Source organism: Mycobacterium sp. IDUB_39 (assembly GCF_055419205.1).
Genome location: NZ_JBVAXF010000008.1, coordinates 172,823 through 221,501 on the forward strand (window position 1 = coordinate 172,823; position 48,679 = coordinate 221,501).

Annotated in this window: 47 protein-coding genes, 3 tRNA genes and 2 pseudogenes (1 of these 52 only partly in view); 27 read left to right on the forward strand and 25 right to left on the reverse strand. The window is 66.3% G+C overall.

Annotation, left to right across the window (positions count from 1 at the left end; translation table 11 throughout):
* The 6 genes and pseudogenes from murJ to ACZY0X_RS27005 all read left to right on the forward strand — a co-directional run.
* Positions 1-2,051, forward strand: partial view of a murein biosynthesis integral membrane protein MurJ gene (gene murJ / locus ACZY0X_RS26980; protein ID WP_463774789.1) — the 3' portion only. Its footprint begins 1,552 nt before the window's first position; the window shows 2,051 of its 3,603 coding nt (coding positions 1,553-3,603); the start codon falls outside the window, past its left edge; the stop codon is at positions 2,049-2,051.
* 120 nt (positions 2,052-2,171) lie between these two features.
* Positions 2,172-2,723: pseudogene (gene sigM, locus ACZY0X_RS26985) on the forward strand (RNA polymerase sigma factor SigM); the annotation flags it as partial.
* 491 nt (positions 2,724-3,214) lie between these two features.
* Positions 3,215-3,871: a hypothetical protein gene (locus ACZY0X_RS26990; RefSeq protein WP_463774791.1), complete on the forward strand. Its 657-nt coding sequence runs from the start codon at positions 3,215-3,217 to the stop codon at positions 3,869-3,871.
* A gap of 113 nt (positions 3,872-3,984) precedes the next feature.
* Positions 3,985-4,920, forward strand: coding sequence for a thioredoxin-disulfide reductase (gene trxB / locus ACZY0X_RS26995; protein ID WP_463774792.1), 936 nt, complete (start codon positions 3,985-3,987; stop codon positions 4,918-4,920).
* A 49-nt stretch (positions 4,921-4,969) separates the two neighbouring features.
* Positions 4,970-5,302, forward strand: coding sequence for a thioredoxin (trxA, locus tag ACZY0X_RS27000; RefSeq protein WP_241402268.1), 333 nt, complete (start codon positions 4,970-4,972; stop codon positions 5,300-5,302).
* 128 nt (positions 5,303-5,430) lie between these two features.
* Complete coding sequence (locus ACZY0X_RS27005) at positions 5,431-6,618, forward strand: N-acetylmuramoyl-L-alanine amidase (protein ID WP_463774793.1); 1,188 nt, start codon at positions 5,431-5,433, stop codon at positions 6,616-6,618.
* Positions 6,619-6,620: 2 nt separating this feature from the next.
* On the opposite strand, the gene ACZY0X_RS27010 is transcribed toward ACZY0X_RS27005, so the two are convergent.
* From ACZY0X_RS27010 to rpmH, 9 genes are all read right to left on the reverse strand, one after another.
* Complete coding sequence (locus tag ACZY0X_RS27010; RefSeq protein ID WP_463774794.1) at positions 6,621-7,370, reverse strand: acetyltransferase; 750 nt, start codon at positions 7,368-7,370, stop codon at positions 6,621-6,623.
* A 213-nt stretch (positions 7,371-7,583) separates the two neighbouring features.
* Complete coding sequence (locus ACZY0X_RS27015) at positions 7,584-8,567, reverse strand: ParB/RepB/Spo0J family partition protein (RefSeq protein WP_463774795.1); 984 nt, start codon at positions 8,565-8,567, stop codon at positions 7,584-7,586.
* A 16-nt stretch (positions 8,568-8,583) separates the two neighbouring features.
* Positions 8,584-9,576: a ParA family protein gene (locus tag ACZY0X_RS27020; protein ID WP_463774797.1), complete on the reverse strand. Its 993-nt coding sequence runs from the start codon at positions 9,574-9,576 to the stop codon at positions 8,584-8,586.
* Complete coding sequence (gene rsmG, locus ACZY0X_RS27025; protein WP_463774798.1) at positions 9,573-10,277, reverse strand: 16S rRNA (guanine(527)-N(7))-methyltransferase RsmG; 705 nt, start codon at positions 10,275-10,277, stop codon at positions 9,573-9,575. Before rsmG ends, ACZY0X_RS27020 begins: the two co-directional genes overlap by 4 nt.
* Before the next feature lie 88 nt (positions 10,278-10,365).
* Positions 10,366-10,893: a Jag family protein gene (locus tag ACZY0X_RS27030; RefSeq protein ID WP_463774800.1), complete on the reverse strand. Its 528-nt coding sequence runs from the start codon at positions 10,891-10,893 to the stop codon at positions 10,366-10,368.
* 58 nt (positions 10,894-10,951) lie between these two features.
* Positions 10,952-12,058, reverse strand: coding sequence for a membrane protein insertase YidC (yidC, locus tag ACZY0X_RS27035; protein WP_463774860.1), 1,107 nt, complete (start codon positions 12,056-12,058; stop codon positions 10,952-10,954).
* 43 nt (positions 12,059-12,101) lie between these two features.
* The gene (yidD, locus tag ACZY0X_RS27040; protein ID WP_463774801.1) at positions 12,102-12,410 is read right to left on the reverse strand and encodes a membrane protein insertion efficiency factor YidD; all 309 of its coding nucleotides are present in this window, start codon (positions 12,408-12,410) and stop codon (positions 12,102-12,104) included.
* Positions 12,407-12,781, reverse strand: coding sequence for a ribonuclease P protein component (gene rnpA / locus ACZY0X_RS27045; protein WP_463774803.1), 375 nt, complete (start codon positions 12,779-12,781; stop codon positions 12,407-12,409). The genes yidD and rnpA overlap by 4 nt, the downstream gene beginning before the upstream one ends.
* Positions 12,782-12,802: 21 nt before the next feature.
* Positions 12,803-12,946, reverse strand: a complete 144-nt coding sequence (gene rpmH, locus ACZY0X_RS27050) for a 50S ribosomal protein L34 (RefSeq protein ID WP_463774804.1) — start codon at positions 12,944-12,946, stop codon at positions 12,803-12,805.
* 533 nt (positions 12,947-13,479) lie between these two features.
* Between rpmH and dnaA the strand changes: the two genes are divergently transcribed.
* From dnaA to ACZY0X_RS27100, 10 genes are all read left to right on the forward strand, one after another.
* Positions 13,480-14,964 carry a chromosomal replication initiator protein DnaA gene (gene dnaA / locus ACZY0X_RS27055; protein WP_463774861.1) on the forward strand — a complete coding sequence of 495 codons (1,485 nt, stop codon included), beginning with the start codon at positions 13,480-13,482 and terminating at the stop codon, positions 14,962-14,964.
* A gap of 651 nt (positions 14,965-15,615) precedes the next feature.
* Positions 15,616-16,812: a DNA polymerase III subunit beta gene (dnaN, locus tag ACZY0X_RS27060; RefSeq protein WP_463774805.1), complete on the forward strand. Its 1,197-nt coding sequence runs from the start codon at positions 15,616-15,618 to the stop codon at positions 16,810-16,812.
* A 31-nt stretch (positions 16,813-16,843) separates the two neighbouring features.
* Positions 16,844-17,737, forward strand: coding sequence for a phosphogluconate dehydrogenase (NAD(+)-dependent, decarboxylating) (gene gnd / locus ACZY0X_RS27065; RefSeq protein ID WP_463774807.1), 894 nt, complete (start codon positions 16,844-16,846; stop codon positions 17,735-17,737).
* A gap of 51 nt (positions 17,738-17,788) precedes the next feature.
* On the forward strand, positions 17,789-18,949 hold the full coding sequence (gene recF, locus ACZY0X_RS27070) for a DNA replication/repair protein RecF (RefSeq protein WP_463774808.1): 1,161 nt from the start codon (positions 17,789-17,791) through the stop codon (positions 18,947-18,949).
* Positions 18,946-19,503, forward strand: a complete 558-nt coding sequence (locus tag ACZY0X_RS27075) for a DUF721 family protein (RefSeq protein ID WP_241402256.1) — start codon at positions 18,946-18,948, stop codon at positions 19,501-19,503. Before recF ends, ACZY0X_RS27075 begins: the two co-directional genes overlap by 4 nt.
* Before the next feature lie 233 nt (positions 19,504-19,736).
* The gene (gene gyrB / locus ACZY0X_RS27080) at positions 19,737-21,770 is read left to right on the forward strand and encodes a DNA topoisomerase (ATP-hydrolyzing) subunit B (protein WP_463774810.1); all 2,034 of its coding nucleotides are present in this window, start codon (positions 19,737-19,739) and stop codon (positions 21,768-21,770) included.
* A gap of 61 nt (positions 21,771-21,831) precedes the next feature.
* Entirely contained in the window at positions 21,832-24,375 is a 2,544-nt protein-coding gene (gene gyrA, locus ACZY0X_RS27085; RefSeq protein ID WP_463774812.1) for a DNA gyrase subunit A, read from the forward strand.
* Between the two features lie 46 nt (positions 24,376-24,421).
* A complete protein-coding gene (locus ACZY0X_RS27090) occupies positions 24,422-25,327 on the forward strand; it encodes a DUF3566 domain-containing protein (protein WP_463774813.1) in 906 nt (301 codons plus the stop codon).
* 87 nt (positions 25,328-25,414) lie between these two features.
* Positions 25,415-25,488 (forward strand) — tRNA-Ile (locus ACZY0X_RS27095).
* A gap of 151 nt (positions 25,489-25,639) precedes the next feature.
* A tRNA-Ala gene (locus ACZY0X_RS27100) sits at positions 25,640-25,712 on the forward strand.
* A 96-nt stretch (positions 25,713-25,808) separates the two neighbouring features.
* Here the strand turns inward: ACZY0X_RS27100 and cwsA are convergent.
* Entirely contained in the window at positions 25,809-26,234 is a 426-nt protein-coding gene (gene cwsA / locus ACZY0X_RS27105; RefSeq protein WP_463774815.1) for a cell wall synthesis protein CwsA, read from the reverse strand.
* An 86-nt stretch (positions 26,235-26,320) separates the two neighbouring features.
* Between cwsA and ACZY0X_RS27110 the strand changes: the two genes are divergently transcribed.
* Entirely contained in the window at positions 26,321-26,866 is a 546-nt protein-coding gene (locus tag ACZY0X_RS27110) for a peptidylprolyl isomerase (RefSeq protein WP_463774816.1), read from the forward strand.
* 93 nt (positions 26,867-26,959) lie between these two features.
* On the opposite strand, the gene ACZY0X_RS27115 is transcribed toward ACZY0X_RS27110, so the two are convergent.
* Positions 26,960-27,376 (reverse strand): PH domain-containing protein, encoded by a 417-nt coding sequence (locus ACZY0X_RS27115; RefSeq protein WP_463774817.1) that lies wholly within the window; start codon positions 27,374-27,376, stop codon positions 26,960-26,962.
* Between the two features lie 155 nt (positions 27,377-27,531).
* Positions 27,532-27,816 (reverse strand): cell division protein CrgA, encoded by a 285-nt coding sequence (gene crgA / locus ACZY0X_RS27120; protein ID WP_241402249.1) that lies wholly within the window; start codon positions 27,814-27,816, stop codon positions 27,532-27,534.
* A 123-nt stretch (positions 27,817-27,939) separates the two neighbouring features.
* Between crgA and ACZY0X_RS27125 the strand changes: the two genes are divergently transcribed.
* Positions 27,940-28,749 carry a DUF881 domain-containing protein gene (locus ACZY0X_RS27125; RefSeq protein ID WP_463774819.1) on the forward strand — a complete coding sequence of 270 codons (810 nt, stop codon included), beginning with the start codon at positions 27,940-27,942 and terminating at the stop codon, positions 28,747-28,749.
* A 53-nt stretch (positions 28,750-28,802) separates the two neighbouring features.
* Complete coding sequence (locus tag ACZY0X_RS27130; RefSeq protein ID WP_463774820.1) at positions 28,803-29,468, forward strand: aminodeoxychorismate/anthranilate synthase component II; 666 nt, start codon at positions 28,803-28,805, stop codon at positions 29,466-29,468.
* On the opposite strand, the gene pknB is transcribed toward ACZY0X_RS27130, so the two are convergent.
* The 7 genes from pknB to ACZY0X_RS27165 form a co-directional block, all read right to left on the reverse strand.
* Entirely contained in the window at positions 29,446-31,323 is a 1,878-nt protein-coding gene (pknB, locus tag ACZY0X_RS27135; RefSeq protein ID WP_463774821.1) for a Stk1 family PASTA domain-containing Ser/Thr kinase, read from the reverse strand. The genes ACZY0X_RS27130 and pknB overlap by 23 nt on opposite strands.
* On the reverse strand, positions 31,320-32,612 hold the full coding sequence (locus ACZY0X_RS27140) for a protein kinase domain-containing protein (RefSeq protein WP_463774823.1): 1,293 nt from the start codon (positions 32,610-32,612) through the stop codon (positions 31,320-31,322). The genes pknB and ACZY0X_RS27140 overlap by 4 nt, the downstream gene beginning before the upstream one ends.
* Positions 32,609-34,084, reverse strand: coding sequence for a D,D-transpeptidase PbpA (gene pbpA, locus ACZY0X_RS27145; protein ID WP_463774824.1), 1,476 nt, complete (start codon positions 34,082-34,084; stop codon positions 32,609-32,611). Before pbpA ends, ACZY0X_RS27140 begins: the two co-directional genes overlap by 4 nt.
* Positions 34,081-35,496: an FtsW/RodA/SpoVE family cell cycle protein gene (locus ACZY0X_RS27150; protein WP_463774825.1), complete on the reverse strand. Its 1,416-nt coding sequence runs from the start codon at positions 35,494-35,496 to the stop codon at positions 34,081-34,083. Before ACZY0X_RS27150 ends, pbpA begins: the two co-directional genes overlap by 4 nt.
* The gene (locus tag ACZY0X_RS27155; RefSeq protein WP_463774827.1) at positions 35,493-36,995 is read right to left on the reverse strand and encodes a PP2C family protein-serine/threonine phosphatase; all 1,503 of its coding nucleotides are present in this window, start codon (positions 36,993-36,995) and stop codon (positions 35,493-35,495) included. Before ACZY0X_RS27155 ends, ACZY0X_RS27150 begins: the two co-directional genes overlap by 4 nt.
* A complete protein-coding gene (locus ACZY0X_RS27160) occupies positions 36,992-37,459 on the reverse strand; it encodes an FHA domain-containing protein FhaB/FipA (protein ID WP_241402241.1) in 468 nt (155 codons plus the stop codon). Before ACZY0X_RS27160 ends, ACZY0X_RS27155 begins: the two co-directional genes overlap by 4 nt.
* 179 nt (positions 37,460-37,638) lie before the next feature.
* Positions 37,639-39,093, reverse strand: coding sequence for a DUF3662 and FHA domain-containing protein (locus ACZY0X_RS27165; protein WP_463774829.1), 1,455 nt, complete (start codon positions 39,091-39,093; stop codon positions 37,639-37,641).
* Positions 39,094-39,309: 216 nt separating this feature from the next.
* Between ACZY0X_RS27165 and ACZY0X_RS27170 the strand changes: the two genes are divergently transcribed.
* Positions 39,310-39,392, forward strand: a tRNA-Leu gene (locus tag ACZY0X_RS27170).
* Positions 39,393-39,626: 234 nt separating this feature from the next.
* Here ACZY0X_RS27170 and ACZY0X_RS27175 read toward each other — a convergent pair.
* A complete protein-coding gene (locus tag ACZY0X_RS27175) occupies positions 39,627-41,006 on the reverse strand; it encodes an MFS transporter (protein ID WP_463774830.1) in 1,380 nt (459 codons plus the stop codon).
* A 60-nt stretch (positions 41,007-41,066) separates the two neighbouring features.
* A complete protein-coding gene (locus tag ACZY0X_RS27180; RefSeq protein ID WP_463774863.1) occupies positions 41,067-41,267 on the reverse strand; it encodes a hypothetical protein in 201 nt (66 codons plus the stop codon).
* 14 nt (positions 41,268-41,281) lie between these two features.
* Between ACZY0X_RS27180 and ACZY0X_RS27185 the strand changes: the two are divergent.
* Together ACZY0X_RS27185 and ACZY0X_RS27190 are read left to right on the forward strand one after the other, a co-directional pair.
* Positions 41,282-41,533 (forward strand): annotated as a pseudogene (locus ACZY0X_RS27185) (helix-turn-helix domain-containing protein); the annotation flags it as partial.
* 36 nt (positions 41,534-41,569) lie between these two features.
* A complete protein-coding gene (locus ACZY0X_RS27190; RefSeq protein WP_463774862.1) occupies positions 41,570-42,241 on the forward strand; it encodes a LysR substrate-binding domain-containing protein in 672 nt (223 codons plus the stop codon).
* 16 nt (positions 42,242-42,257) lie between these two features.
* Here ACZY0X_RS27190 and ACZY0X_RS27195 read toward each other — a convergent pair whose 3' ends face one another.
* Complete coding sequence (locus ACZY0X_RS27195) at positions 42,258-42,851, reverse strand: amino acid synthesis family protein (RefSeq protein ID WP_463774832.1); 594 nt, start codon at positions 42,849-42,851, stop codon at positions 42,258-42,260.
* A gap of 274 nt (positions 42,852-43,125) precedes the next feature.
* Between ACZY0X_RS27195 and ACZY0X_RS27200 the strand changes: the two genes are divergently transcribed.
* A complete protein-coding gene (locus tag ACZY0X_RS27200) occupies positions 43,126-43,737 on the forward strand; it encodes a hypothetical protein (protein ID WP_463774833.1) in 612 nt (203 codons plus the stop codon).
* 29 nt (positions 43,738-43,766) lie between these two features.
* Here the strand turns inward: ACZY0X_RS27200 and ACZY0X_RS27205 are convergent, their stop codons facing one another.
* The 3 genes from ACZY0X_RS27205 to ACZY0X_RS27215 all read right to left on the reverse strand — a co-directional run bounded on the left by ACZY0X_RS27205 (position 43,767) and on the right by ACZY0X_RS27215 (position 46,332).
* Positions 43,767-44,387: a hypothetical protein gene (locus ACZY0X_RS27205; RefSeq protein WP_463774834.1), complete on the reverse strand. Its 621-nt coding sequence runs from the start codon at positions 44,385-44,387 to the stop codon at positions 43,767-43,769.
* 130 nt (positions 44,388-44,517) lie between these two features.
* Positions 44,518-44,757, reverse strand: coding sequence for a hypothetical protein (locus tag ACZY0X_RS27210; RefSeq protein ID WP_463774836.1), 240 nt, complete (start codon positions 44,755-44,757; stop codon positions 44,518-44,520).
* Positions 44,758-44,883: 126 nt separating this feature from the next.
* A complete protein-coding gene (locus tag ACZY0X_RS27215) occupies positions 44,884-46,332 on the reverse strand; it encodes a neutral zinc metallopeptidase (RefSeq protein ID WP_463774837.1) in 1,449 nt (482 codons plus the stop codon).
* Positions 46,333-46,626: 294 nt separating this feature from the next.
* Here ACZY0X_RS27215 and ACZY0X_RS27220 point away from each other — a divergent pair, with 294 nt between their 5' ends.
* Genes ACZY0X_RS27220 through ACZY0X_RS27235 form a run of 4 tightly spaced genes read left to right on the forward strand, consistent with a single transcriptional unit; the run spans position 46,627 to position 48,593 of the window.
* On the forward strand, positions 46,627-47,064 hold the full coding sequence (locus tag ACZY0X_RS27220) for an STAS domain-containing protein (protein WP_463774838.1): 438 nt from the start codon (positions 46,627-46,629) through the stop codon (positions 47,062-47,064).
* Between the two features lie 34 nt (positions 47,065-47,098).
* The gene (locus tag ACZY0X_RS27225) at positions 47,099-47,548 is read left to right on the forward strand and encodes an STAS domain-containing protein (protein ID WP_463774840.1); all 450 of its coding nucleotides are present in this window, start codon (positions 47,099-47,101) and stop codon (positions 47,546-47,548) included.
* 60 nt (positions 47,549-47,608) lie between these two features.
* Positions 47,609-48,112, forward strand: a complete 504-nt coding sequence (locus ACZY0X_RS27230; protein WP_463774841.1) for a pyridoxamine 5'-phosphate oxidase family protein — start codon at positions 47,609-47,611, stop codon at positions 48,110-48,112.
* A gap of 1 nt (position 48,113) precedes the next feature.
* The gene (locus ACZY0X_RS27235) at positions 48,114-48,593 is read left to right on the forward strand and encodes a nitroreductase family deazaflavin-dependent oxidoreductase (protein WP_463774842.1); all 480 of its coding nucleotides are present in this window, start codon (positions 48,114-48,116) and stop codon (positions 48,591-48,593) included.
* Positions 48,594-48,679: the final 86 nt, after the last annotated feature.

Sequence of the window (48,679 nt, forward strand, 5' to 3'; positions counted from 1 at the left end):
ATCAGTTGCTGGGACTGGAGAAACTGACCGCCCAGGGTGGCGGTGCCGGGTCGATGCTGCGGCTGCTGATCCTCGGGATCATCATGCTGCCGATCATCGCCGCGGTGCTGCACCTCGCAAAGGTCCCCGAGGCGCAGTCGGTGCTGGCACTGGTCCGCCGACGGCTGGGACGGGGTGGCGAGCCGGCCCCCGTCGCGGTGGCGCCCGCCGGACCGCCCGTCCGACCGCATTCAGGCCCCCCGGTCACGTACCCTGAGCCCAGGAATCCGCACCCATTACCGCCGCGTCAAAATTGGCCGGTGCCACGGGGCGGACCTCCGGCAGACGTAGCCGGAGGCAGGCTGCGGGAGGGAGGTCCACCAGTGACTGACGACTCCACGGGCGGCTCGACGCCTGCCCCCGACGGCGGCGCCACGACCCGGATTCCGCGTCCCACAGCCGACGACTTCGAACCCGACGTCTCAACCGGGGCGGCCTTCGCGGCATCGGGCCGACCGCCTGCCGACTACGGCGGCGATCCCACCCGCGAGGCGTTGTCCTTCGGGATGCTCAACGAGCCCCCCATTGAGGCCGCCACCGACGACGAGGTGCACCTCATCCCCGGTGCCACCATCGCCGGTGGTCGCTATCGCCTTCTTGTCTTCCACGGCGGCCCGCCGCACCTTCAGTTCTGGCACGCCCTGGACACGGCGTTGGACCGGCAGGTCGCGCTGACGTTCGTCGATCCCGACGCCGAGCTGCCCGATGACGAGCTCCAGGGCATCCTGACCGCGACGATGAAGCTGAGCAACCTCGAGATGCCCGGCGTCGCCCGGGTGCTCGACGTGGCGCGAACCGGTTCGGGCGGTCTGGTCGTGGCGGAGTGGATTCGCGGCGGATCGCTGGCAGAGGTCGCCGAGACGGCGCCGTCGGCCATCGGCGGCGCCCGCGCCATCCAGTCCTTGGCCGCGGCCGCCGAGGCGGCACATCGTGCGGGCGTCTCGCTGTCCATCGACCATCCCGGCCGGGTTCGGGTGAGCATCGACGGTGACGTGGCGCTGGCCTTCCCCGCGAGCCTGCCCGATGCGTCACCCGAGGACGACATCCGCGGCATCGGCGCAGCCCTGTACGCACTGCTGGTCAACCGGTGGCCGCTCCCCGAATCCGGGGTGCGCAGCAACCTGGCTCCCGCCGACGTCGACGCGACGGGCATGCCCGTCGAGCCGCGCGTCGTGGACCGTGACATCCCGTTCCAGATCTCGGCCGCCGCAGCTCGGGCCACCCAGGAGAACGGCGGCATCCGGACCGCGGGCACCCTGCTCAATCTGCTGCAGCAGGCGACGGCCGTCGCCGACAGGACCGAGCTCATCACCCCCGTCGACGACCCTGGCCCGGGGGGTCCGCGGACGAACCCCAGCGATGCGGATGACCCCGCGTCGGGGATTCGCCGCCGCAAGGCCCTGATAATCGGGATCAGCGTGGGCGCGGTGATCCTGATCGTCGCCCTGGCCGCGCTGGCGATAGGCCTGCGAGGGTTGTTCGGCGACGTCGGCGGACCGCTGGACCGTCAGGAACTCGGACTCAACGCTCCCAGCTCCGAGTCCAACACCACCGCGGACACGGGTATCGTGAAACCCGTTCGCGCGGTGGTGTTCTCACCTGGCGGTGAGGCGGACAACCCCGCACAGGCGGCTCAGGCCATCGACGGGAACCCGGCCACGGCGTGGACGACGGACACCTACAGCGATTCCGACCCGTTTCCGTCCTTCAAGAATGGCGTGGGGCTGATGCTGCAGTTGCCCCAGCCGACCACGCTGGCCTCGGTGTCGATAACCCTCAACAGCACGGGCACGTCGATCCAGATCCGCTCATCGGATATCGCCACCCCGTCGTCGTTGGACGACACCACGGCGTTGTCGTCGCCGACCCCGATGAAGACGGGGTCGAACACCATCACCATCGACGGTGCGAGCCCCACAACCTATGTGCTGGTGTGGATCACCAAGCTGGGGACGGTGGACGGCAGAAGCGAGAGCGCGCTGTCCGACATCACCCTCAAAGCCACGTCCTGAGCCCAGTCGCACTCGGCCATCCCCAGGGTGTTGTCGAGATCGTCGCAGGTCAGGGGACCTGTCAACTGTTGTGCACAAATGGTGTCATGACCGGTGCCCGAGGTTGCCTAGGGTTTGACTGTGGGCAGCTTGGGGGACGTCACCGGCGGGAGTCGGTCCGATGCGGAGTTGCTCGCGGCCCACGTCGCGGGTGACCCCCACGCGTTCAAGGCACTGTTCCACCGCTACCACCGTCAGCTCTACCGAGTGGCGATGCTGACCAGTCGCAGTCCCGAGGACGCCGCGGATTCACTTCAGGACGCCCTGCTCTCCGCGCACCGCACGGCCCCCGGCTTCCGGCATGACGCATCGGTGAGCAGCTGGCTGTACCGCATCGTCGTCAACGCGTGCCTGGACCGGTTGCGCCGCAACAAGTCTCATCTGACCATCCCGTTGCTCGACGACACGCACCCGGCGGGTGATCCGACGTCGCGGGTGGAGACCGCCCTGGTGGTGGAGCGAGCACTGCTGCGACTACCGGTCGACCAGCGTGCCGCGGTGGTGGCCGTCGACATGCACGGGTACTCCGTCGCCGAGACGGCACGCCTACTCGGCGTCCCCGTCGGCACGGTCAAGAGCCGATGCGCACGGGCCCGCGCCAAACTCGCGGAGTCGCTGGGTTACCTCTCGCGCGACGATTTCGCGCGCGACGATCTACTGGCTCTGCCGAACCCTGGTGTCCGGCCGCGCGATACCGCCGTAACCGGGTCCACCGTTGACCACATACGAGAGGCAGCCCGGGATGTCTCGGCACGCGATGATCGCGCCCGCGCCCGGTGACGCGCCGCGCACGACGGGCGGATTGTTCGGGATTCCGCAGGTCTGGAGGAACGGGTTGAACGGTTCGATGTACATGCTGCACCGAGGAGCGGCCACCGCGGTACCAGGGGCGGCGGCAATACTCGCCGCAGCGGCCAACGCGCCTGTGGCCATCAGCACCGCTGATCCCACCGTCGTCAGCCTCCGGCCTGCAGTGAACACGATGACGACCTTCCTGAGCGCACGCTGCGGCCCGCCAACGGGGCCTGTAATACATTGAACGCTCCAGCACCGCGCCGAATTCCCTAAACTGCGGGGTTATCGTCGGTTTCGACGGAAATCTTGAACCGAGATCGTGGAGTGACGTGGACGAGGACGCGGAACCGGTTGCGGACGCCGCCCACACCATGGCCGCACTGGATCTCGTACGCCACGACCTCGCGCGCCTCGGCGCGGACGCCATGACCGCCGAGCACCTTCCCGACCCTCCGGCCGACGTCACCGCACGGCTGTCCGCGGCCCTGGCGGCAGCCACCCCGCCAGGGGGCAGGGCGTCACACGCCGCCCGCCGATCGGTGGCGAGCCCGCGCACCGTCGCCCTGGTCATAGGAGGCCTCTCCGCCCTGGCCGCGGTCGGCATCGGCGTCACGGCGCTCCGCGACACCGCGCCCCCGACCCCAGCGGCGGGTGCGACCGCCGATCGCATCACGGTGTCGCGGCCATCCGTGGACTTCCCCGTCCCCCGAGCGGAACTCCTCGCCATGCTCGACCGGCCCGCCGACCTCAGCGGTCTGAGCGATCCCGCGCAGCGAGCCGCGTGCCTGTCCGCGCTGGGCCGCGGTGGCTCAGCGGCGGTGCTGGGCGCCGACAACGTCGACGCCGGTGGCCGGCCCGCCATCCTGCTAATCCTGGGCGGTGGAAACGACACGATGACCGCGCTGGTCGTGGCGCCGACCTGCAACGCCACCGATCCCGGCGTGATCGCCGAAACCGTCCTCGTGCGCGTCACGACCCCGTCCTGACCGACGCCGCCCACTGTCGGGGAACACCGCCCCTTACGCTGGTGTTATACGCGTGCCGACGCGTGAAGCCCGCGAGCGGCCAATATGAGAAGGCCACGACGAGAAGGACGGATATGACCTCCACTTCCACGATCCATGACGTGATCATCATCGGATCGGGACCGGCCGGTTACACGGCAGCCATCTACGCCGCGCGTGCACAGCTGAAGCCGCTGGTGTTCGAGGGTGTCACGTTCGGCGGTGCGCTGATGACCACCACGGAGGTGGAGAACTACCCGGGCTTCAAGGAGGGCATCACCGGCCCCGAGCTGATGGGCGAGATGCGGAAGCAGGCCGAGCGTTTTGGCGCCGACCTGCGCATGGAGGACGTCGAAGAGGTGTCCCTGGAGGGCCCCATTAAGACCGTCACGGTCGGCGACGAGACCTTCCAGGCTCGATCGGTGATCCTGGCGATGGGCGCGGCCGCGCGGCACCTCGGCGTACCTGGCGAGGAAGAGCGCATCGGTACGGGTGTGAGCACATGTGCAACGTGCGATGGCTTCTTCTTCCGCGACCAGGACATCGCGGTGATCGGCGGCGGTGACTCGGCGATGGAGGAGGCCACCTTCCTCACCCGGTTTGCGCGCAGCGTCACACTAATCCACCGACGTGACGAATTCCGCGCGTCCAGGATCATGTTGGAGCGCGCGCAGGCCAACGAGAAGATCACGTTCCTGACCAACACCGCGGTGACCGAGGTCGAGGGTGACCCCAAGGTGACCGGTCTGCGGCTGCGCAACCTCGTCACCGATGAGGAGTCCAAGCTGGCGGTCACCGGCGTGTTCGTCGCCATCGGCCACGACCCTCGCTCCGAGCTCGTCCGCGGTCAGGTCGATCTCGACGACGAGGGCTACGTGTTGGTTGCGGGCCGCACCACGGCGACATCGATCGACGGAGTCTTCGCCGCAGGCGATCTCGTCGACCACACCTACCGTCAGGCGATCACCGCTGCGGGCAGTGGCTGTTCGGCGGCCATCGACACCGAGCGCTGGCTTGCCGACAACGAGTGAGCTGCAACCGATTTCACGACTTCCAACCCCACTAGACAGGAGCATTCACATGGGCGACAACAAGGCAACGGTGGCAGTCACCGACGACTCGTTCTCCGCAGACGTGCTGTCCAGCAGCACACCGGTATTGGTGGACTTCTGGGCGACGTGGTGCGGCCCGTGCAAGATGGTCGCCCCGGTGCTCGAGGAGATCGCCACTGAGAAGGCCGGCGAGCTGAAGGTGGCCAAGATCGACGTGGACGCCAATCCCGCCACGGCACGTGACTTCCAGGTGGTGTCGATCCCGACCATGATCCTGTTCAAGGACGGGCAAGCGGTGAAGCGGATCGTCGGCGCAAAGGGCAAGGCTGCCCTGCTTCGCGAGCTCGCCGACGTGGTCTGACGCGCTGTCCGCGGCACCACGGGCGTCCTCTGGGTTTCCGAATTTTCGCGACGGTCTGCGACAATGCTGTCTAGCCTGTCTGAATTCGTCGGCGGGGTGTACGCCGTCCGTGACCCGAAAGGCCTGGTATGTCGAGTCTGCGCCGCGGTGACCGGGGAGGCGCGGTCACCGAGATCCGCGCGGCCCTCGGCGCGCTGGGGCTGGTCGACAGCCCCGATGCGGATCTGACCACCGGAAAGCATGTCGCGCTCGACGTGTTCGACGACGTTCTGGACCATGCCGTGCGCGCATTTCAGCAGCATCGCGGCCTCCTCGTCGACGGCATCGTCGGCGAGGCGACCTACCGTGCGCTCAAAGAGGCCTCGTACCGTCTCGGTGCCCGCACTCTGGCGCACCAGTTCGGCGCGCCGATGTACGGCGATGACGTTGCGACACTTCAGGCTCGACTTCAGGATCTCGGCTTCTACATCAACCTTGTCGACGGGCACTTCGGTCTGCAGACCCACAACAGCCTGATGTCCTATCAGCGCGAGTACGGCCTGTACCCCGACGGCATCTGCGGGCCAGAGACACTGCGCTCGTTGTACTTTCTGGGCTCCCGGGTCACCGGTGGCTCACCGCATGCCATCCGCGAAGAGGAGCTGGTCCGCCGCTCCGGCCCGCGTCTGTCGGGAAAGCGGGTCATCATCGATCCGGGCCGCGGCGGCAGCGACACCGGACTGATCGCGAACGGGCCCGGTGGCCCCATCAGCGAGGCAGACATCCTGTGGGACTTGGCAAGTCGACTCGAGGGCCGGATGACGGCCATCGGAATGGATACCTTCCTGTCCCGCCCGGTCGGACACAGTCCACTCGACCCCGAGCGCGCCGAGACGGCCAACACCGTCGGTGCCGACCTCATGATCAGCTTGCGGTGCGCTGCGGTGGAGGGGCCGGCCGCCAACGGTGTCGCATCCTTCTACTTCGGTAATGCGCACGGGTCGGTGTCCACGATCGGGCGCAATCTGGCCGACTTCATTCAGCGAGAAGTGGTGGCACGATCCGGATTACGTGACTGCCGCACCCACGGCCGGACGTGGGACCTGCTGCGCCTGACCCGGATGCCCACGGTTCAGGTCGACATCGGTTACGTGAGCAATCCGCATGATCTCGACCTGCTGGTATCGCCGGCGACCCGCGACAGCATCGCCGAGGGCATTCTCGCCGCCGTGAAGCGGCTGTACCTTCTCGGCAAGAACGATCGCCCGACCGGAACCTTCACGTTCGCAGAGCTTCTCGCGCACGAGATGTCGGTCGAGCAAGCAGCCAAGGGCTGATCTCAGCGGTAGGGCCCCGCGCCGGCGCCCACCGGTTGGCTGAGTTGCGCACTCTCGAAGAGCCTCTCCAGTGCCGCCTCGACGTCGGCCTTCCAACCCAGTCCCTGCTCGAGTTCGAGACGTAGCCGCGGGAAGTACTGGTGCGGTGAGACGACGACGAAGCCGACATCGGTCAAGAAGTCGGCATCGAGAATGCACTGATCCGCCGAACAGTCTCCGAGCGCCTCGACCGCGAGTCGCAATTCCGGCGTGACCATTCCTGGATCGACGAGCTCGGCGGCTTCGGCAGTCCGGCCGAACGCCTCCAGCGCGCGAACGCCGCGGCGGACCAGGTCCCCCACCACCGCGGTGACGAGACCACCCGACAGCCCGCCGCTGTCGGCGCCCGCCTCGACGCCCATCGAGGTGAGCAGAACCGCGTCGGCGCTCACCGGTCCGGACGGGAACAGCCTGGCGCGGGGAACCGCGCGGGGCGGCGCGTAGAACGCATACCCAAGGCAGGGTGCCTCGACGTCATCAACGGGGCCGCCGAATCCCTCGTCATCGGGTTCGCACGACAGGGCCATCTGCCCACACGACCCCCACTCGAGCATGACCATGGACAGCCACGCCTCCTTCTCGAACTCGGGATCGGCGAGATGATCGTCGCCTCCGAGAGTTGAGGGGTCGACTTCCCAGAAGACACACCGCCGCGCGTGCTTGGGCAACTGCTCGAAGGCTTCGAGCCGCAGCGGCGTGATGCGGGCGGACACTAGACCCCCCAAGTTTCAGAAGACGGGCAAGGCTTTCCATCCAGAATAGGAGACAGCGACGCCGTCGGCCGCGCGTGGTCCTCCGAGCGCACTTCCGATGCGGTCGAGAACCGAATCTTGCTGGCGGACAACGTATTTCCTCCCTGCGAGGTGTGTGAGCGCCGACTCAACCCGGTCGTGTGTCACAGTGACGTAATTACGCCGTGTGGTAGGTCATGGCTTCGCAGCGTTCATCAGGTCCACAATTCGCTGAAGGTCGTCGACCGAGCCGAACTCCACCACGATCTTGCCCTTCCGTTTGCCGAGGCTCACGGTGACGCGGGTGTCGAACGCCGAGGACAGCTTCTCAGCAACGTCCTGGAGGCCGGGCATCTGAATCGGCTTGCGACGCGGCGCCGACGGCGTGGGTTCCTGCTCGCGGTTGGCCAGCGTGACGTATTCCTCCGTGGCGCGGACCGAGAGCCCCTCCGCCACGATCCGGGCCGCGAGCTCTTCCTGCTTCTCCGGTCCCCCCTCGAGGGATAGCACTGCCCGCGCGTGTCCCGCCGACAACACACCCGCCGCCACCCGCCGCTGTACCGCCACCGGAAGCCGCATCAACCGGATCATGTTCGTGATCACCGGACGCGACCGCCCGATCCGGGCCGCCAGTTCCTCGTGGGTGACACCGAACTCGTCGAGCAGCTGCTGATAGGCCGCCGCCTCTTCCAACGGGTTCAGCTGAGCGCGATGGATATTCTCGAGCAGCGCGTCGCGCAGCATGCTGTCGTCCGCGGTCTCACGGACGATGGCGGGGATCGTGGTGAGGCCGGCCTCCTGCGCAGCACGCCACCTCCGCTCCCCCATGACGAGCTGGTACCGCGGTCCACCCGGTGCCGATTCCACCGGTCGCACGACGATGGGCTGCATGAGGCCGAACTCACGGATGGAGTGCACCAGTTCGGCGAGCGCCTCACCGTCGAAGACGGTGCGCGGCTGCCGGGGGTTCGGTTCGATCGCTGTGGGGTCGATCTCACGGTAGACGGCACCCACCGGGGACGGCTCCGCCACGGGAGCTCCGCCCAGGACCACATCGGCCGCGGCGTCGCCCATCCGGTGGCCGAACCCGTCACCGTCACCGCTACCGTCGGCGGGACCCGTCGGAATCAACGAGGCCAGTCCGCGGCCGAGACCGGTTCTCTTGCGCGGCTGAGTCATCGCCGTACCCCCGTGATCATCGCTGTCCCTTCGTCGTGCCACGTTCGGCGAGTTCCCGGCTGGCGTCGAGATAGCTCATCGCACCCCGGGATCCCGGGTCGTAATCCAGGATCGTCATTCCGTAACCCGGCGCCTCAGACACTTTGACGCTGCGCGGGATCACCGTCCGCAACACCTTATCGCCGAAGTGCGCCCTGACGTCCTCGGCGACTTGGTCAGCCAGCCTGGTCCGTCCGTCGTACATCGTCAGGATCACGGTGGTGACCTCGAGGCTCTGGTTGAGATGCGCCTTCACCATCTCGATATTGCGCAGCAGCTGGCCCACCCCCTCGAGGGCGTAGTACTCGCACTGGATCGGGATCAACACCTCAGGTGCTGCCACCAGAGCGTTGATCGTCAACAGTCCGAGCGATGGCGGGCAGTCGATGAACACGTAGTCGAAGTCGTAGTCCTTGAGGCCGGCCAGTGCGTTTCGCAGCCGACCCTCGCGCGCGACCATGCTCACCAACTCGATCTCGGCGCCGGCCAGGTCGATCGTCGCGGGCACGCAGTACAGGCGTTCGTTGTGCGGGCTACGCTGCAGCGCCTCCTCCAGCGTGATCTCACCGATCAACACCTCGTACGACGACGGGGTGCCCTCCCGGTGCTCGATGCCCAGCGCTGTGCTCGCGTTGCCCTGGGGGTCGAGGTCGATCACAAGCGTCTTGAGTCCCTGCAGTGCCAGAGCCGCGGCGATGTTGACCGCCGTGGTGGTCTTTCCGACGCCACCCTTCTGATTGGCGATGGTGAAGACGCGCTGACGTTCGGGCCGAGGGAGTCCCTGCCGCTTGACCTTGTGGAGGAGGCTGACGGCACGCTCCGCCTCGGCTCCGATCGGGGTGTCCCCCGCGCTGGCCGTCATCGGATCTCCGCTCTGGCCATCCCCCGGCGAGAGCCATGTTTCACGTGAAACATTGTCGGCCGGTGGGCGTGCGGCGCCGCGCACGACGCCGCGCTTTCCTGGTTTCATGAGCTGCTCCTGCCCGGCCGCGATGTGCGGCCGGCTCGCCTTGACTGCTTGCCGCGCTGCGCCACGACCACGGTTGCGGGTGGAGTCAAATAGTTCACGCCACATCTCACCACCCTCACGTCAACAGCACCTAATGAGTCGAGGACTCGCCGGTGTTCGTCGACTTCCTCCTGGGCGCGTTCGCCCTTCATGGCCAACATCCGACCGTCCACGCGCAGGAGCGGCAAGCTCCATCTCGCGATCTTGTCGAGTGACGCGACGGCACGTGACGTCACGACGTCGGCTTCCGATACCTGACTGAGAACTGTCTTGTCCTCCGCACGCCCGCGGATCACCGCGACGTCGAGGCCGAGCTGCTCGACCACTTCGGAGAGAAAGTCTGCGCGCCGCAACAGCGGCTCCACGAGGGTGATGCGTGCGCCGGGGCGGGCCAATGCCATCGGGATGCCCGGTAGGCCGGCACCACTACCGATGTCGACGACCGTCTCGCCGTCCGACACGAGTTCGGCAACGGCGGCGCTATTGAGGACGTGCCTGCCCCAGAGCCTGTCGACTTCGGACGGTCCGAGGAGGCCACGCTCAATGCCGGCACCCGCGAGGATGCCGACATAGCGTTCCGCCTCTGAGATTCGCGTACCGAATACGCGCACGGCCTCCGGCGGCGGAGGAGGAGGCGCCTCGCCATGTTTCACGTGAAACAATCCTCCGCCCCGGGCCGTGGGAACTACATCGGTGTAACTCTTGCGCGAGGGTCCGCGCGGGCTGATCAAGTCAGCCGGGTAAGACCCGTCAACTCGGTAGAACGACGACCCGACGAGACGGCTCGGCGCCCTCGCTCTCACTGCGAACACCATCCACCGCCGCGACGGCGTCGTGGACGATCTTCCGCTCGAACGGTGTCATTGGGTCGAGTTCTTCGCGTTGGCCGCTCTCCAGCACGCGCTGGGCAATGCGGTCACCGAGTGCGGCCAACTCATCGCGGCGACGCCGACGCCACCGAGCGATGTCCAACATCAAGCGACTGCGCTCACCGGTCTTCTGGTGCACCGCCAACCGCGTCAGTTCCTGCAACGCGTCGAGAACCTCGCCCTTGCGACCGACGAGCTTGTTGAGGTCTGCCCCACCGTCGATGCTGACGATCGCGCGGTCACCCTCGACATCCAGATCAATGTCACCATCGAAGTCCAGGAGGTCCAGGAGCTCCTCGAGATAGTCTCCGGCGATCTCCCCCTCGGCGACCAGTCGCTCCTCGAGATCCTCGGTCTTGGGCGCGTCGTCGGCTTCGGCGGCGCGCTCAGTCGTATCAGCGTCTGTCATGTTCGTCCTTCCTCGTTCACCGGTGCAATGGCGGGGTGATCCCCGCCTTCGGATCCGGTCAAGACTTCCGCTTACGCGGACCGTTGGTATTCCGGCGCGGTGTCGCCTTGGCTGCGCTTGGGCGCGAACCCTTCGCCGGTGGCTGGGCCGATGTGCCCTTCGACGCGTCGGGTGTCGCCTCATCGAGTGCCGCGACCTCTTCCCCGGCGGACTCCGTCAACTCCCCCGACGATGCCTTCTCCACGTCCGATTGCTTGGCCGCGGGCTTGGCACCGGCGACTGGCTTGGCACCGGGACTCGGCTTATTCGAGCGCTTCGGCTTCTTGCCCGGTGCCGGCGCGTTGGCGGCGCGACGCTCCTGCGCCTCGAGCTTCGCGGCCTCCTCGCGCTTCTCGATCTTGCCGAACACGTAGTGCTGCTGACCGAAGGTCCAGATGTTGTTGGCCACCCAGTAGAGGATCACGGCCAGGGGCAGGAACGGTCCACCAACGACGACGCCCAGCGGGAAGACGTACAGGGCCAGCTTGTTCATCATCGCGGTCTGCGGATTCGCGGCCGCTTCCGGACTCTGCCGTGCCACTGACGCCCGGCTGTTGAAGTAGGTGGCGATACCCGCGAGGACCATCAGCGGCAGGCCGACCAGGATGACAGCCACGCGATCGAACTCGAGGAACGCGTCGAGGCCGCTCGTCTGAATCATCGTGGCGCCCAGCGGTGCACCGAAGAGGTTCGCGTCCAGGAAGTGGCCGACGTCGGTCGCGTTGAAGAAGTAGTTGCCGGTCGCCCGGTTCTGCTCAACCGTCAGCTGGATCTGGCCGAAGCCGCCCTGCGTCCGGTTGAACGAGCGCAGCACATGGAACAGGCCGAGGAACACCGGCACCTGAGCGAGCATCGGAAGGCAGCCGAGGATGGGGTTGAAGCCGTGGTCCTTCTGCAGCTTCTGCATCTCCAACGCCATGCGCTGGCGGTCCTTGCCGTACTTCTTCTGCAGTGCCTTGATCTGAGGTTGCAGCTCCTGCATCTGCCGCGTGGTCTCGATCTGGCGAACGAACGGCTTGTACAGGATCGCGCGCAACGTGAAGACGAGGAACATCACCGACAGCGCCCATGCGAAGAAATTCGAGGGCCCGAGAAGGAAGCCGAAGATCTTGTACCAGACCCACATGATCGCCGAGACCGGATAGTAGATGTAGTCCAGGCTCGCCCAGTTAAACAAGTGAATCGCTCCTCAACGTCGCGGCCGCATCCGCATGGTGGTGGTGCCGCGGTTCTGGTATCGGGTCCCATCCTCCGCGATGCCACGGCCCGCACTTCGCGAGCCGCACCACCGCCAGCCACGCTCCCCGGGCGAACCCGTGTTCACGCAGCGCGTCGACCGCGTACTGGCTACAGGTCGGGGTGAAGCGACAGGCCGGCGGACGGAACGGAGAGATCATGTTCCGGTAGATGTCGATGAGGTAGATCGCGGCGCGAGACAGCCCCCTCGACGGAGACCAGCGCCTGCTCGACCTGTTCATCGACGAACCCCGGGCTCCGACCGCGCCTTGCGCAGTGCCGCTCGGAGTTGTTGATCCAGACGGGCCGAGAGCGCATCGCGACTGCCCGGCAATGCCCGGATGACCAGACGGTCCCCGGGCTCGAGATCTTCGATGACACCACGCGCCACACCACGCAGCCGACGGGCTACCTGATGGCGCACGACGGCGTTCCCCACCGACTTCGACACCACCAGACCGATCTTGGGTGCCATCTCGGGGACGCCGACCTCGTCGACAACAGCAGAACGCAGAGAGTGCACGACCAAGTCGGGCTGGACGGCCCGCACGCCTCGGTTGACCGTCAGCCCAAAATCCGTCGACCGTGTCATCCGGTACTGGGCCGGAAGCACTGCGCTAGACCCTGCGGCTAATCACGCAGTGAGAGAACTACGGCCCTTGCTGCGCCGCGCGGACACGATGGCGCGACCCGCACGGGTCCGCATACGGAGCCGGAAGCCGTGCACGCGCGCACGACGGCGGTTGTTGGGCTGGAAAGTCCGCTTGCCCTTGGCCACGGCTATTACTCCTCGTTCGTGTGGCGGCACACACCATCACGTGAGTGTGATGATCCGAGCCGCTTGCGAGCCCCGGCGCGTAAACCCGAAACTCCGGGTCGCAGCCGTGTCGCCACGTTCGGGCGACTGTTCGAGGGTACTGACGAGATTTCCCTAGGTCAAACCGCTCTACCCGGACCCGGCTGACACCACATTCGTCACATTGTTCACCCCAGCTTCACGCTGGCCAAGACGTGCACAGGAACCCCCAATAAATGTTGCAGAACGGTTGGCCACCCGTCCTGAAACCTGTTAACTTCTGGCAGTGCCGGTTCAGACTTAACGGCGATCGACAACAACCGAGGATGGTCATCACCTGCGAGCCCACAGACGTCGACAACTGTGACGAGCTCCGGACCAGATCATCCCCATGAATAGACATCAGCACCATGACGGCTGTCCACTATCCACAGCCTGTGGATAACTATGTGGACAGTTTTCGTTTCGATATATTCTTCCGTCTCCGCTGACGGGCCTCGAGGAGGTGCGTGTCTTTGACGACGGACCCCGATCCTCCCTTCGTCGCCATCTGGAATGACGTCGTCACCGAACTCAACGGAGGCGGCACCGGCCGCGACACCGACAACGGTTTTGGCGCACTGCCTGCCCTCACGCCCCAGCAAAGGGCGTGGCTGAAATTGGTCAAGCCCCTGGTCATCACCGAGGGATTTGCCCTGTTGTCGGTTCCGACGCCGTTCGTCCAGAACGAGATCGAGCGACACCTCCGCGAGCACATCGTGACCAGCCTCAGCCGGCGTCTCGGTCAGCGCGTCGAACTGGGTGTGCGGATCGCCGACCCCGGCCCCGAGACCGATCAACACGACGATCGCGTGCCCGCCCCCCTGCCCGAACCCGACGAAGTCGATGACGATCAGGAGGCGCTCGCCAGCGCCGAGGCCACGTGGCCGAGTTACTTCACCAACCGGCCGCCCAGTGGCGAGACGCCGGATGTCAGCCTCAACCGCCGCTACACCTTCGAGACATTCGTCATCGGCGCGTCGAACCGGTTCGCCCACGCGGCCACCCTCGCCATCGCCGAGGCGCCGGCCCGGGCCTACAACCCGCTCTTCATCTGGGGTGAGTCCGGCCTCGGCAAGACCCACCTGCTGCACGCCGCCGGTAACTACGCCCAGCGGCTGTTCCCCGGCATGCGTGTCAAGTACGTGTCCACCGAGGAATTCACCAACGACTTCATCAACTCGCTCCGAGACGACCGCAAGGCGTCGTTCAAGCGCAGCTATCGCGATATCGACGTCCTGCTGGTCGACGACATTCAGTTCATTGAGGGTAAGGAAGGCATCCAGGAGGAGTTCTTCCACACCTTCAACACGCTGCACAACGCGAACAAGCAGATCGTCATCTCGTCCGATCGGCCGCCGAAGCAGCTGGCGACGCTGGAAGACCGTCTCCGGACCCGCTTCGAGTGGGGCCTGATCACCGATGTTCAGCCGCCTGAACTCGAGACTCGCATCGCCATCTTGCGCAAGAAGGCGCAGATGGACCGCCTCGACGTGCCCGGCGATGTCATGGAACTGATCGCCAGCAGCATCGAACGCAATATCCGCGAGCTCGAGGGCGCGCTTATTCGCGTCACCGCGTTCGCCTCGCTCAACAAGACCCCGATCAGCAAGTCGCTCGCGGAGATCGTCCTGCGTGACCTCATCTCCGACTCCAGCACCATGCAGATCAGTACCGCCACGATCATGGCCGTCACCGCGGATTACTTCGAGACCGCTGTCGAGGAGCTTCGCGGGCCCGGTAAGACCCGCTCGCTGGCCCAGTCACGCCAGATTGCGATGTATCTGTGCCGCGAGCTCACCGACCTGTCCCTGCCCAAGATCGGGCAGGCCTTCGGCCGGGATCACACCACGGTGATGTACGCCGAGAAGAAGATCCGCGGTGAGATGGCCGAGCGACGTGAGATCTTCGATCACGTCACCGAGCTCACCACCAGGATCCGGCAGCGCTCCAAGCGCTGACCTGTCCCCTCACCTCAATTCCGCGCGTACTTTGCGCTGTCTTCGCGCGCCATTCGCGCGCCATTCGCCACAGAATCACGTCCCGTCCGCGCCGCCGATCCGCCCCGCGCACACCGGAATTCGTCTCGTCGGGGCGTCTGGGGGCAGATCGGCAGAACAAATCTCAAAGAAACTTCCGCCCCGGACGTATCCTCTGTCACACACAGACCTCGTGGACACAGCTGTGTACAACCTTGGAGTCGCCATCCACGAGTTCACCAGTTCCGACGCGACACGCAGCCCATACACATGCGCCGAAATTCGTCCGGCGTGTCATCCACAGCTCACCCACGAGCACCGACCGGTGTCGACCTGCACTCCGATAGCTCCATCCACAGGTTCCACAGGCCCTATTACTGTTACTCATATATCTAGATAGATCTCTTTTAAAAGTAGGGGCTTGGGGAGACATCGATCCGAGGCGTCCACCACGGCTCACGTGACGAGCGCTCACTCCGATCGATTAGCTTTCAAGATGCGGCGCGAGGATCTACGGTTGTTATTCGATGACAGGTACGGTCGTCATACCCGCAGCGTCACTGCTGATCGCGCAAGCGTCGCAAAACCGCTGCTTAGCGCTTGTTGTATGAGATTTTTCTTCGAAGGGACGCTATGGACGCGGCGACGACTGCCGGCCTCACCGATCTGAAGGTTCGCCTGGTTCGCGAGGACTTCGCCGAAGCAGTGGCGTGGGTCGCACGCATCCTGCCCACCAGACCAACCGTCCCCGTTCTCTCCGGCGTGCTGTTGACCGGCTCCGATGACGGGCTCACGATCTCCGGCTACGACTACGAGGTGTCCGCCGAAGTCCGGGTTGCAGCCGAAATCGCTTCTCCGGGAAGCGTTCTCGTCTCTGGCCGGTTGTTGTCTGATATCACCAAGGCTCTCCCGGCCAAACCGGTCGATGTCACCGTCGAGGGCACGCGCGTGTCGTTGAGCTGCGGAAGCGCACGATTCTCGCTTCCCACGATGGCCGTCGAGGACTACCCGGCGCTGCCGGCGCTCCCCGAGGAGACCGGGGTGGTGGCCTCGGATCTGTTCGCCCAGGCCATCGGCCAGGTCGCCGTCGCCGCGGGTCGTGATGACACGTTGCCGATGCTCACCGGCATCCGCGTCGAGATCTCCGGCGAGAAGGTCGTCATGGCCGCCACCGACCGCTTCCGCCTGGCAGTTCGCGAACTGAACTGGTCAACCGCATCGGCTGATATCGAGGCCGCGGTACTGGTACCCGCCAAGACCCTGTCCGAGGCGGCCAAGGCCAGCAGCTCGGGATCTGATGTCCAGTTGTCGCTGGGATCGGGAGCCTCCGTCGGCCAGGACGGCCTATTGGGCATTCGCAGCGCGGGAAAGCAGACCACCAGTCGCCTGCTGGACGCGGAGTTCCCGAAGTTCCGCCAGCTGCTGCCCTCCGAGCACACCGCGGTGGCCACCATCGCGGTTGCCGAGCTCACCGAGGCGATCAAACGCGTCGCACTGGTCGCCGATCGGGGCGCCCAGGTGCGGATGGAGTTCGACTCCGATGTCCTGCGGCTCTCCGCCGGCGCCGACGACGTCGGACGGGCCGAGGAGGATCTGCCGGTCGAGTTCTTCGGTGAGCCTCTCACCATCGCGTTCAACCCGACCTACCTCACCGATGGACTGGCCTCGCTGCACTCGGAGAAGGTGACCTTCGGGTTCACCACCCCCAGCAGGCCCGCTGTGTTGCGGCCAACGGGTGATGACGATGGGTACGCCGATTCGTCCGGGCCGTACCCCGCAGGTAACACTGACTACGTCTATCTGTTGATGCCGGTGCGGCTCCCGGGCTGACCGGCCCTAGCTACGCCAGGAGAGCACACACATGCAATTGGGCTTGGTCGGCCTCGGTAAAATGGGCTTCAACATGCGCGAACGTCTGCGCGAGGGTGGACATGAGGTGGTCGGCTACGACCCCCGCCCCGAAGTCACCGACGTCCCGACGCTGGCTGGTCTCGCCAGTGCACTGCAGGTCCCGCGGGTGGTCTGGGTCATGGTGCCCTCCGGTGAGGTCACGCACGACACCATCGTTGAGCTCGCCGACGTGCTGGGCGAGGGCGACTTGGTAATCGACGGAGGAAACTCCCGATACACCGAGGATGCGCCACACGCGAAACTCTTGGCCGACAAGGGGATTGGCTTCATCGACGCTGGCGTGTCCGGTGGGATCTGGGGCCTGACCGAGGGTTACGGCCTGATGGTGGGTGGCAGCGACGAGGATGTCACGCGAGTGATGCCCATCTTCGAGACGCTGCGACCTCCGGGCGAACTCGCCGACGGTTTCGTCCACGTCGGCCCGGTCGGAGCGGGACACTTCGCGAAAATGGTGCACAACGGCGTGGAGTACGCGCTGATGACGGCTTACGCCGAGGGCTATGAGATTCTCGCCGCCGAGGACCTGGTCAAGGATCCCCAGGCGGTCTACCAGGCGTGGACCAACGGCACCGTCGTGCGGTCCTGGTTGCAGCAGCTCCTGGCCAAGGCCCTCAAGGAAGATCCCGAGCTCGCCGATATCAGTGGCTACACCGAGGATTCCGGTGAGGGACGGTGGACCGTCGAAGAGGCGATCAGGTTGCGTGTGCCGGTGCCGGGAATTGCGGCATCGTTGTTCGCACGCTTCCTGTCCAGGCAGGATGACTCGCCGACCATGAAGGCCGTCGCGGCGCTGCGCAATCAGTTCGGTGGTCACGCCGTTCAGAGGATCTCGAAGTCTGGCTGATTCGGCCAGCGGGAGCCAAGCACATCGGGGATAGGACTCGGGTACAGGAATTTGTACGTTCGTCACGTGGGTTTGACCGACTTCCGGTCGTGGCCGAAGGTCGAACTTGAGCTGGAACCAGGACGCACGGTGTTTGTCGGCCCGAACGGCTTCGGCAAGACGAATATCGTTGAGGCCCTGTGGTATCAATCGACGCTGAGTTCGCACCGGGTGGGTTCGGACGCTCCGTTGATCCGGGTGGGCGCCGAGCGCGCCGTGGTCTCGACGATCGTCGTCAACGAGGGACGTGAGCTCGCGATCGACCTGGAGATCACCTCCGGGCGCGCCAACAAGGCCAGGCTGAACCGCTCCCCCGTGCGAAGCGCCCGTGAAGTCCTCGGTGTTCTGCAGTCCGTGCTGTTCGCGCCGGAGGACCTGGCGCTGGTGCGCGGGGATCCGGGTGAACGACGACGATTCCTCGATGAGCTCGCGACGACGCGGCGACCATCGATTGCCGGTGTCCGTGCGGACTACGACAAGGTGGTGCGGCAGCGCACCGCACTGCTCAAGACGGCCTCGGGTGCTCGATTCCGCGGTGACACAAGCGCTTTGGACACACTTGACGTGTGGGACGGCCATCTCGCAACCTATGGTGCGCAGCTCATCGCGGCCAGGGTCGCGCTCATCACTCAGCTCGCGCCGGAGGTGGTGAAGGCCTATCAACTGCTGGCGCCGGAGTCGCGTCCCGCAGCGGTGCGCTACCGCAGCTCGGTGGACACGGTCGAGGCGGAGGCGGCCGCGGGCACCGTCGACATCGAGATGTATGAGGCCGCACTCCTGGCGGAACTCGCCGGCCGGCGCTCCGCGGAACTCGAGCGCGGTGTCTGCCTGGTCGGACCACACCGTGACGATCTCGAACTGCGGCTTGGCGACCAACCGGCGAAAGGCTTTGCCAGCCATGGGGAATCGTGGTCGATGGCATTGTCGCTGCGGCTTGCCGCCTACGAGCTGCTGCGCCAGGAGGGTACCGACCCGGTGCTGCTTCTCGATGACGTCTTCGCCGAACTCGACGATGCCCGCAGGCGCGCACTCGTGGGCGTAGCGTCCTCGGCCGAGCAGGTGTTGGTCACCGCCGCGGTGGCCGACGACATTCCCTCGGACTGGGATGCGCGTCGGGTAAGGATAGGTATGCGCGAAGACGACGACGGACGCACTTCGGAGGTGATCGAATGACCGACGAGCCTGGCGGCCCACCGGAGCACCTCGCGCACCTCGCGGGGATGGATCTGGTGCGCCGAACGTTGGAGGAGGCACGCGGCGCCGCGCGCAGTCAGGGGAAGGATGTCGGCAGGGGAGGTAACTCCCCCGCCAAGAAGATCGCCGGCGGTAACCGGGGCCGGCGCAGAACGTGGTCGGGGCCAGGTCCTGATGCTCGAGATCCCCAGACGTTGGGCGCGGCGACCATGGACCTTGCGCGCCGCCGTGGCTGGACCCCCAAGGTCTCCGAGGGTGCGGTGTTCGGGAAGTGGTCCGAGGTGGTCGGGGAACAGATCGCCGAACACGCGACCCCATCGGTCCTGCGTGAGGGCGTCTTGACGGTGGTGGCGGAGTCGACCGCGTGGGCCACCCAACTGCGAATGGTGCAGGCCCAGCTCCTGGCGAAGATCGCCGCGGCCGTCGGTGATGGCGTCGTAAAGTCGTTGAAGATAGTGGGTCCGACCGCGCCGAACTGGCGCAAGGGCAAGTTGCACATCGCCGGACGAGGGCCGCGCGACACCTACGGCTGAGACACCTGCTGGACGATCGCTGAGAGCCTTTTGAATCCGAAATGAGACGCTCGCGAGCGGCCGGACGAGGGGATAACCGAGAAATTCCGCGCACGTCGCAATTAGGTACACAGAAACGCCGCCTCAGAATCGGTGCTGACGGTGGCTGACGGTAGACTTGCGGCAGATCCGTGAGGGGCAGTTAGTCCCCCTAGCGAGCATCCCCCTGCAAAGACCAAGGAGACGCGTCCAACGTGGCTGCCCAGAAGAACAGTCCTGCGAACGAGTACGGCGCCGAATCGATCACCATTCTCGAGGGTCTCGAGGCCGTCCGGAAGCGTCCGGGCATGTACATCGGGTCCACTGGTGAGCGTGGTCTGCACCACCTGGTGTGGGAGGTCGTCGACAACGCGATCGACGAGGCGATGGCAGGCTACGCCACCAGGGTCGACGTCAAGATCCTCGGCGACGGCAGCGTCCAGGTCACCGACGACGGCCGCGGTATTCCCGTGGCGATGCACGCAACAGGTGTTCCCACGGTCGATGTCGTCATGACGCAGCTGCACGCCGGCGGTAAGTTCGGCGGCGAGAACAGCGGTTACAACGTCAGTGGTGGCCTGCACGGTGTGGGTGTGTCTGTGGTCAACGCGCTGTCGACCCGGCTCGAGGCCACGATTCTGCGTGACGGCTCGGAGTGGTTCCAGTACTACGACCGCTCGGTGCCCGGCACCCTCAAACAGGGTGGGCCGACGAAGAAGACCGGCACGACCATCAGGTTCTGGGCGGACCCGGAGATCTTCGAGACCACTGAGTACGACTTCGAGACCGTCGCGCGTCGCCTCCAGGAGATGGCCTTCCTCAACAAGGGCCTCACCATAGATCTCATCGACGAGCGGGTGACCGCCGAGCAGGTCGTGGACGAGGTCGTCAGCGACACGGCCGAGGCCCCCAAGACCGCGGATCAGGTTGAGGCAGAGGCCAAGGGCCCGCACAAGGTCAAGCACCGCACCTTCCACTACCCCGGCGGCCTGGTCGACTACGTCAAGCACATCAACCGCACCAAGACCCCAATTCAGCAGAGCATCATCGCCTTCGACGGCAAGGGTCCCGGCCACGAGGTCGAGATCGCGATGCAGTGGAACGCGGGCTACTCGGAGTCGGTGCACACCTTCGCCAACACCATCAACACGCACGAGGGCGGTACCCACGAGGAGGGTTTCCGCAGTGCGTTGACCACGGTGGTGAACAAGTACGCCAAGGACAAGAAGCTGCTGAAGGAGAAGGAAGCCAACCTCACTGGCGACGACATCCGCGAGGGTCTCGCCGCGGTCATCTCCGTCAAGGTCAGCGATCCTCAGTTCGAGGGCCAGACGAAGACCAAGCTCGGCAACACCGAGGTCAAGTCGTTCGTGCAGAAGATCTGCAACGAGCAGCTGAACCACTGGTTCGAGGCGAACCCGGCGGAGGCGAAGACCGTTGTGAACAAGGCGGTTTCATCGGCGCAGGCCCGACTCGCCGCTCGGAAGGCGCGAGAGTTGGTGCGGCGCAAGAGCGCGACCGATATCGGCGGGCTACCAGGCAAGCTGGCGGACTGCCGTTCCACGGATCCGCGGCTGTCGGAAGTCTATGTGGTGGAGGGCGACTCGGCTGGCGGCTCGGCGAAGAGCGGACGCGACTCGATGTATCAGGCGATCCTGCCCCTGCGCGGCAAGATCATCAACGTCGAGAAGGCGCGCATCGACCGGGTGCTGAAGAACACCGAAGTCCAGGCGATCATCACAGCGCTCGGTACCGGCATTCACGACGAGTTCGATATCGCGAAACTGCGGTATCACAAGATCGTGCTGATGGCCGACGCCGACGTCGACGGCCAGCACATCTCGACGCTGCTGCTGACGCTGTTGTTCCGATTCATGAAGCCGCTCATCGAGAATGGGCACGTCTTCCTCGCGCAGCCGCCGCTGTACAAGCTCAAGTGGCAGCGCAGTGAGCCCGAGTTCGCTTACTCCGATCGCGAGCGCGACGGACTGCTCGAGGCTGGCAAGGCCGCCGGTCGGAGGATCAACACCGAGGACGGGATCCAGCGCTACAAGGGTCTCGGCGAGATGGACGCCAAGGAATTGTGGGAGACCACAATGGATCCCAGCGCTCGCGTCCTTCGACGGATCACGCTCGACGACGCCGCCTCGGCCGACGAGCTCTTCTCGATCCTCATGGGCGAGGACGTCGAAGCCCGCCGCAGCTTCATCACCCGCAACGCAAGAGATGTTCGCTTCCTCGACGTGTGATTCCGCGATGCCCGATTCCAGGAACCGAATCCCTAGCTGCTCATAGACGAGCGAGGAGCACATGACAGACACGACCCTTCCCCCGGGAGACGACGGCGCCACCACCGATCGGATCGAACCGGTCGACATCCAGCAGGAGATGCAGCGCAGCTACATCGATTACGCCATGAGCGTCATCGTCGGCCGTGCACTCCCCGAGGTCCGAGACGGTCTCAAGCCCGTACACCGGCGCGTGCTGTACGCCATGTACGACTCGGGGTTCCGGCCGGACCGCGGTCACGCGAAATCGGCGAGATCCGTTGCCGAGACGATGGGTAACTACCACCCGCACGGCGACTCGTCGATCTACGACACCCTGGTCCGAATGGCCCAGCCGTGGTCACTGCGCTATCCCCTGGTCGACGGCCAGGGCAACTTCGGCTCACCGGGTAACGATCCCCCGGCCGCCATGCGTTACACCGAGGCGCGCCTCACTCCGTTAGCCATGGAGATGTTGCGCGAAATCGACGAGGAGACAGTCGATTTCGTCCCGAACTATGACGGCCGCGTGCAGGAGCCGACCGTTCTGCCCAGCCGGTTCCCCAACCTGCTGGCAAACGGCTCGGGCGGTATCGCGGTCGGCATGGCCACAAACATGCCGCCGCACAACCTTCGCGAGCTCGCGGAGGCCGTCTTCTGGTGCCTGGACAACTACGAGGCCGACGAGGAGAGCACGCTCGCCGCGGTCACCGAGAGGGTCAAGGGACCGGACTTCCCCACCTATGGTCTGATCGTCGGCTCGCAGGGTATCCACGACGCCTACACGACGGGTCGCGGCTCGATCCGCATGCGGGGCGTCGTGGAGATCGAGGAGGACTCGCGGGGCCGCACCCTGCTGGTCATCACCGAGCTGCCCTACCAGGTCAACCACGACAACTTCATCACCTCGATCGCCGACCAAGTGCGCGACGGCAAGCTCGCGGGCATCTCCAACATCGAGGACCAGAGCAGCGACCGCGTGGGATTGCGGATCGTGGTCGAGGTCAAGCGCGATGCCGTGGCGAAGGTGGTGCTGAACAACCTCTACAAGCACACCCAGCTGCAGACCAGCTTCGGCGCGAACATGTTGTCGATCGTCGACGGTGTTCCTCGCACCCTGCGCATCGATCAGCTGATCCGGCTGTACGTGGTCCATCAGCTCGAGGTCATCGTCCGCCGGACCACCTACCGGCTGCGCAAGGCCAACGAGCGGGCACACATCTTGCGCGGTCTGGTCAAGGCGCTCGACGCCTTGGACGAGGTCATTGCGCTCATCCGGGCGTCGGCGAACGTCGACGTCGCGCGGGCCGGCCTGATCGAGCTGCTGGATGTGGACGAGATCCAGGCGCAGGCGATCCTCGACATGCAGTTGCGGCGCCTCGCCGCACTGGAACGCCAGCGCATCGTCGACGATTTGGCCAAGATCGAGGCCGAGATCGCCGACCTCGAGGACATCCTGGCCAAGCCGGAGCGCCAGCGCGCCATCGTCCGCGAGGAGCTCGCGGAGCTCGTCGAGAAGTACGGCGACGACCGGCGCACCCGCATCATCCCCGCCGACGGCGACGTCGCCGACGAGGACTTGATCGCGCGCGAGGAGGTGGTCGTCACGATCACCGAGACCGGCTACGCCAAGCGGACCAAGTCCGATCTGTACCGCAGCCAGAAGCGCGGCGGCAAGGGTGTGCAGGGCGCCGGCCTCAAGCAGGACGACATCGTTCGGCACTTCTTCGTCGGCTCCACACACGACTGGATCCTGTTCTTCACCACGCAGGGCCGGGTCTACCGGGCGAAGGCCTATGAGCTCCCGGAGGCGTCCAGGACGGCCCGCGGCCAACACGTCGCGAACCTGCTGGCGTTCCAGCCCGAGGAGCGCATCGCCCAGGTCATCCAGATCAAGAGCTACGAGGATGCGCCCTACCTGGTGCTGGCCACCCGCAACGGTCTGGTGAAGAAGTCCAAGCTCACTGACTTCGACTCGAACCGGTCGGGCGGCATCGTCGCGGTGAACCTGCGTGACGGTGACGAACTGGTGGGTGCGGTGCTGTGTTCCGCCGACGATGACCTGCTGCTGGTCTCCGCGAAGGGGCAGTCGATCCGCTTCTCGGCGACCGATGACGCGCTGCGGCCGATGGGTCGGGCCACGTCCGGCGTGCAGGGCATGCGCTTCAACGAAGAGGACAAGCTGCTCTCGCTGAACGTCGTGCGTGAGGACACGTATCTGCTGGTTGCGACGTCCGGTGGCTATGCCAAGCGGACCGCGATCAACGAGTACACCGCGCAGGGCCGAGGCGGTAAGGGCATTTTGACCATCCAGTACGACCCCAAGCGTGGCACTCTGGTCGGAGCGTTGATCGTCGACGATGACACCGAGCTCTACGCCATCACCTCCGGAGGCGGTGTCATCCGAACGAGGGCACGTCAGGTGCGCAAGGCCGGACGGCAAACCAAGGGGGTGCGCTTGATGAACCTCGGTGAGGGCGACACACTGATTGCCATTGCGCGTAACGCCGACGAGGACCCCGAGGACACTGAGGGCACTGAGGACGCTGAAGGCACTGAGGGCACCGACGAGTCCGACGAGACGTGACGCCAACCGTTTGCACCGGCAACCGGTCTGATCGAAGGAGCCGTAGGTGAGTTCACCCAACGAGCCGGGGTACCCGCGCGCGGCAAGCGCCAACGGCTCACCGGGTGCCACGCCCGATGCCGGCCCGCCCGCGGGTGGGCCGGCGCGCAACGGTCCTGCCAAGGAGTCCGGGGAGGCGCCGCCGCCCTGGCAGCGCGGCAGTACGCGGCCCCGACCGGGTCCGCGCACCGCTGACGGCCCCGAGGGTGGTCGTGCGGGGTCAGCGGCGGGGCATCCGCCCGGCGCAGACGCCAGGCTCAACCGGTTCGTCTCGGGTGGTCCCGCGACTCCCCCACCGGCGGCACCCACCCGGGAGGGTGGTCCGACGCGTGAGGGCGAGGCCCCCAGGGGCGAGGGACCGCGTGGTGAGCAGGCTCGTCCCGAGCCCACCAGGCCCGAGGCCACCAGGCCCGAGACGTATGCCAGTGAGCTACCCGATCTGTCCGGATCACCGCGGCCGCCGGTACGCAAGCCTCCTGCGGAGCGCTCGGCACCCGAGGCACCGTCGACCCGGCCCGTGGTACGTCCGCCCGTGACGGGCCGTGCGACGGGTCCGGTGCGGGCCACCATGGCCATCCGACGGTTCGATCCGTGGAGCGTGTTGAAGGTCTCCCTGGTGCTCTCGGTCGCACTGTTCTTCGTGTGGATGATCGCCGTCGCGTTCCTGTACTTGGTGCTGGGCGGTATGGGCGTCTGGAGCAAGCTCAACAGCAACGTCGGTGATCTGCTCACCAGCGCGAGTGGCAGTGGCGGAGAACTGGTCTCCAGCGGCACGATCTTCGGCGGAGCCGCCCTGATCGGGCTGGTAAATATCGTGCTTCTGACGGCGATGGCAACGTGCGCCGCGTTCATCTACAACCTCACCACCGACCTCGTCGGAGGTGTCGAGGTGACGCTGGCGGACCGCGATTGATCACAGCGCTGAGCGCCCAGATCGATGGTGGTTTGGGTGCTAGGCAGGCGTTGCGGTAATCTCACCGCTCGTCCGGATGGATAAAACGGGCCTATAGCTCAGGTGGTTAGAGCGCTTCGCTGATAACGAAGAGGTCGGAGGTTCGAGTCCTCCTAGGCCCACGGAAATGCCGGCCCGCCCGGCGTGGTCACCGGAAGGGTGCACCGTGAAACTGGTGTTGCTGATCATCGCCGCAGCTGCGGCCGTGGTCGTCTGGCGGTCGCGACGCGGCGTCGAGGTATGGCATACGGCGGCCGACCCCGCCAACCCCTAGGGGCCTTAGCTCAGTTGGTAGAGCGCTGCCTTTGCAAGGCAGATGTCAGGAGTTCGAATCTCCTAGGCTCCACAATTCTTTCGTCTTTCCCGTTGAGTGAGCAGTGACGGCACCTGCCACTCGCACATCGTCACCGTGAGCGCTATGTCAACGCACCGGGGCGCGTCCTCAGGGCCGCGGAGTCACCTCAACGCTCGGTGGCCGGGGCGAGGGCTCGGGTTGCGTCGACCGTCGAATGATCGAGAACGTCACGGCACCGACCGCCAGTACCGCAGCCCCCACCGCGATGAGCACCAGTGGCCGTGGTCGGCGCTTGGACGTGCGCGCCTCCTGCAGCGCCAGGGGCAGTCCGCTGACCACTTCCTGCGCGGCCGCGAGCTCGGTGACGATCGCCGCCTGTGCCGCCGCCAGATCCTGGCGCAGTCTGCCGCTGCGGTAGCGATCCCGCACCCAGGCAGCGGAGGACTGCGCGGAGTCCACACCGATGCCCAGCGCTCCCCTGGTGACGTCCACGGGGCCCAGCGTGGAGTACTTCAGACCGCGGGCCAGCCGTTGCCGGGGATTCAACCGCTCGACGGTCGTCTTGGAGCTCATTGGTGCAACCTCTCTGCGGTCAGGCGGGTGGAACACACCCAGCCAACCCTATTCGGGCGGGGGCGGCATCCGGCGCGGAAATGCGAATGGCACACTGGGTTCCCGTGACGAGCCCCATTCAGACAGCGACCGCGACACTTCACACCAACCGCGGCGACATCAAGATCGCACTCTTCGGCAATCACGCGCCGAAGACCGTCGGAAACTTCGTTGGCCTGGCCCAGGGCAACAAGGACTACAGCACCGAGAACGCCTCTGGTGGCGCCACAGGCCCGTTCTACGACGGCGCCGTGTTCCACCGCGTCATCTCCGGCTTCATGATCCAGGGCGGCGACCCGACCGGCACCGGCCGCGGCGGACCGGGCTACACCTTCGATGACGAGTTCCATCCGGAGCTCGCCTTCGACAAGCCCTACCTCCTGGCGATGGCCAACGCCGGCCCGGGCACCAATGGCTCGCAGTTCTTCATCACGGTCGGCAAGACGCCGCACCTGAACCGCAAGCACACCATCTTCGGTGAGGTCGTCGATCCGGAGTCGCAGAAGGTCGTCGACGCCATCGCCGGCACCGCTGTCGACCGCGGCGACCGTCCCACCGAGCCCGTCGTCATCGAATCGATCACGATCTCTTGATGCACTGATTGCACGCTCGTCGGCGCATCCCCAGGGAGCCTCGTCCGGCGAGCGTGCAATTGGCTTGCGCAGAACCCGCCTCCGCTGCCGTCCTCAGCCGGTGTAACCGGCCGCGGTCAGCGCGTCGAGGACCTCGAGTGGGTCTGTGCCCAGATCCCAGCGGGTGAAGACCAGCAGGCGATCGCCCTGCACCACGTCGATCTCCAGCATGCGGACCTTGCGTCCGATGCGACGGAACTCGGTGATCCGCACGGCACCGATGTCGGCTGGCTTCAGCACCTGCGTGTGCCACCAGCCGCGGGCCACCAGACCCTCACCGGTGATTGCCAGTTTTGGCCGCGCGCGCCAGGACATGGTTGCAAACGCGAGAAGTCCGATCGCGGCAACCCCCGCAAGGAACCGCCCCGGAGTGTCTGTGACTACCGTCACAGCGGCAATTGCCATGGCTGCGCCGAAGGTTGCGCACGCCAAGATGCCGCCAGTGCGTGGGCTCCACTGAGTTTGCTGCATCCGTTCTCAACACCCCTTACGCGTGGGCAATCGAGTTATCCACAGGTGCTATCCACAATGGGGATGAATCACAACGATGTGATTGCGTGACGACCAGGTTGCCAGCGGCCGAACGCATCGAGGCCAACTTGAATACAACCTTGCGTCATCTGTGATCACCGCCACCGCATGGTGAGCAACAGGCCAGTGATCATGAAGGCAAACGCAATCGCGTAGTTCCACTGCGCCAGATTGGCCATCCAGGTGAGCCAGCTGGGTGCGTCCACAGGATTGGTCGCGGCGAGCTGGAACACCAGCAACCACACCAGACCGAGCAGCATCAGGCCGATGAAGAGTGAGACGAACCACACGCTCGACGGTCCCGCTTTCACCTTCACAGGGGTGCGGCTCACCGGGTTGACGGTGAAGTCGTTCTTCTTGCGGACCTTTGACTTGGGCATGGGTACCTTCGGACGGGTTGGCGCCACTTCGACGGTGCGGTGCGACGATGGAGCAGATGCAGTCAGAGCCTATCTCAGCGGACCGCCCAGCCGAGAACCCTGACGACCCGGGAGGAGGACCCGATGGCAGCTAGTCAGTCCACTCCGCCAGCCGGTGACCACGCCCAGGCGTCAGCGGCAGAGGCACCACCACCCCGGCGGTCGTTCTGGCGGTTCGGCGTCCCCATCGTCTGTTTGTGCGCCGGCCTCCTGCTGGCGACCACGCACACCGTCTCCGGTGGTGACGAGATCCGGCGTAGCGACGCACCGCGGCTGGTCGACCTGGTCCGCGAGGCCCAGCAGTCGGTGGACCGGCTGTCCGCTCAACGCGACGCGATGGTGTCCGAGATCGACAATCATCACGGTGGAAGCCCGGGTGCCGACGCCGCCCTCCACGCGATCACTGGCCGAGCCGACGCTCTCGCCGCTGCGGCCGGCGTCGATCCGGTCCGAGGTCCGGGTCTGGTGATCACGCTGAATGACGCACAACGTGACGCTGACGGCAGGTTTCCAGGGGACGCCTCCCCCGACGACCTGGTGGTGCACCAGCAGGATGTGCAGGCCGTCCTGAACGCTCTCTGGGCCTCGGGCGCTGAGGCAATACAGATGCAGGACCAGCGCATCATCGGGACGTCGGCGCCCCGGTGCGTCGGCAACACCCTGCTGCTCAACGGCCGCACGTACAGCCCGCCGTACGTGATCACCGCCATCGGCGACGTGCCCGCGATGCAGGCCGCCCTGGCAGCCGCTCCCCTGGTCACCCTGTACCGCCAGTATGTGATGCGGTTCGGCCTGGGCTACACCGAAGCGCCCAAGCCGCAGGTCGACGTCGTCGGCCACACTGCGCCGGTGCGGATGCGCTACGCCACGCCCGCGGGTCCGCTCGGTTACTGACGCCGCCGCAGGCGGGGCGCAAAAGGCCTCGACGCACCCAGTAACCTGGCCTGATGCAGGTTCTCGTCGTCGACAACTACGACAGCTTCGTGTTCAACCTCGTCCAGTACCTCGGTCAGCTGGGCGTGGACGCGCAGGTGTGGCGCAATGACGATGAGCGGCTGGCTGACCCGGACGCCGTCGCGGCACGCTACGACGGCATCCTCCTGAGCCCCGGCCCCGGCACCCCTGAGCGCGCCGGCGCGTCCATTCCGTTGGTGCGCGCGTGTGCGGCCTCGGCCACACCGCTGCTGGGCGTCTGCCTCGGCCACCAGGCCATCGGGGTGGCGTTCGGCGGCACAGTGGATCGTGCGCCCGAGCTCCTGCACGGTAAGACCAGCACCGTGCATCACACGAATGTCGGTGTGCTGAAAGGACTTCCGGATCCCTTCACCGCGACCCGTTATCACTCGCTGACCATCCTGCCCGAGACTTTGCCGGAGGTCCTCGAGGTCACCGCGCGCACCACCGGCGGTGTGATCATGGCCGTTCGGCACGTCGATCTGCCCATCCACGGCGTGCAGTTCCACCCCGAGTCGATCCTCACCGAGGGCGGCCACCGGATGCTGGCCAACTGGCTCGAGTTGTGCGGGCAGGCGCCCGCCGAGGGTCTGGTGCGTCAGCTCGAGCAGGAGGTCGCCGACACCGTTCGTGCGGCTACTGCGCGAAGCTCAGCGTGATCGGAGCGTCGAAGTTGGTCGGCGTGTTCGGCGCCGGACTCTGAGTCGCCACACCGTTTGACGGTGCACCACTGTTCTGGGCGTTCGGCAGCTTGATCAGCTCGCCGGTCCAGCCCAGTGACTGCAGCAGCGGTGCGGCGTCGTCCCAGAAGAAGTTCCGCAGGTTCGGCATGATGAACTGGTTGGCGCGCGACACCTGGATCTGAATCACGGCGTCCAGCGGAACGGGCGGTCCCGCGGCGGGATTGGTGCCGATCACGCGGCCCGCCGGCTGCGGGCTGTCGACGTCGACGGGGATGATCTTCGAGAACCCCTCGGCCTTCAGGATGTCGGTACACACCTGGACTGTCTGACCGATGCAGTCCGGAATGACCTTGCTCCCCGGGCCGGACCCCACGATGATCGTGACCTCGTTGGTGATCGCCGAGGTCGAGTTGGCGGACGGATTGGTCGCGATGACCCGGTCCTTCTGTTCGGGCAGCGAGGCCGACGACGTCCGTTTGATCTTCTCGAAGCCAGCGTCGCGGAGCTTCTCCTCCGCCTGATCGGGCGTCATCGTCGTCACGTCGGGCATGGTGGCCTGCTTGGGACCGCTCGACACGTTAATGGTGATCTGGTCCCCGGCGCTGACCGCGGTGCCGGCCTCGGGCTCGGTGCCGATGACCTGCCCGGGCTTGACCTTGGAGTCCTCCTTGGGCTGCTCGCGGGTCTCGAAGCCTCGGTTCTGCAGCGCCGCGACGGCGTCCTCGGACGTCAGTCCAGCGACGTCGGGCACCTGCTGATCGCGCGGGCTGCCGCCGATCATGTTGATGCCGACGGTGACGACCACGGTCAGGACGGCCAGGATCGCCACGACGAGCAGCCAGCGCTTGACCGTGGTGTTGCGCTCCGGCGGGCGGCCGCCCGGCCGCTGCGCCGGCATGTGAGCCGTGGACTCCCCGCGCCCGTGTGATGGCGCGGCCGCCAGCATCGAGGTGCGCTCGGCATCGGTGAACACCTTCGGGGCCTCGGGCGGTTCACCGCTGTGCACGCGGATCAGGTCGGTGCGCATCTCGGCCGCCGACTGGTAGCGGTTCTCCGGGTTCTTCGCCAGCGCCTTGAGCACGACGGCGTCGAGCTCTGGGCTGATGCCGGCGTGCCGTGCCGAGGGTGGCACCGGATCCTCGCGGACGTGCTGGTAGGCGACCGCGACGGGCGAATCGCCGACGAACGGCGGCTCACCGGTCAGCATCTCGTAGAGCACGCAGCCCAGCGAGTAGACGTCGGAACGCGAGTCGACCTTCTCGCCGCGTGCCTGCTCCGGTGAGAGGTACTGCGCGGTGCCGATGACGGCGGCCGTCTGGGTCACGCTGTTGCCGGTGTCGGCCAGCGCGCGGGCGATGCCGAAGTCCATCACCTTCACAGCGCCGCCCTTGCTGATCATGATGTTGGCGGGCTTGACGTCGCGGTGGATGATGCCGTGCTGGTGGCTGAAGTTCAGCGCCTGGCAGGCGTCGGCGATGACCTCGAGGGCACGTCGCGGCTCCATCGGACCCTCGGAGTGCACGATGTCGCGCAACGTCACGCCGTCGACGTACTCCATGACGATGTAGGGCAGCGGACCGGTCGCGGTCACGGCCTCCCCCGTGTCGTACACAGCGACGATCGCGGGATGGTTCAGCGCGGCGGCGTTCTGTGCCTCTCGGCGGAAACGCAGATAGAAGCTCGGGTCGCGGGCCAGGTCTGCGCGCAGCACTTTGACCGCGACGTCGCGGTGCAACCGCGTGTCGCGTGCGAGGTGGACCTCGGACATGCCGCCGAACCCGAGGATGTCACCGAGTTCGTAGCGGTCAGACAGGTGCTGGGGCGTAGTCATCGGTTTGTCTGCTCGTGCGCGGCTTCGGAATGGGCCGCGGCTTGAACCCCACCTTCCCTGATCAGACCCGGATCGGTCCAATCAGGGCCCAGCCAGGACGGCGCGGGCATGGCGGATGGCGACGGCGGTGGCACGATCGTTGTGCTGGTGTTGGTGATCGTCGTCGGCGACGGCTGGTTGTCCTTGCGGTCCTGGGCGTTGAGCACGATCAGGATCGCGATGACGATGGCCAGCGCCCCGAGCACACCGGCCGCCCACAGCAGGGCCCGCTGTCCCGAGGAGAAGGTGCGCCGCGGCGGAGGTGCCGGCCGGTGATTGCCGGTCGCCGGACGCGGCCGCGCCACGGTGGGCGGCTTGCTGGTGAAGTCGGCGGCGGAGCGTGCCTGCGCACCCGACGGGATCGCCGCGGGTGTGGCCCGGCCGATGGTCGGCGCCTGGTTGGGCCGCGGAGGCCGTCGTCCCGCACGCACCGCGGCGACGGCGTCGGCGAACGCGCCGCCGGTGCTGTACCGAAGGCCCGGGGACTTGGCCAGGGTGATCTCGATGAGCTCGCGCACGTTCGGCGGCAGATCGGCAGGCAGCGGAGCCGGCTGCTCCTTGATGTGCTTCATGGCCACCGTCAGCGCACCGTCGCCGGTGAACGGACGTCGACCCGAAACCGACTCGTAGCCAACGACTCCCAGCGAGTACACGTCACTGGCAGCGGTGGCGTCGTGACCGAGGGCCTGCTCGGGCGCGATGTACTGGGCGGTGCCCATCACCATGCCGGTCTGCGTCACCGGTGCCGCGTCGACAGCCTTGGCGATACCGAAGTCGGTGAGCTTCACCTGCCCGGTGGGCGTGATCATGATGTTGCCCGGCTTGACGTCGCGGTGCACGAGTCCGGCGGTGTGTGCGACCTGCAGCGCGCGGCCGGTCTGCTCGAGCATGTCGAGCGCGTGCCGCAGCGACAGCCGGCCGGTGCGCTTGATGACCGCGTTGAGCGGTTCGCCGTTGACGAGCTCCATCACCAGGTAGGCGGTGCGGCCCTCACCGTCGAGCTCGGTCTCGCCGTAGTCGTACACGCTCGCGATGCCGGGGTGGTTGAGCATCGCGACGGTGCGCGCCTCGGCGCGGAAACGCTCGACGAACTCGGGGTCGGTCGAGTACTCGGCCTTGAGGACCTTGATCGCGACCTGACGTCCTAGTCGGCTGTCGAGGCCCTCCCAGACCTGGCCCATGCCGCCGGTGGCGATGAGTCGCTGCAACCGGTAACGGTCGGACAGCGTCACTCCGACGCGCGCGCTCATGATTCCTCCCGCAGCGCAGCTGCGATGGTGGCCCGGCCGATCGGTGCAGCCAGTGCCCCGCCGGTGGCGGACAAACGGTCGCCACCATTCTCCACGAGGACGGCAACAGCCACCTTGGGCGCCTTGGCCGGCGCAAACGCGATGTACCAGGCATGCGGCGGTGTGTTTCGGGGGTCGGTCCCGTGCTCCGCCGTACCGGTCTTGGATGCGATCTGCACGCCGGCGATGGCCCCCTTCTGTTGAGTCACCTTTTCGGCGTCAATCATCAGGTCCGTAAGTGTAGTGGCGACCTGGGAAGACACCGCTCGGCGTGCTTCGTGAGGGGTCGTCGTGGCGATATTGGACAGGTCAGGCCCCTTGAGATCGGCGACCAGATACGGGTCCATGGCGACGCCGTCGTTGGCGACGGTCGCGGCCACGACGGCGTTCTGCAACGGAGTGAGTGCGACATCCCGCTGCCCGATGCTGGACATGCCGAGAGCGGCGCCGTCGCTGATCGGTCCGACGGTGGACTCGACCACCTGCAGCGGAATTGGTGGTGTGGGGGTGTCGATGCCGAAGGCCTGCGCGGTGCTGCGCAGCGCGTCGGCGCCGGTGTCGATGCCGAGCTGGACGAAGGCGGTGTTGCAGGACTTGGCGAACGCCTCACGCAGCGAGACGGTCGGGCCGTTGCCGCACGCCGAGCCGCCGTAGTTCTCCAGCGTTGCGGTGCTGTCGGGCAACGGAATCCGAGCCGCGGACGTGAGCTGGGTGTCGGGGTTGGCACCCGCCGCAAGCGCCGCGGCGGTGGTGATGACCTTGAACGTGGACCCGGGCGGGTAGGTCTCCGAGATCGCGCGGTTCACCAGCGGCGAGTTCGGGTCGTCACGCAGCCGCTCCCACGCCTCGGACTGCGAGTCGACGTCGTGCGAGGACAGCACGTTTGGGTCGTAGGACGGTGAGGACACCATCGCCAGGATCTTGCCGGTCGAGGGCTCCAGCGCCACCACCGAGCCCTTGCAGGGACCGTTGCAGGCCTCCGAGATGGCCTCCCACGCGGCAAGCTGCACCTGCGGGTTGATCGTGGTGCCGACGTTCCCGCCGCGGGGGTCACGGCCGGTGAAGAAGTCGGCCAGCCGCCTGCCGAACAGCCGCTCATCGGAGCCGTTAAGCACCGAGTCCTCGGCCCGCTCCAGGCCCGTGCTCGAGTACCGAAGCGAGTAGAAGCCCGTCACCGGCGCATAGGCCTGAGGGTTGGGATACACGCGCAGGAACCGGAAGTGCCCGTTGGTGGACACCGAGTACGCCAGCAGCTGGCCGCCGGCGGTGATCTGGCCCCGCTGGCGGGAGTACTCGTCGAGCAGGACGCGCTGATTGCGAGGATCTGACCGCAGACCGTCGGCGGTGAAGACCTGGGTCAACGTGGCGTTGCCCAGCAGCAGCACGATCAGCGCCATGATCGCCACGGAGATGCGACGCAGGGAGGTGTTCATACCTTCGAGATCACCTCCGTGTTGGCGGCGGCGATCGGTGTGGGATTGGGCCCGGCGTCGGAGATCGGACGACGGGCAGAGTGCGAGATGACCATCAGGATGGCCAGCAGCACGTAGTTGGCCAGCAGCGAGGAGCCGCCGTAGGACATCCACGGGGTGGTCAGGCCGGTGAGCGGAATCAGCTTGGTGACACCGCCGACCACGATGAACAACTGGATGGCCAGCGTGGAGGCCAGTCCGGCGGCGAGCAGCTTGCCGAAGCTGTCCCGCACGGCGATCGCGGTGCGCATGCCGCGCACGATCAGGATCGTGTAGAGCATCAGGACGCCGGCGAAGCCGACCAGACCGAGCTCCTCGCCGATCGCGGCGATGATGAAGTCGGTGGACGCCGCGGGCACGGTGCCGGGCTGGCCGTTGCCCAGGCCGGTGCCGAAGATGCCACCGGTGGCGAAGCTGAACAGTGACTGCACCATCTGGTAGCCGGCGCCGTCGGGGTCGGCGAACGGGTCGAGCCAGTTCTGCACCCGGATCTGGACGTGGCTGAACGCGAAGTAGGCCACGACGCTGCCCGCGGCGAACAGGGTGAGCCCCAACAGAACCCAGCTGATCCGGTCGGTGGCGATGTACACCAGCACGAGGAACGACGCGTACAGCAGAAGCGACGTGCCGAGGTCCTTCTCGAAGACCATGACACCGATCGAGGCCACCCACGCCACAAGCAGTGGCGCGAGGTCACGCGGTCGTGGGAGGTTCATGCCGAGCACGTGCTTGCCCGCGCTGGTGAACAGGCTGCGCTTGGACACCAGGACTGCGGCGAAGAAGATCAGCAGCAGGATCTTGGAGAACTCGGCGGGCTGAATCGAGAAGCCGGGCAGCCGAATCCAGATCTTCGCGCCGCCCTGCTCGGAGTACTCGCTGGGCAGCAGTGCCGGAATCAGCAGGAGCACGAGGCCGGTCAGGCCGCAGATGTAGCCGTAGCGGGCCAGCACGCGATGGTCCCGCAGGAAGATGACGACGAGCGAGAACGCGACAACGCCGACCAGTGTCCACAGCATCTGCTGGTTGGCGCTGGGACCGCGAGCCGCACCCGAGGCCATCGGGCCGGCGGCGAGGTCGAGGCGGTGAATCATCACCAGTCCCAAGCCATTCAGCAGCGCGACGACGGGCAGTAGCAGAGGGTCGGCGTAGGGCGCGAAACGGCGCACCGCCAGGTGCGCGCCCGTGAACAGCGCGAGGTAGGCGACGGCGTACTGCAGCAGATCCCAACTCAGGCCCTGTTCCTGGTTGGCCTCCACGATGAGCAGCGCGACCGTCGTGATGACGGCAGCGAACGCCAGCAGGACCAGTTCAGCATTCCGCCGGTTGGGCATTGGCGGAACTACGGTGACGGCGGCCTGCGGCGCGGTGCTCATGACACCGCCCGGCAAGTGGTGCCCGGCTCCTGCGGTGGGGGAGGCAGCGCCGTCACGGTCGGCGACGGCGTGGGCGGGGGCGGTGGCGCGGGCGATGCCGGCGGCGGTGGTGCCGGCGTGGTGACGGTCTTCGGTGTCTCCGGTGCCGGGCCGGGCAGTGGCCCGCGAGGAGTTGTGGTGGTGGGGGTGCCCCCCGCGGTCGGGGCGGGAGCGGTGGTGGTCGTCGTCGGCCGCGCCGGCGCGCAGATCGGCAGGAGCGAGGACGGCCCGAGATCCCGAAGCTGGCGGATGGCGTCGTCGACGCTGCCCGCGGGCAGACCGGCTGCAACCTGGGCGCGTTCGGACTGACGCAGGTCGCCGACCTTGAGCGGCTGGCAGTTGGAGCGGTCGTCGTCGACGGCGATGATCCGGATGTCGTTGCGGTTGTCGAGGCAGGCGATGCGGAACGGCTGCTGCAGCGGCATACCGAGCAGCGAGCCCTGCACGCCACGCATGATGTAGACGGCGCCGTCATGCTCGGCGACGTAGTAGTTGCTGCGAATCACCATGCGCCCCACGAACAATCCGGCGGCGACGAGCAGGATCAGCAGGATCGCGATGATGAGCATCTTGCGGCGCGAACGCGGCTTCTTCGCCGACTCGGGCTCGACGGCGGGGCGCTTGGTGGGTGTGGCGCGCTTGGGATTGAACGCCGATGCGCGTCCGGCGGAGGTGTTGGGCGGCGCGGACTGGTCGTCGTCGCCGGACACTGCGCCGGCCAGGATGGGCTGGGTCTGGCCGTAACCGTGGTCGACAACGTCGGCGACCACCACGGTGACGTTGTCGGGGCCGCCGCCGCGCAGCGCCAATTCGATGAGTCGGTCCGCACTCTCGGCGACGTTCTCGATCTGCAGCGCGTCCTGGATGGTCTCGTGACTGACGGGGTCCGACAGCCCGTCGGAACACAGCAGGTATCGGTCGCCGACCTTGGCCTCGCGCACGATGAGTGTGGGCTCGACCTCATGACCCGTCAGAGCCCGCATGATCAGCGAGCGCTGCGGGTGACTGTGTGCCTCCTCGGCGGTGATGCGGCCCTCGTCGACCAGGGTTTGGACGAACGTGTCGTCCTTGGTGATCTGGGTGAGCTCGCCGTCACGAAGCAGATAGCCCCGGGAGTCACCGACGTGGACGAGCCCAAGGCGGTTGCCCGCGAACAGGATCGCGGTCAGTGTGGTCCCCATGCCCTCGAGCTCGGGATCGGACTCGACGTGTGCGGCGATCGCCGCGTTGCCCTCGTGCACGGCGTTGTCGAGCTGACTGAGCAGATCGCCGCCCGGCTCGTCGTCGTCGAGATGGGCCAGCGCGGCGATGACCAGCTGTGAGGCCACCTCGCCCGCCGCATGCCCGCCCATGCCGTCGGCCAGGGCAAGCAGGCGCGCGCCGGCGTACACGGAGTCCTCGTTGTTGGCTCGGACCAGGCCGCGGTCACTGCGCGCCGCGTAGCGGAGGACGAGCGTCACGGGCGCAGCTCGATTACCGTCTTGCCGACTCGAACCGGCGTCCCCATCGGAACCCTTACCGCTGTCGTCACCTTCGCCCTGTCAAGGTATGTGCCGTTGGTCGATCCTAGGTCTTCGACGTACCATTCCGTCCCTCGCTGGGACAGCCGCGCGTGCCGTGTCGAGGCGTAGTCGTCGGTGAGTACCAGCGTGGAGTCATCAGCGCGGCCGATGAGGACCGGCTGAGTGCCCAGGGTGATGCGGGTGCCGGTCAGGGCGCCCTCGGTGACGACGAGCTGCCGGACGACGCTGCGATGCTGACGGCTCGGCAGCAGCGTGCCCCGCAGCGCGAGCCCACGCTTGACCATGACGGCGCCGGTGGGTGCGTAGATGTCAGTCCGAAGGGTCCGCAGCACCGCCCAGATGAACAGCCACAGGAGCAATAGGAAACCGACGCGCGTCAGCTGCAGAACTAGCCCCTGCATCCGACGTCCCTTCCGTCACCGTCCCGCTGTGGCACCCAACCTCTGCACCGAGCCACGGGCCGTGTCACTCCTGCCAGCGGATCGGCTCGGTCACCGTAGGCAACGTCACGATACTGGGTGCTGGGATCGGAGTGAGCGGGAAGCGAACAGCTTCGCGGGGCCGTGACCCGTTCGCGTCCTCAGTGAACCCGAACGACGATCTCGGAATGGCCCAGTCGAATCACGTCGCCGTCGGCCAGCTGCCACTCCTGCACCGGCGCGTTGTTCACGGTGGTGCCGTTGGTGGAGTTGAGGTCCGACAGCAGCGCGACCTGCCCATCCCAGCGGATCTCGAGGTGGCGACGCGAGACCCCGGTGTCAGGCAGCCGGAACTGAGCGTCCTGACCGCGGCCGATCACGTTGGCGCCCTCGCGCAGCTGGTAGGTACGGCCGCTGCCGTCGTCGAGCTGCAGCGTCACGTTGGCACCGGCGACACCGGGAGCGGCGTATCCCGCGCCGTAGCCACCCTGGCCGTAGCCCGCATCGGCGTAGCCGCCGCCGTAACCCTGGTCGCCGTAGCCCGCGGGTGCGGCCGGCTGGCCGTACTGCTGTTCGCCGTAGCCGGGCTGGCCGTAGTCCTGACGGTAGGCCTGACCGCTGTATCCCCCCTGGTCGGGGTAGCCGCCCTGCTCGGGATACCCACCCTGCTCGGGATACCCACCCTGGTCCGGGTAGGCCGGGCGCGCCTCGGGCCGACCGTAGTCGTCGTGGCGCGGGGCCTGACGGCCGTAGTCATAGTCGCCGGCGGGAGCGCCGGGGGCGGGGTAACCGCCAGCGGGTGCGCCGTAGCCACCCTGGGCCGGCGGGTATCCCTCGGTGTAGCCGCCCGCGGGGGGCTGGCCGTAACCGCCAGCCGGCGGACGCTGCTCATAGGACGGCGGTGGGTAGCCCTGCTCGGGGTAGCCACCCTGCTCGTAGCCGCCCTGCTCCGGGTAACCGCCCTGCTCCGGGTAGCCGCCCTGCTCGTACCCGGGCTGACGCGGCGGGTAGCCGGGCGCCGGTTGGCCCTGCGGGGGGTATCCACCCTGCTCGGGAGGCTGCGGACGGCGGGGCTCCTCGCCCGGGCGGCCGTAGTCGTAGTACTCGTCGCCGGGCTGCTGGCCTGGTCCCTGGCCGCCGCCGCGATGGCTCGGGTTGTCAGTCATCGGAGGAACTCCTGGTTCTGCGGTGTTCGCGCGGTCTGGTTGTGGGGCGGGTGCGCCCGTCGAGTCTCGGTCGGTCGAGTCGGGATCGACCGCTCCACGTACGCGGAATTGGCCGGTGTGCAGGTTCGGTGACGGTTCGAATCTGACGACCACCTCACCATACGTTTGCCATCCTTGGTCATGGATGTATCCCTCCAGGTGTCTGGCAAAACTGGTCGACGTGAGGTCGGGGTCGGCGCTCACCTTCTGATAGTCCGGCACACTGAGGGTAATGACGTAGGCGTTCGGTGCCAAAATGTGGCCGCCGCCCAGTTGGCGCACCTTGGCCTCGGCTTCACCCTGGAGCATCGCCTCGACTTCCTGCGGCACGATCGCACCGCCGAACACGCGGGCGAACGCGTCGCCGATGCTCGACTCGAGTCTGCGTTCGAAGCGGCCGACCAAACCCATGTCTGCCTCTCCCCTCGTTCGTCGTCGCTGCCGGTTCCCGCACCTCTGCGTGTCGTGGAGCCTGATGCCTGTAGGCATGGTATCGGCGATGCCCGTTGTCGCGTGACAAACAGATCTCTGAGAATCTGATCACGGCAGGTCAAGGGGATGTTTTCGCCGTGATCTGCACGGTTGGGGAACGAGCCGGTGTGCGTGATAGCCTTTCGGACGTTGTCGGGGCGAGTGGCGGAATGGCAGACGCGCTGGCTTCAGGTGCCAGTGTCCTTCGGGACGTGGGGGTTCAAGTCCCCCTTCGCCCACAACTAGCGGTCGCACCAACCGCAGCGCAAAGGTCGCGGACTCTCTTGAGTCCGCGACCTTTGTGTTTGGCGGGGACCTGCGAGGCAATCGCGATGCCCGTGCCACCTCGACACCCTGGACTCGTTGCAGGCGAAGCGAGCCGAAGCGGCGTCAGGATTCCGCCGGCGTGCTTGAGGCCTCGCCCGCCCTCGCTGCGTCTACTGGACGTGACTCGATGGCCGGCATCTTCGCACTCACGTGGAGCTCAATCGTTTCATCCGGTCGAGTTCGTCCACGTCGTAGAGGGAGATGCCGCGCGTATCGCGCAGTGCCAGCGTGGCAATTCCGGTGACTAGTGCGGCGGCGGAGATATACACCGCGATCGGCACCCATGAATTGAATCGACTCAGCAGCAGGGTTGCGACGATTGGTGCGAGTGACCCGGCGAAGATCGACGTCACCTGATAGCCCAGCGACACTCCCGAGTACCGCAACCGCGTCGGGAACATCTCGGCCATCAGCGCCGGTTCGGGTGCATACATCATCGCGTGTGCCACCAACCCGGTGACGATCGCACCGAACACCAGCCAGTCGTTGCCCGTGTCGAACATGGGGAACGCGGCGAATCCCCAGAACGCGGCCAGAAGTAGCCCAGTCACGAACACCGGCTTGCGGCCAACGGTGTCCGCCAGGCGGCCGAAGAGCGGAATTATCGCGGCATGGACGACGTGGGCGCACAGCAGCAGCAGCAGAATCTTTGAGGTGCTCTCGTGCACTTGTGTGCTGAGGTAAGTGATGGAGAACGTGACGGCCGCGTAGTAGAGGACGTTCTCACAGAACCGCAGCCCCATCGCGGTGAAGACCTTGCCGGGGTACTGGCGCAGCACCTCGATGACACCGTACGAGGACTTCGCAGTTTCCTTGGCGGCGGTCGCCTCTTGAAGGTTCTGGGCTTGCGCCTCCTGGAAGATCGCCGCATCGGAAACCTTGGTGCGAATGTAGTAGCCAATCGCGACGATGACGACGGAGAGCCAGAAACCAACCCGCCAGCCCCATGCCAAGAATGTCTCAGGGCTCTGGACCTTTGACAGCACTAGCAGGATCACGGTGGCCATCAGCGCGCCGATGGGGAGCGCGGCCTGCGGCCAACTGGACCAATAGGCTCGCGACTTGTCTGGCGCATGCTCTGCCACGAGCAGGACGGCTCCTCCCCACTCGCCGCCAACTGCGATGCCCTGCACAAATCGCAAGACCGCCAGCAGTATCGGTGCTGCATAACCGATCTGGTCGTATGTCGGCAGACAGCCCATTGCGAATGTTGACGCGCCAACGAGCACGATCGCCAACTGGAGGAGCTTCTTGCGGCCGTACTTGTCGCCGAAGTGCCCGAAGACAATCCCGCCGAGCGGCCGAGCTATGAAGCCGACCGCATAGGTCAGGAAGGCGTTGATGATGTTCTCTAGCGGGTCATTGGAGGGCGGAAAGAAGATCTGACTGAACACCAGCGTCGCCGCGGTCGCGTAGAGGAAGAACTCGTACCACTCGACGATCGTTCCTGCCATCGATGCCCGCACCACTCGTCGTAATGCTGATCGCCTCTCGGGCTCCAACTCGATCGACGCCTCGGCCACCATTCGACACTCCCTTTCAGGTCACCGCCTCACGGCGGGGGCGCCCACAGTGGGTGGGCAGGTTCACAGCTTGAGTCTGGTCACACCCCCACCGGAAGTGTCATCAACGCACAGCGGTGTGCGCAGATGAGCAGAGTGCATCGAGACCAATGCCTCGAACACGCCGTCAGCGCGCGAAAAGCCCTGATAACGTTCTACTTCCGAGGTATGGCCCAGATCGGTTTGCTGCAGCGAAACCGGCTTGCGCCGTCCGGAAAACCACATCGTCCCCATACAAAATGCCGAGCGGACATTGGAGACTCGCTGTGCCAGACGGCTCCGCCCCGACATATGACGACGACCGCCCAAGCGATGTATTCCCTTGGGACAGCATTCAATTCTTCCTCGAGGTGGTCCGAAAGCGGACGCTAACGCGCGCTGCGCGCCGACTGGGCGTCTCGCACACCACGGTGTTGCGGCGTATCGCACGCCTTGAGCGTGAACTCGATGTCAAGTTGTTTGACCGCCGTACGTCCGGGTTCACCCTCACGCCGGCAGGTCGTGATCTACTTCAGCGAGCCGAGGGAATGGAGCACGCGGCCGACGAGATCTTCCGATCGGCCAGCACACCAAGTCGAATTGCGGGGCCGGTTCGGATTGCCTCGGTCGAAGGTTTGGCCATCAAGGTTCTCGCCCCGGCGCTGGTCCAGTTTGCCGAACGACACCCTGAGATTGCTGTCGAGCTGGTGAGCATGATGCATCCCGCCAACCTCAACCTCCGTGAGGTTGACATCTCAATCGGTCCCGCCAAGCCGTCTGGTCCCCGGCTGACGTCCCGAGTGCTGGCCCGATGCGATGTCCATCTGTACGCGTCGCGCGGGTATGTCAGCGCCTTCGGTGAACCGACATCGGTAGAGGATCTCGGCGAGCACCGTTTCGTGGACTACATCGAGGACTTGATCGAACTGCCAGAGTTGAGTTGGCTGACTGAAACCATTGGCCGTCGCGAAGTGGCGTATCGCAGCACCAGCCCACTCGTACAACTTGAAGCCGTGCGGCGCGGAGTGGGAATCGGGATGTTCCCCGGATACATGGCCGTTTCAGAGCCCCAATTGGTCACGGTGCTTCCCGACCGTCTCAGAGCTGAGCGCAGCTATTGGATAGCTATGCCGACCGACCTGTGGCGCGTGCCTCGGATGGAAGCCGCTGCGCGATTCCTCGCCAGCACTCTGACAGAGAGTTTCGGCTTCCACCCGTAGGTCACGCGCGCTCCATTTACACGAAGGATTCGATGAGAGCGTCGACCTCTGCCTGCGACGGACCCTTCGAGCGGGCGTTTGGCCGCGGCCCAGTGGTGTAGCCGACCAGCAGCAGCAATTCGTCGGATCGCGGCGCATCGGGGACCACGACGGGCAGCGAATCCATGGCGTCAAGATCCCATCCCTCATCGAGGGGGCCGAAGATCACATCGATCGGCGTGCCGGGTCCTGCAACCTTGGCGTTCCCCGGGATGAGGACCTTGCCCCGGCGCAGTGTCGCCCGCATCGCCATCCCAAGCCGCGGATGGATCAGCGCCGCGCCGTGTTCGACGGCGCCGTCCGTGCCAATCAGTGCGGCCTTACCGTACGCGCGAATGGCGGAGGCATCGCCCAGTCGGTCAAGCGCCCGTGTCGTGAGAACTTCACCCAGCCTCACTGACAGCTCGACAAGCGGCGCGATGTCCGCGGTAACACTTGAGCCCGCGAGCGGGTTCTTCGCGACGGCGCCGACCACGATACGTCTGAGTTCCGGCTCGACCGGCTGGCCGTTCTCCTGCCGGATCTCCTCCTCGAAATGAACGAACTTGCGGACGCTGAGTACGGCGGACATCAATTGCTCCTCTGTATCGGTGAGACAAACTTCCACCTCGAAAGGTTATGAGGCGCAACGTAGATCAACTACCGTCAGATCTGAATCCCGCTGTGCAGAAGTGGAGAGAGGCAAGTCGTGACTGCGGCTGGCCGCGCGTGCCACCGCCTGCGTGTCGGCGACGGCCCTCATCATGCTGAAAGCTCGCTGTGTTAACAATATGAGCCCCGAGCGCGGTCCCCCGCGCCTGCGTCCGCACCGGACCCGTCGGGACTGGAAACCACGAGAGGACCCAATGACACCCACCCGCTTCGGCGTTGCCCTCACCGCTGCAGTTCTCGCGGCGTCCACACTGAGTGGCTGCTCGGAGGTCACCGACATTAGGGACGCGGCCTCCAGCGCGGTCGAGCAGGTCGTTGCGTCGGGCACCGAGAAGATCACCGAGGCCGTGTCGGGCAATCTGTTCACCGCCGAGGGTATCGACGCCGCGTACTCGGCGATCTCGGAGAAGGTCGGCGCCAGTCCGATGCAGGTGGTGGAGGTGAGCATCGCCCCCGGGGTGCTGGCGGTCGAGGCCGTCGACCCGAACGCCCCGGCCGAACTCAATCAGTGGAGCTACACCGCGGGCACGGTCGGGCCGTCCCGCCCTGTCGACTATGACGACGACACAGAAGCGCTACAGCAGAACCTCTTCGCCATCGATGAGGTTGCCACCAGCGCCATCGTGACGGCCATCAACGGTGCGGTGGCGGCAAGCGAGATCGAGGGTGGCGAGGTCCAAAGCGTGAGCATCAAGCGAAACATGCCGTTCGACGCGAACGTGATGATGTTCATCAACGTCAAGGGCGAGCGCAGCAGCAAGCAGGTGCGCGCGGACGTCGCCGGGCAGATCACCGACGTCGTCTGAGCGGGCCGTTGGCCGGATGGCGCTGTGTTCTAGCGACGTAACCGGCCGTCGTCTATCCAGCGGCGAGTGGCGCCGTTGAGCGCGACGATGATCAGGGTGATCGGCAGTATCACGCTGATCAGGGTGCTCAGCGGGCTCGCACCCGACGTCGGCAGCACGCCGGAACGCACTGCGTACTCCAGGAACTGGAACACCACTATCGCGAGTGCCGCGCCAGCGGTGACCCATCGGCCCGCCGGATTGCGCCGCATCAGCAGCACCGCGCCGACGACGAGCACTGCGGCGCTGAGGATTCGAACGATGCCCTCGAAGATCAGGAATCCGGGGACCCACTCGCGTATGGCGTTTCCGGCGTCGGAGATTTCAGACGACAGGGCGATGTAGCCGATGCAGGCGAATGCCTGGAACAACGCGATGATCAGGCTGAGCACGATGGCCGTGACTGCGGTGCCCGAGCTCGCGGGTCGGGGCGGTGGGTAGGGGTAGCCGGGGTATTGCTGCGGATAGCCCGGGTGCTGATACCCCGGCGGCGGGTACTGGTGGGGTGCGTACGGCTGCTGCGGGTACGGACCCGCCGGGTAGGGCTGCTGCGGCGGGCCGGGTGGAGGAGGACCCCAGTGCGGCCCGGGTTGCTGCTGCCACGGGTTCATGCGCGCTGACGCTAGCACCGGTTCCACAGGTAGGGCGGCCTGTCTCGGCACCACAGGAGCCCGGCGTGTGCGGACACAGAAGAGGGGCACCCGAAAAAAATCGAGTGCCCCTCCTGCGATCTGCCGATCGTCAGCGGCTCTGATGCACCGTGGTGTCGACCTGCGGAGCGTGAGCCCTCGGCTGGATGTCATAGAGCCAGCCATGGTGGTCGATGCCGGCCGGGGCTACCTGCAGAATTGCCATCGCGCTGGCCGCGGGCACGGCGCTGGTGGCGTCCGTGGTGCTGTCGGCCTGAGCCGGTGCGGCGAGTCCGAGGACCGCGGCGGCCAGTCCCCCGGCGAGCACTGAGGCGAATCCAAACTTCTTCATGTCATTCCCACTTCCCTGAAGTCAACCGGCCCGGGTGTTTCTCGTGCCGGTCTGATAAAAGGAACGACCAGTTCAGGGCACAAATTTCCGGTGGCAGCAATTGACCGACGGGTGGCAGGAATGGACCTACTTGAACCGGGCCTCGCACAGGTCGCGGTCACCGCTGAGACCCGAGCGGTAGGCGATGATCCTGGTGAAGCCGCCAGGCACCGTTTGGCTGTCGACGTTGCTCGCCGCCAGTCCGTTGGTGAGCAGACCCGCGACGGCCTCGTCCAGGTCACCGGCGGTCAATGTGAGGCTCTGACCGCTGGGCAGCTCGACGGTGTCGGACATCGCGGCCTGGGCGACGCCGGTGAGGCATGCCGTGCGCAGGGCCGAGGCCGGTGTGTTCAGCGCGTCGCCGTTCTCATGCTGGAGGGCAAGGGCGTACCGCGACGTGAGCACCGACAACGCGGTGTTGTCGCCCTGCAGCAGAACGTAATTGGACTCGTCGGCGGCCTCCCCCATCTGCTGCAGCGCGCCGACATCCACCGCGATGGTGTTGGTCGACGGGCAGTATGACGTCGGTGGGACGGGCTGCGCGTCCGGACATGCGGCGGGCTCGTAGGACAACGTGGGCGCCTCGGACGGCTGGTACACCTCGCCGAGCGTCTCCATCAACAGGGCGAGGATGTCCTCGTCGAGGGTGACCTCGCCGCTCTGCACGTCACCGTTGTCATCGAACGGCAGGGCGATCGGCAGGTCGCCGCGCCGCGTCTCGATCTCGTCCATGTCGATTCGGGCGCACTCGGACGCGCCGGAGGTGAAGCCCATCTGGAAGGCGCTGATCCGGTCGAGCGCGGTGCCGTGGCCGTCCTCGACGAAATCGATGTCCTGCGGCCCGAGTACCGGGTCACGCAGCGTGATCGCCGCAGCGAGAACGTGATTGAGCCCGTCGCCGGTACTGAGATTGAACCGGGGGGAGTTGCCCTCGGCGACCCAGCGGACATAGGTGCCCGCGAAGCAGTCGGCCTGCTGTTCCATGACCAGGACGGGGGTGTCGTCAGCCACCAGCCCGGCCATGTGCTGTACGGCGTGGCCGTACTCGTGGGCCATCAGCGCGGCGACTGAGACATCGCCGAAGAACTCCCGGCCGATCGGCACCATCACCCCGCGGTCCCACGCCATGATCTCCTTGCTCGGGCAGTAGAAGGCGTTGGGTTCGCCGTAGGTGTCGGTGTTGCACACCATCGGACTCGACGGGTCGTCGGAGTCGTAGGACAGCAGGTTCTCGATGGGGGCGAAGGTGCCGTCAAGGTCGCCGTAGTTCTGCCCCCAGAACTCGGCGATGTCGTTGACCGACAGCAGTGCCAACTTGTCGATGTCGCCACCGTCGCTGCCCTGCACCTCGCCGGTCGGCTGCGGCGCGTCGTCCTTGACGCCGCTGGGACCGTCCTGCGCCGGCAGCCCGCCGGCCCGGAACGGGTCGTAGAGCGTGGACACGGCCTGACCCTGGGTGACCGGGGAGCATCCCGCGATCAGCGCTGCCACACATGCGGCGCTGATGGCCGCCACCACTCTGCTGTGTCGTTTCATGTCCTGACGATCTTCTGATTCCGGTGTGAGCTAGCCGAGATTATCCCGAGCCCCGGAAGTTGGGGGCGGCTTGATCAGCGGCGATGCGGTGGGGGAGCACTCAGGGCGCGACACGCGGAGCACGTCTTTACCCGCCGAGCGGCGCGGGCAAACCTCGCCGATCTATTTTGCCGGAGCAGGTTGTGAGAACGGAAAGTGCGCTCTTACCAGACCATTAGACGCAGTACCCCAAGGTCTTAGGTTTGCGGCATAGCGTCGATCTCAACAGTTCGACGGCGCTACGGAAGGCGGCACATGACCACCACGATCGAGGACTTCCGCTACGGCATCTCCGCACAGGATGACGAGGGTGCGTTGGTTCGTGCGTACAGCCGCCAGCTGGCGACCGTTGTGAGCGTCAGCGGCGTGGTCGACGGCCACAACCTCGACCAGGTGTTGGCCCGCGTCGAGTGCCACGTTCTCGACGACGACTTCATTCTCGACCTCGGTGGCCTTGACGCCGTGAGCGCTGAAAGCCACGACCTCGTCTGCGCCGTGGAGCGTGCGTGCCGTGCGGCGGGTGTGCAGTGGATTCTGGTGGCCGCCGACGAGGTGGTCGACGGACTGGGTCTGGACGCCGAGCAGGTCAGCTGTGCGGTGGCGCAGTCGGTACGCGAGGCGCTGCGGTTCTTCGCCGATGTCTCGGGTGTGCGCCGACGGATTCTGCTGCCGTTGCTCGGCAGGACCGCCTGAACCGACCGACACTGGAATTCATCGGAGGCAACACGTGGCCAAAACGCGCGGGACGCTGGGCACCTTCCACTACGGCAACCCGGTCTACGAGTGCGACGGCGCGCTGATCCGCGCGCACAGCCGAAGGCTGGCCACCGTGGTGAGCGTCAGCGGTGAGTTGTCAGCGCGCAACCTCGACCGGGTGGCGTCGCGGGTGGGCCGCTTCGTGATCGAGGAGAGTGATTTCGTCCTGGACCTGGGCGGGCTGGAGGCAGTCGACGCCGAGTGCCGTTCGCTCATCCACGTCGTCGACGACGCGTGCCGCCTTGCGGGTGTCGAATGGGTGCTGGTGGCCGCTGACGACGTCGCCGACGTGCTGGGTCTCGACGATGACGAGGTCAGTTGTTCGGGTGCACGCTCGGTGCCCGCGGCACTGCGCCTCTTCGCCGACGCGGCCAACGCGCGGCACCGTGCCATGTTGCCGCTGCTCCGCAGGACGGCCTAGAACGTGCCCAACGGCATCCCGGTGATGGTGGTCACCGTCGGCTCCTGATAAGGATTGACGGTGGGAAAGAACCAGCGTTCGAAGATCGTCATGTCCGACGACGAGATCACCGAGTTCATCGATCGCAGCCGCACGGCCACGATGGCGACGGTCTCGGCCGGGGGGCGGCCGCACCTGGTCGCCATGTGGTACGCCGTCCTCGACGGTGAGATCTGGTTCGAGACCAAGGCCAAATCGCAGAAGGCCGTGAACCTGCGCCGTGACCCGACGATCACCGTGATGATCGAGGACGGCGACACCTACGACACGTTGCGCGGCGTCTCGATCGACGGCACCGCCGAGATCGTGGACAGCGACCCGGATCTGCTGCACCGTGTGGGCGTCAGTGTGTGGGAGCGCTACACCGGCCCCTACACCGACGAGATGAAGCCGTTCGTCGACCAGATGATGAACAACCGCGTCGCGGTGCGGGTGGTGCCGTCCCGGCTGCGCAGCTGGGATCACCGCAAGCTCGGTCTGCCCGAGATGCCGGTCGGTGGCTCGACCGCGCAGTACCTGGGCTGAGATGGCTGCGCCCAAACGGCCGGATCAGCTGGACTCACCGGTCCTTCCGGTGATCTTCCGGCACGTCGGCCGCGCCCAGGTCTGGATCTACCGGCGCACGGGTGGCCGGATCGGTGGGAAGTGGCGAGTGGGAGCGGGCTTCCGCAAGCCGGTGCCCACGCTGCTGCTCGACCACGTGGGGCGGAAGTCGGGCAGGTCGTTCACTGTGCCGTTGCTCTACATCCACGACGGCGACGACGTGGTCATCGTCGCGTCGCAGGGCGGCCGACCCGAGCACCCGCAGTGGTACCGCAACCTGGTCGCCAACCCCGACACCCACATCCAGATCGGTGCGCGGCGAAGCGCTGTTCACGCGGTAGTGGCTGGTGCCGAGGAGCGGAAGCGGTTGTGGCCCAGCCTCGTCGAGGCCTACGCGGACTTCGACACCTACCAGAGTTGGACCGAGCGGGAGATCCCGGTGGTGGTGCTGCGGCCGCGCTAGCGGAACGCGGCGGCTGATATAGATCGAGGTAGTCCTTCTCAAATGCCTCCGGAGGTGTCAGGAAGGGATCGGTAACTGATTCCTTG

What these genes read in the sequence shown, in the direction of transcription:
- trxB (WP_463774792.1), top strand. Translation starts at nt 3,985, where the DNA reads ATGACCTCCACTTCCACGATCCATGACGTGATCATCATCGGATCGGGA.
- trxA (WP_241402268.1), top strand. Translation starts at nt 4,970, where the DNA reads ATGGGCGACAACAAGGCAACGGTGGCAGTCACCGACGACTCGTTCTCC.
- ACZY0X_RS27005 (WP_463774793.1), top strand. Translation starts at nt 5,431, where the DNA reads ATGTCGAGTCTGCGCCGCGGTGACCGGGGAGGCGCGGTCACCGAGATC.
- ACZY0X_RS27015 (WP_463774795.1), bottom strand. Translation starts at nt 8,567, where the DNA reads ATGACTCAGCCGCGCAAGAGAACCGGTCTCGGCCGCGGACTGGCCTCG.
- ACZY0X_RS27020 (WP_463774797.1), bottom strand. Translation starts at nt 9,576, where the DNA reads ATGAAACCAGGAAAGCGCGGCGTCGTGCGCGGCGCCGCACGCCCACCG.
- ACZY0X_RS27030 (WP_463774800.1), bottom strand. Translation starts at nt 10,893, where the DNA reads ATGACAGACGCTGATACGACTGAGCGCGCCGCCGAAGCCGACGACGCG.
- yidC (WP_463774860.1), bottom strand. Translation starts at nt 12,058, where the DNA reads ATGTGGGTCTGGTACAAGATCTTCGGCTTCCTTCTCGGGCCCTCGAAT.
- yidD (WP_463774801.1), bottom strand. Translation starts at nt 12,410, where the DNA reads ATGAACAGGTCGAGCAGGCGCTGGTCTCCGTCGAGGGGGCTGTCTCGC.
- dnaN (WP_463774805.1), top strand. Translation starts at nt 15,616, where the DNA reads ATGGACGCGGCGACGACTGCCGGCCTCACCGATCTGAAGGTTCGCCTG.
- gnd (WP_463774807.1), top strand. Translation starts at nt 16,844, where the DNA reads ATGCAATTGGGCTTGGTCGGCCTCGGTAAAATGGGCTTCAACATGCGC.
- ACZY0X_RS27075 (WP_241402256.1), top strand. Translation starts at nt 18,946, where the DNA reads ATGACCGACGAGCCTGGCGGCCCACCGGAGCACCTCGCGCACCTCGCG.
- gyrA (WP_463774812.1), top strand. Translation starts at nt 21,832, where the DNA reads ATGACAGACACGACCCTTCCCCCGGGAGACGACGGCGCCACCACCGAT.
- cwsA (WP_463774815.1), bottom strand. Translation starts at nt 26,234, where the DNA reads ATGAGCTCCAAGACGACCGTCGAGCGGTTGAATCCCCGGCAACGGCTG.
- ACZY0X_RS27110 (WP_463774816.1), top strand. Translation starts at nt 26,321, where the DNA reads ATGGCACACTGGGTTCCCGTGACGAGCCCCATTCAGACAGCGACCGCG.
- ACZY0X_RS27115 (WP_463774817.1), bottom strand. Translation starts at nt 27,376, where the DNA reads ATGCAGCAAACTCAGTGGAGCCCACGCACTGGCGGCATCTTGGCGTGC.
- crgA (WP_241402249.1), bottom strand. Translation starts at nt 27,816, where the DNA reads ATGCCCAAGTCAAAGGTCCGCAAGAAGAACGACTTCACCGTCAACCCG.
- ACZY0X_RS27125 (WP_463774819.1), top strand. Translation starts at nt 27,940, where the DNA reads ATGGCAGCTAGTCAGTCCACTCCGCCAGCCGGTGACCACGCCCAGGCG.
- ACZY0X_RS27130 (WP_463774820.1), top strand. Translation starts at nt 28,803, where the DNA reads ATGCAGGTTCTCGTCGTCGACAACTACGACAGCTTCGTGTTCAACCTC.
- pknB (WP_463774821.1), bottom strand. Translation starts at nt 31,323, where the DNA reads ATGACTACGCCCCAGCACCTGTCTGACCGCTACGAACTCGGTGACATC.
- ACZY0X_RS27140 (WP_463774823.1), bottom strand. Translation starts at nt 32,612, where the DNA reads ATGAGCGCGCGCGTCGGAGTGACGCTGTCCGACCGTTACCGGTTGCAG.
- pbpA (WP_463774824.1), bottom strand. Translation starts at nt 34,084, where the DNA reads ATGAACACCTCCCTGCGTCGCATCTCCGTGGCGATCATGGCGCTGATC.
- ACZY0X_RS27150 (WP_463774825.1), bottom strand. Translation starts at nt 35,496, where the DNA reads ATGAGCACCGCGCCGCAGGCCGCCGTCACCGTAGTTCCGCCAATGCCC.
- ACZY0X_RS27160 (WP_241402241.1), bottom strand. Translation starts at nt 37,459, where the DNA reads ATGCAGGGGCTAGTTCTGCAGCTGACGCGCGTCGGTTTCCTATTGCTC.
- ACZY0X_RS27165 (WP_463774829.1), bottom strand. Translation starts at nt 39,093, where the DNA reads ATGGGTTTGGTCGGCCGCTTCGAACGCAGACTCGAGTCGAGCATCGGC.
- ACZY0X_RS27175 (WP_463774830.1), bottom strand. Translation starts at nt 41,006, where the DNA reads ATGGTGGCCGAGGCGTCGATCGAGTTGGAGCCCGAGAGGCGATCAGCA.
- ACZY0X_RS27180 (WP_463774863.1), bottom strand. Translation starts at nt 41,267, where the DNA reads ATGTGGTTTTCCGGACGGCGCAAGCCGGTTTCGCTGCAGCAAACCGAT.
- ACZY0X_RS27190 (WP_463774862.1), top strand. Translation starts at nt 41,570, where the DNA reads ATGGAGCACGCGGCCGACGAGATCTTCCGATCGGCCAGCACACCAAGT.
- ACZY0X_RS27195 (WP_463774832.1), bottom strand. Translation starts at nt 42,851, where the DNA reads ATGTCCGCCGTACTCAGCGTCCGCAAGTTCGTTCATTTCGAGGAGGAG.
- ACZY0X_RS27200 (WP_463774833.1), top strand. Translation starts at nt 43,126, where the DNA reads ATGACACCCACCCGCTTCGGCGTTGCCCTCACCGCTGCAGTTCTCGCG.
- ACZY0X_RS27205 (WP_463774834.1), bottom strand. Translation starts at nt 44,387, where the DNA reads ATGAACCCGTGGCAGCAGCAACCCGGGCCGCACTGGGGTCCTCCTCCA.
- ACZY0X_RS27210 (WP_463774836.1), bottom strand. Translation starts at nt 44,757, where the DNA reads ATGAAGAAGTTTGGATTCGCCTCAGTGCTCGCCGGGGGACTGGCCGCC.
- ACZY0X_RS27215 (WP_463774837.1), bottom strand. Translation starts at nt 46,332, where the DNA reads ATGAAACGACACAGCAGAGTGGTGGCGGCCATCAGCGCCGCATGTGTG.
- ACZY0X_RS27220 (WP_463774838.1), top strand. Translation starts at nt 46,627, where the DNA reads ATGACCACCACGATCGAGGACTTCCGCTACGGCATCTCCGCACAGGAT.
- ACZY0X_RS27235 (WP_463774842.1), top strand. Translation starts at nt 48,114, where the DNA reads ATGGCTGCGCCCAAACGGCCGGATCAGCTGGACTCACCGGTCCTTCCG.